The 56,901-nt window shown below is 59.2% G+C and carries 50 protein-coding genes, 12 tRNA genes and 1 pseudogene (2 of these 63 running past the window's edge); 24 read left to right on the plus strand and 39 right to left on the minus strand.

The window, feature by feature from the left end:
- Positions 1–777: the 5' portion of a siroheme synthase CysG gene (gene cysG, locus ACTG1P_RS09960; RefSeq protein WP_440001172.1), read on the minus strand. 672 nt of this gene lie to the left of the window's left edge; 777 of the gene's 1,449 nt are visible here — the first part of the coding sequence; it begins with the start codon at positions 775–777; its stop codon lies off the left edge, out of view.
- A gap of 197 nt (positions 778–974) precedes the next feature.
- On the opposite strand from cysG, the gene ACTG1P_RS09965 reads away from it, so the two are divergent.
- Entirely contained in the window at positions 975–1,898 is a 924-nt protein-coding gene (locus ACTG1P_RS09965; RefSeq protein WP_108541051.1) for an SPFH domain-containing protein, read from the plus strand.
- Positions 1,895–2,350, plus strand: a complete 456-nt coding sequence (locus ACTG1P_RS09970; protein WP_440001173.1) for an NfeD family protein — start codon at positions 1,895–1,897, stop codon at positions 2,348–2,350. The genes ACTG1P_RS09965 and ACTG1P_RS09970 overlap by 4 nt, the downstream gene beginning before the upstream one ends.
- A 69-nt stretch (positions 2,351–2,419) precedes the next feature.
- Here ACTG1P_RS09970 and ACTG1P_RS09975 read toward each other — a convergent pair.
- Positions 2,420–4,524 (minus strand): annotated as a pseudogene (locus ACTG1P_RS09975) (methyl-accepting chemotaxis protein).
- 139 nt (positions 4,525–4,663) lie between these two features.
- Between ACTG1P_RS09975 and nadA the strand changes: the two are divergent.
- Positions 4,664–5,737: a quinolinate synthase NadA gene (nadA, locus tag ACTG1P_RS09980; protein ID WP_005335706.1), complete on the plus strand. Its 1,074-nt coding sequence runs from the start codon at positions 4,664–4,666 to the stop codon at positions 5,735–5,737.
- A gap of 70 nt (positions 5,738–5,807) precedes the next feature.
- Here nadA and ACTG1P_RS09985 read toward each other — a convergent pair whose 3' ends face one another.
- Positions 5,808–6,674, minus strand: a complete 867-nt coding sequence (locus ACTG1P_RS09985) for a D-hexose-6-phosphate mutarotase (protein ID WP_440001174.1) — start codon at positions 6,672–6,674, stop codon at positions 5,808–5,810.
- A gap of 86 nt (positions 6,675–6,760) precedes the next feature.
- Positions 6,761–7,756, minus strand: coding sequence for a type I glyceraldehyde-3-phosphate dehydrogenase (gap, locus tag ACTG1P_RS09990; protein ID WP_005335708.1), 996 nt, complete (start codon positions 7,754–7,756; stop codon positions 6,761–6,763).
- Between the two features lie 347 nt (positions 7,757–8,103).
- Between gap and malQ the strand changes: the two genes are divergently transcribed.
- The 4 genes from malQ to msrB all read left to right on the plus strand — a co-directional run bounded on the left by malQ (position 8,104) and on the right by msrB (position 15,164).
- A complete protein-coding gene (malQ, locus tag ACTG1P_RS09995; RefSeq protein ID WP_440001175.1) occupies positions 8,104–10,293 on the plus strand; it encodes a 4-alpha-glucanotransferase in 2,190 nt (729 codons plus the stop codon).
- 82 nt (positions 10,294–10,375) lie between these two features.
- The gene (gene glgB / locus ACTG1P_RS10000) at positions 10,376–12,553 is read left to right on the plus strand and encodes a 1,4-alpha-glucan branching protein GlgB (protein WP_440001176.1); all 2,178 of its coding nucleotides are present in this window, start codon (positions 10,376–10,378) and stop codon (positions 12,551–12,553) included.
- Positions 12,553–14,709, plus strand: coding sequence for a glycogen debranching protein GlgX (gene glgX / locus ACTG1P_RS10005; protein ID WP_263085497.1), 2,157 nt, complete (start codon positions 12,553–12,555; stop codon positions 14,707–14,709). The genes glgB and glgX overlap by 1 nt, the downstream gene beginning before the upstream one ends.
- 68 nt (positions 14,710–14,777) lie before the next feature.
- Positions 14,778–15,164: a peptide-methionine (R)-S-oxide reductase MsrB gene (msrB, locus tag ACTG1P_RS10010; RefSeq protein ID WP_040068248.1), complete on the plus strand. Its 387-nt coding sequence runs from the start codon at positions 14,778–14,780 to the stop codon at positions 15,162–15,164.
- 73 nt (positions 15,165–15,237) lie between these two features.
- Here the strand turns inward: msrB and chrA are convergent, their stop codons facing one another.
- Together chrA and ACTG1P_RS10020 are read right to left on the minus strand one after the other, a co-directional pair.
- Positions 15,238–16,404 (minus strand): chromate efflux transporter, encoded by a 1,167-nt coding sequence (chrA, locus tag ACTG1P_RS10015; RefSeq protein ID WP_440001177.1) that lies wholly within the window; start codon positions 16,402–16,404, stop codon positions 15,238–15,240.
- 67 nt (positions 16,405–16,471) lie between these two features.
- A complete protein-coding gene (locus tag ACTG1P_RS10020) occupies positions 16,472–16,918 on the minus strand; it encodes a nucleotide triphosphate diphosphatase NUDT15 (protein WP_346212876.1) in 447 nt (148 codons plus the stop codon).
- Positions 16,919–17,124: 206 nt separating this feature from the next.
- On the opposite strand from ACTG1P_RS10020, the gene ACTG1P_RS10025 reads away from it, so the two are divergent.
- Positions 17,125–17,352: a hypothetical protein gene (locus ACTG1P_RS10025; protein ID WP_040068243.1), complete on the plus strand. Its 228-nt coding sequence runs from the start codon at positions 17,125–17,127 to the stop codon at positions 17,350–17,352.
- Between the two features lie 146 nt (positions 17,353–17,498).
- Positions 17,499–17,816 (plus strand): hypothetical protein, encoded by a 318-nt coding sequence (locus ACTG1P_RS10030; protein ID WP_005343224.1) that lies wholly within the window; start codon positions 17,499–17,501, stop codon positions 17,814–17,816.
- 131 nt (positions 17,817–17,947) lie between these two features.
- On the opposite strand, the gene ACTG1P_RS10035 is transcribed toward ACTG1P_RS10030, so the two are convergent.
- Positions 17,948–18,424 (minus strand): Lrp/AsnC family transcriptional regulator, encoded by a 477-nt coding sequence (locus tag ACTG1P_RS10035; RefSeq protein WP_005304871.1) that lies wholly within the window; start codon positions 18,422–18,424, stop codon positions 17,948–17,950.
- 312 nt (positions 18,425–18,736) lie between these two features.
- Positions 18,737–19,360: a helix-turn-helix transcriptional regulator gene (locus ACTG1P_RS10040; RefSeq protein ID WP_236382624.1), complete on the minus strand. Its 624-nt coding sequence runs from the start codon at positions 19,358–19,360 to the stop codon at positions 18,737–18,739.
- Between the two features lie 106 nt (positions 19,361–19,466).
- On the opposite strand from ACTG1P_RS10040, the gene ACTG1P_RS10045 reads away from it, so the two are divergent.
- Both ACTG1P_RS10045 and ACTG1P_RS10050 read left to right on the plus strand, forming a co-directional pair.
- Positions 19,467–20,696, plus strand: coding sequence for an MFS transporter (locus ACTG1P_RS10045; protein WP_440001178.1), 1,230 nt, complete (start codon positions 19,467–19,469; stop codon positions 20,694–20,696).
- A 110-nt stretch (positions 20,697–20,806) separates the two neighbouring features.
- Positions 20,807–21,625 carry a Cof-type HAD-IIB family hydrolase gene (locus ACTG1P_RS10050; RefSeq protein ID WP_440001179.1) on the plus strand — a complete coding sequence of 273 codons (819 nt, stop codon included), beginning with the start codon at positions 20,807–20,809 and terminating at the stop codon, positions 21,623–21,625.
- 51 nt (positions 21,626–21,676) lie between these two features.
- Here ACTG1P_RS10050 and ACTG1P_RS10055 read toward each other — a convergent pair whose 3' ends face one another.
- On the minus strand, positions 21,677–22,240 hold the full coding sequence (locus tag ACTG1P_RS10055) for a DUF2799 domain-containing protein (protein ID WP_005362971.1): 564 nt from the start codon (positions 22,238–22,240) through the stop codon (positions 21,677–21,679).
- 206 nt (positions 22,241–22,446) lie between these two features.
- On the opposite strand from ACTG1P_RS10055, the gene ACTG1P_RS10060 reads away from it, so the two are divergent.
- Both ACTG1P_RS10060 and ACTG1P_RS10065 read left to right on the plus strand, forming a co-directional pair.
- Complete coding sequence (locus tag ACTG1P_RS10060; RefSeq protein ID WP_440001180.1) at positions 22,447–23,286, plus strand: isopenicillin N synthase family dioxygenase; 840 nt, start codon at positions 22,447–22,449, stop codon at positions 23,284–23,286.
- 211 nt (positions 23,287–23,497) lie between these two features.
- Entirely contained in the window at positions 23,498–24,811 is a 1,314-nt protein-coding gene (locus tag ACTG1P_RS10065; RefSeq protein WP_440001181.1) for a sodium-dependent transporter, read from the plus strand.
- Between the two features lie 3 nt (positions 24,812–24,814).
- Here ACTG1P_RS10065 and ACTG1P_RS10070 read toward each other — a convergent pair whose 3' ends face one another.
- A complete protein-coding gene (locus tag ACTG1P_RS10070; protein WP_058059681.1) occupies positions 24,815–25,534 on the minus strand; it encodes a substrate-binding periplasmic protein in 720 nt (239 codons plus the stop codon).
- 432 nt (positions 25,535–25,966) lie between these two features.
- On the opposite strand from ACTG1P_RS10070, the gene ACTG1P_RS10075 reads away from it, so the two are divergent.
- Positions 25,967–27,280: a sodium-dependent transporter gene (locus tag ACTG1P_RS10075; protein ID WP_440001182.1), complete on the plus strand. Its 1,314-nt coding sequence runs from the start codon at positions 25,967–25,969 to the stop codon at positions 27,278–27,280.
- 306 nt (positions 27,281–27,586) lie between these two features.
- Here the strand turns inward: ACTG1P_RS10075 and ACTG1P_RS10080 are convergent.
- From ACTG1P_RS10080 to ruvA, 25 genes are all read right to left on the minus strand, one after another.
- Positions 27,587–27,662 (minus strand) — tRNA-Val (locus ACTG1P_RS10080).
- A gap of 16 nt (positions 27,663–27,678) precedes the next feature.
- Positions 27,679–27,754 (minus strand) — tRNA-Lys (locus ACTG1P_RS10085).
- A 23-nt stretch (positions 27,755–27,777) separates the two neighbouring features.
- Positions 27,778–27,853 (minus strand) — tRNA-Val (locus tag ACTG1P_RS10090).
- 17 nt (positions 27,854–27,870) lie between these two features.
- Positions 27,871–27,946 (minus strand) — tRNA-Lys (locus tag ACTG1P_RS10095).
- Between the two features lie 23 nt (positions 27,947–27,969).
- Positions 27,970–28,045: transfer RNA gene (locus tag ACTG1P_RS10100), tRNA-Val, on the minus strand.
- A gap of 17 nt (positions 28,046–28,062) precedes the next feature.
- Positions 28,063–28,138, minus strand: a tRNA-Lys gene (locus ACTG1P_RS10105).
- Between the two features lie 24 nt (positions 28,139–28,162).
- Positions 28,163–28,238: transfer RNA gene (locus ACTG1P_RS10110), tRNA-Val, on the minus strand.
- Between the two features lie 17 nt (positions 28,239–28,255).
- A tRNA-Lys gene (locus ACTG1P_RS10115) sits at positions 28,256–28,331 on the minus strand.
- 36 nt (positions 28,332–28,367) lie between these two features.
- Positions 28,368–28,443 (minus strand) — tRNA-Val (locus ACTG1P_RS10120).
- A 17-nt stretch (positions 28,444–28,460) separates the two neighbouring features.
- A tRNA-Lys gene (locus ACTG1P_RS10125) sits at positions 28,461–28,536 on the minus strand.
- Between the two features lie 24 nt (positions 28,537–28,560).
- Positions 28,561–28,636, minus strand: a tRNA-Val gene (locus tag ACTG1P_RS10130).
- Positions 28,637–28,667: 31 nt separating this feature from the next.
- Positions 28,668–28,743: transfer RNA gene (locus ACTG1P_RS10135), tRNA-Lys, on the minus strand.
- A 174-nt stretch (positions 28,744–28,917) separates the two neighbouring features.
- Positions 28,918–29,718 carry a tol-pal system protein YbgF gene (gene ybgF / locus ACTG1P_RS10140; RefSeq protein ID WP_064341673.1) on the minus strand — a complete coding sequence of 267 codons (801 nt, stop codon included), beginning with the start codon at positions 29,716–29,718 and terminating at the stop codon, positions 28,918–28,920.
- A 158-nt stretch (positions 29,719–29,876) separates the two neighbouring features.
- The gene (pal, locus tag ACTG1P_RS10145) at positions 29,877–30,401 is read right to left on the minus strand and encodes a peptidoglycan-associated lipoprotein Pal (RefSeq protein WP_005304908.1); all 525 of its coding nucleotides are present in this window, start codon (positions 30,399–30,401) and stop codon (positions 29,877–29,879) included.
- A 49-nt stretch (positions 30,402–30,450) separates the two neighbouring features.
- On the minus strand, positions 30,451–31,776 hold the full coding sequence (gene tolB, locus ACTG1P_RS10150; RefSeq protein ID WP_440001183.1) for a Tol-Pal system beta propeller repeat protein TolB: 1,326 nt from the start codon (positions 31,774–31,776) through the stop codon (positions 30,451–30,453).
- Positions 31,777–31,871: 95 nt separating this feature from the next.
- Positions 31,872–33,005 carry a cell envelope integrity protein TolA gene (gene tolA / locus ACTG1P_RS10155; RefSeq protein WP_013723471.1) on the minus strand — a complete coding sequence of 378 codons (1,134 nt, stop codon included), beginning with the start codon at positions 33,003–33,005 and terminating at the stop codon, positions 31,872–31,874.
- A 5-nt stretch (positions 33,006–33,010) separates the two neighbouring features.
- Positions 33,011–33,457 (minus strand): protein TolR, encoded by a 447-nt coding sequence (tolR, locus tag ACTG1P_RS10160; protein ID WP_005335733.1) that lies wholly within the window; start codon positions 33,455–33,457, stop codon positions 33,011–33,013.
- Positions 33,457–34,146 carry a protein TolQ gene (gene tolQ / locus ACTG1P_RS10165; RefSeq protein ID WP_005335735.1) on the minus strand — a complete coding sequence of 230 codons (690 nt, stop codon included), beginning with the start codon at positions 34,144–34,146 and terminating at the stop codon, positions 33,457–33,459. Before tolQ ends, tolR begins: the two co-directional genes overlap by 1 nt.
- On the minus strand, positions 34,136–34,543 hold the full coding sequence (gene ybgC / locus ACTG1P_RS10170; RefSeq protein WP_005335737.1) for a tol-pal system-associated acyl-CoA thioesterase: 408 nt from the start codon (positions 34,541–34,543) through the stop codon (positions 34,136–34,138). The genes tolQ and ybgC overlap by 11 nt, the downstream gene beginning before the upstream one ends.
- A 105-nt stretch (positions 34,544–34,648) precedes the next feature.
- Positions 34,649–34,960 (minus strand): cyd operon YbgE family protein, encoded by a 312-nt coding sequence (locus ACTG1P_RS10175; protein WP_041202810.1) that lies wholly within the window; start codon positions 34,958–34,960, stop codon positions 34,649–34,651.
- Positions 34,947–35,063: a cytochrome bd-I oxidase subunit CydX gene (cydX, locus tag ACTG1P_RS10180; protein ID WP_005304933.1), complete on the minus strand. Its 117-nt coding sequence runs from the start codon at positions 35,061–35,063 to the stop codon at positions 34,947–34,949. Before cydX ends, ACTG1P_RS10175 begins: the two co-directional genes overlap by 14 nt.
- 14 nt (positions 35,064–35,077) lie before the next feature.
- Entirely contained in the window at positions 35,078–36,214 is a 1,137-nt protein-coding gene (gene cydB / locus ACTG1P_RS10185; RefSeq protein WP_005335741.1) for a cytochrome d ubiquinol oxidase subunit II, read from the minus strand.
- An 11-nt stretch (positions 36,215–36,225) separates the two neighbouring features.
- Positions 36,226–37,782: a cytochrome ubiquinol oxidase subunit I gene (locus tag ACTG1P_RS10190; RefSeq protein ID WP_005335743.1), complete on the minus strand. Its 1,557-nt coding sequence runs from the start codon at positions 37,780–37,782 to the stop codon at positions 36,226–36,228.
- A gap of 935 nt (positions 37,783–38,717) precedes the next feature.
- Positions 38,718–39,728, minus strand: a complete 1,011-nt coding sequence (gene ruvB / locus ACTG1P_RS10195; protein WP_005335744.1) for a Holliday junction branch migration DNA helicase RuvB — start codon at positions 39,726–39,728, stop codon at positions 38,718–38,720.
- An 8-nt stretch (positions 39,729–39,736) separates the two neighbouring features.
- Complete coding sequence (gene ruvA / locus ACTG1P_RS10200; RefSeq protein ID WP_440001184.1) at positions 39,737–40,351, minus strand: Holliday junction branch migration protein RuvA; 615 nt, start codon at positions 40,349–40,351, stop codon at positions 39,737–39,739.
- A 261-nt stretch (positions 40,352–40,612) separates the two neighbouring features.
- Between ruvA and ACTG1P_RS10205 the strand changes: the two genes are divergently transcribed.
- Entirely contained in the window at positions 40,613–42,622 is a 2,010-nt protein-coding gene (locus ACTG1P_RS10205; protein WP_440001185.1) for a methyl-accepting chemotaxis protein, read from the plus strand.
- Positions 42,623–42,703: 81 nt separating this feature from the next.
- Here ACTG1P_RS10205 and lysE read toward each other — a convergent pair whose 3' ends face one another.
- Complete coding sequence (gene lysE, locus ACTG1P_RS10210) at positions 42,704–43,312, minus strand: L-lysine exporter (protein ID WP_440002294.1); 609 nt, start codon at positions 43,310–43,312, stop codon at positions 42,704–42,706.
- Positions 43,313–43,519: 207 nt separating this feature from the next.
- Complete coding sequence (locus ACTG1P_RS10215; RefSeq protein WP_005335753.1) at positions 43,520–44,302, minus strand: LuxR family transcriptional regulator; 783 nt, start codon at positions 44,300–44,302, stop codon at positions 43,520–43,522.
- Positions 44,303–44,364: 62 nt separating this feature from the next.
- Between ACTG1P_RS10215 and ACTG1P_RS10220 the strand changes: the two genes are divergently transcribed.
- The 6 genes from ACTG1P_RS10220 to ACTG1P_RS10245 all read left to right on the plus strand — a co-directional run bounded on the left by ACTG1P_RS10220 (position 44,365) and on the right by ACTG1P_RS10245 (position 51,918).
- Positions 44,365–45,015 carry an acyl-homoserine-lactone synthase gene (locus tag ACTG1P_RS10220; RefSeq protein WP_042081537.1) on the plus strand — a complete coding sequence of 217 codons (651 nt, stop codon included), beginning with the start codon at positions 44,365–44,367 and terminating at the stop codon, positions 45,013–45,015.
- Between the two features lie 208 nt (positions 45,016–45,223).
- Entirely contained in the window at positions 45,224–46,123 is a 900-nt protein-coding gene (locus ACTG1P_RS10225; RefSeq protein WP_346197823.1) for a LysR family transcriptional regulator ArgP, read from the plus strand.
- Between the two features lie 99 nt (positions 46,124–46,222).
- The gene (locus ACTG1P_RS10230; protein ID WP_440001186.1) at positions 46,223–48,259 is read left to right on the plus strand and encodes an exoribonuclease II; all 2,037 of its coding nucleotides are present in this window, start codon (positions 46,223–46,225) and stop codon (positions 48,257–48,259) included.
- A gap of 254 nt (positions 48,260–48,513) precedes the next feature.
- Positions 48,514–50,154, plus strand: coding sequence for a sensor domain-containing diguanylate cyclase (locus ACTG1P_RS10235; RefSeq protein WP_440001187.1), 1,641 nt, complete (start codon positions 48,514–48,516; stop codon positions 50,152–50,154).
- A gap of 4 nt (positions 50,155–50,158) precedes the next feature.
- Positions 50,159–51,262 (plus strand): EAL and HDOD domain-containing protein, encoded by a 1,104-nt coding sequence (locus tag ACTG1P_RS10240; RefSeq protein WP_440001188.1) that lies wholly within the window; start codon positions 50,159–50,161, stop codon positions 51,260–51,262.
- A gap of 65 nt (positions 51,263–51,327) precedes the next feature.
- Positions 51,328–51,918, plus strand: a complete 591-nt coding sequence (locus ACTG1P_RS10245; RefSeq protein ID WP_440001189.1) for an HAD family hydrolase — start codon at positions 51,328–51,330, stop codon at positions 51,916–51,918.
- Positions 51,919–52,050: 132 nt separating this feature from the next.
- Here the strand turns inward: ACTG1P_RS10245 and hfq are convergent, their stop codons facing one another.
- Positions 52,051–52,410: an RNA chaperone Hfq gene (gene hfq / locus ACTG1P_RS10250; RefSeq protein WP_005335772.1), complete on the minus strand. Its 360-nt coding sequence runs from the start codon at positions 52,408–52,410 to the stop codon at positions 52,051–52,053.
- Positions 52,411–52,586: 176 nt separating this feature from the next.
- On the opposite strand from hfq, the gene ACTG1P_RS10255 reads away from it, so the two are divergent.
- The 3 genes from ACTG1P_RS10255 to ACTG1P_RS10265 are packed head-to-tail and all read left to right on the plus strand — an operon-like array spanning position 52,587 to position 56,066.
- Positions 52,587–53,858: a PqiA/YebS family transporter subunit gene (locus ACTG1P_RS10255; RefSeq protein ID WP_278171730.1), complete on the plus strand. Its 1,272-nt coding sequence runs from the start codon at positions 52,587–52,589 to the stop codon at positions 53,856–53,858.
- Positions 53,851–55,500, plus strand: a complete 1,650-nt coding sequence (pqiB, locus tag ACTG1P_RS10260; RefSeq protein WP_278171728.1) for an intermembrane transport protein PqiB — start codon at positions 53,851–53,853, stop codon at positions 55,498–55,500. Before ACTG1P_RS10255 ends, pqiB begins: the two co-directional genes overlap by 8 nt.
- The gene (locus tag ACTG1P_RS10265) at positions 55,497–56,066 is read left to right on the plus strand and encodes a PqiC family protein (protein ID WP_440001190.1); all 570 of its coding nucleotides are present in this window, start codon (positions 55,497–55,499) and stop codon (positions 56,064–56,066) included. The genes pqiB and ACTG1P_RS10265 overlap by 4 nt, the downstream gene beginning before the upstream one ends.
- 78 nt (positions 56,067–56,144) lie before the next feature.
- Here the strand turns inward: ACTG1P_RS10265 and rlmD are convergent, their stop codons facing one another.
- Positions 56,145–56,901: the 3' portion of a 23S rRNA (uracil(1939)-C(5))-methyltransferase RlmD gene (rlmD, locus tag ACTG1P_RS10270; protein WP_421292334.1), read on the minus strand. Its footprint extends 596 nt past the window's final position; the window shows 757 of its 1,353 coding nt (coding positions 597–1,353); its start codon lies beyond the right edge, outside the window; it ends in the stop codon at positions 56,145–56,147.

Here is a 56,901-nt window from a genome sequence, read left to right on the forward strand (position 1 = left end):
ACGACGCACCAGATCGAGGATCTCAGGCGAGACCAGCTGGTCGTAGAGCACCACTTCAGCCTGTTGAATCTGTTGCAGCGCCTTGAGGGTCAACAGGCCCGGATCGCCGGGGCCCGCGCCGACCAGCACCACTTCTCCTACTTCGCTTTTCGCCTGGTCGAGGCCATCGCTCAGCCACTGCTCGGCACCTTGCCAATCCTCTTTTTCAATCAGGCTGGCGAGGGTGTTGGAGGCAAAGGCGCGCTCCCAGAAGCGGCGGCGATCGGAAATCGAGGAGAGCACCCGCTTGGCCTTGTCTCGGACCCGGCCGGAGAGCTCGGTCAGCCCGCCAAGATGGCGCGGCAGCAGGCTCTCCAGCCGTTCGCGCAGCAGGCGTACCAGCACCGGCGCCTTGCCGCCGCTGGAGACCGCCACCATCAGCGGCGAGCGATCGATGATCGAGGGGAAGATAAAGCTGGAGCGTTTGGGGTCATCCACCACGTTGACGAACAGGCCCAGCTGGTTGGCACTTTGATAAACCAGTGCGTTGACTTCGAGATTGTCTGTAGCGGCAACGACCAGGATCTGACCAGACAGATGGGCCGGGGTGAAGCGCTCGGCCAGATGGGTGAAACGACCGGTGAATTCCGCAAATTCCGGTTCAAGCTCCGGGGAGACCAGGGTCAGCCGGGCACCAGCCGCCAGCAGCAGGCGCGCCTTGCGCAGGGCAACCTCGCCCCCGCCCACCAGCAGTACCGGGCGGCCTTCCAACTTGGCAAACATAGGTAAATAATCCATTTCGGCCCATCCCTCGGAACACGACTAATATGGGGCGACTATAGGCAGGGCAGCTTATCCCTCAAAATAATAAAAAATGCTTTTTAATGCGTTTTGGTAATTAGCAAACCCAATTCATGACAAAGGCGTACAAAGTCACTTGTGGTACCTGACGCCAGACCATAGGCTAGGGACTGTGTTTCATAAGGAGCTAAATGATGAATGAATCATTGATTGTGCTAGGGATTTTCGTGTTCCTGGTGCTCGCTACCCTGAGCGCGGGCATCAAGATAGTGCCCCAGGGCTACAACTGGACGGTGGAGCGCTTCGGCCGCTACACCCGCACCCTGACCCCGGGTCTCAACCTGTTGATCCCCTACGTGGATCGGGTCGGCCACAAGATCATCATGATGGAGCAGGTGCTGGACATCCCGGCACAAGAGGTGATCTCTCGCGACAACGCCAACGTCACCATCGACGCCATCAGCTTTATGCAAGTGGTGGATGCCCGCAAAGCGGGTTACGAGGTCAACGATCTCACCAGCGCCATCCGCAATCTCACCATGACCAATATGCGCACCGTGCTCGGCGCCATGGAGCTGGACGAGATGCTCTCCCAGCGGGATACCATCAACGAGAAGTTGCTGCGCACCATGGATGCCGCCACAGCCCCCTGGGGTATCAAGGTGACCCGCATCGAGATTAAAGATGTGCGCCCGCCGCTGGCACTGGTCGAGGCGATGAACGCCCAGATGAAGGCCGAGCGCCAGAAACGGGCCGAGGTGCTGGAAGCCGAAGGGGTGCGCCAGTCCAAGATCCTGAAAGCGGAAGGCGAGAAGCAGTCCCAGATCCTCAAAGCCGAAGGTGAGCGTCAGGCCGCCTTCCTCGCCGCCGAAGCGCGGGAACGGGCAGCCGAAGCGGAAGCCAAGGCGACCCACATGGTCTCTAAAGCCATCGCCGAGGGGGATCTGCAGGCCATCAACTACTTCGTGGCCCAGAAGTACACCGAGGCACTGGCCCGCATCGGTGAAGGCCCCAACAGCAAGATCATCATGATGCCGCTGGAAGCGGGCAGCCTGATTGGCTCGGTGGCTGGCATGGCCGAGCTGTTCAACAAAGATGGCAAGGGCAGCAAGTCATGACAGCCCTGTTAGAGGGGCTGACCCACTGGCACTGGCTGGGGCTCGGCTTCATTCTGCTGGCCATCGAGGTACTCGGCTCGGTGGGCTTTTTGCTCTGGACCGGCATCGCCGCGCTGGAAGTGGGCCTGCTGCTGCTGATCTGGCCCTTTGGCTGGCAGGCGCAGTTGCTGCTGTTTGCGGTGCAATCCCTGCTCACCACCTGGGCCTGGTGGCGCTGGCAGCACCAGCACGACAACTCGGGTCAGGATGCCGCCAGCACCATCAACGAGCGGATGCAGAGCTATATGGGCCGCGAGCTGACCCTGCTGGATGATGTCACCCAAGGCACCAGTCGGGTGCATCTGGACGACACGGTCTGGACGGTGCGCTGTGACGAGTCGCTGCCTGCGGGCAGCAAGGTCAGGGTGGTCGGGGCCGACTCCCACATCCTGCTGGTTGAGCCCCGCCACTGACGCAACTCTGCCGTCGAGTCATAAAAAAGCCCGCGATCGCTCGCGGGCTTTTGTCTCTCTGGCTGCCACTCAGGTACGTAACCGATCGAGCTGACTGGCGAGCGCCGTGGCCGCTTGCTCCAGCGCCTCGCTCAGTTGATGGCTGGAGCTGGCCTCCTGCCCGATCACGTTGGCGGTATCACCGATCCGCATCAAATTCTTGTTGATATCGTCACTGACGGCGCTCTGCTGCTCGGCCGCGGTAGCCACCTGACTGATGTGGTCGTGGATCTGCTGGATCTGTGCCACCACCCGATTGAGCGCCTCGAACGCCTGCTCGGTGCCCTGCACCGTGGTGGTGGAGCGCTCGATGCCGGTATTCATCAGACGTTGACTGCTGCTCACCTCTGTTTGCAGGCTACCAATCAGCTGGCCAATCTCGTCGGTCGATTCACGGGTCTTGGTCGCCAGCGCCCGCACCTCGTCCGCCACCACCGCAAAGCCGCGGCCCATGTCCCCTGCCCGCGCGGCCTCGATGGCGGCATTGAGGGCCAGCAGATTGGTCTGCTCGGCAATGGCGCGGATCACATCGAGGATCCGGCTGATATTGGTGCTGCGCTGGGCCACCAGCGCCACCGCCTTGTCCGCCTCATGCATATCGCCGACCAGAGTATGGATCTCGTTGCGGGCATTGCTGAGGGTCTGCTGGGCGGTATTGATATGGTGGGTCGCTGCTTCCGACTCCTGCGCCGCCTGCTCGGCATAACCCGCCACGCTGACTGCCGTGGTGCTCATCTGATGCATGGCGCTCACCACGCTCTCCAGCTCCAGATTCTGCTCATCCAGACTGTTGCGCATGGTGTCAGCGGTATGTTTCATCTCCCGCGCCTGCTGGTAGACCTGCTGGCCAATCCCCTTGCTCATTTGCACCATGCCCCGCAGCTTGCCGAGGAAGGCATTGAGCTGGGAGCCAAGATCGATCAGCTCCTGATGGGTATCGATCTCCATCTGCTGGGCAGGTCCCCCTCGTTGCTGGAGAGATGGCCCACATGGCGGCTGATAAGGGAAAGCGGCGCTGTGATGGTCTGGATAAACCAGACCAGCAGCCCCAGCACCAACAGGGTGATACCGCCCATGGCGATGATCTGCTGCCGCTGGCCATCCACCAGCAGGGTGCCCAGTTCATTGCTTATGGCGTGCGCCTTGCTCAGAGCCAGAGCCTTGGGCACCTTGATCATCAACCACCACTGGGTATTGGCTGCCTCAACCCGAATGGGCTGATGAAGAATAAAGTCACTGTCGCTGCTGACCGGCTGACCGTCAGGCAGGGTCAGGCCCACCTCCTTGAGTGGACGGCCCAGCTTGTCGGCATAGCGGTTGCTGCCTACTATCAGCCCCATCTTGCTGACCAGGGTCACATCCGCCTTGTTGTCATAGAGGCTCTTGCCAAGGTTTTCAGCCAGTTGCTGGAAGATGGGCAGGTTCATATCCACCCCGGCCAGCCCGACAAACTTGCCGTCACGCAGCACGGGTACCGTCAGACTGGTCATCAGCATCTTGTTGCCCGGGCTGATTTCGTAGAGGTAGGGCTCCATCAGGCAGGGCTGGCGGGTATCGCGACCACAGAGATACCACTCGCTGTTGCGAATGCCGAACTCGTTGAGGGAGGTATCAAACTTGGCCTCGCTGGCGGCGGCATCCACCGGCTGCTGGGCCACGGTGCCCCCCTGATCCTTGGTAAAGTAGATCTCCATGCTCCCCTTGCCCGCCACCGAGTGACTGGCTCCGCCCAGCCAGTTGCCATCCTCGCCGTCATAACCATCCGGTTCAAACTGGGCGTAGATGGAGCTGATCCCGCTCGCCTGCTGCAAGCTGCTGTCGAGCAGAAACTCGACTTGGGGCCGCGACAACCGCAGCGCTGGCTTGCCCATCCCTGCTTCAATCTGGGCAGTCACGGTCAGGGGGATCTGATAGGAGTTCTGCATCAGCGAAGCAATCTGGATGGCATAGCGCTCCGCCTGATACTGCAGGCTGTGGGAGACCTCTTGTTCCAGCGCATCGCTGGTCTGGGTCATCACCATGCCACGGAGGGTACTGAAAGAGGCTGACTGCAACAGGGTCATGGCCAGCCCGGTCAGCAGAAACAGTCCCATGGTCAGGCACAACAATTTGAACTTGAGGGAACGTTGCTTCATGCGACAACTCCTTATGGCAGCGTGACAACGAATTAATTGAGTATATTCGTCCACTTGCAGCTCACCGGATTTGTGATGGGTTTGTCGTCGGCTTCTGGTTATAATTTTGGCCTTCCCGAGCGTTGATGGAACAGTCGCAATGAGCAATGCACTGAGCAGTGTCCCGCCGGTAGTCGCGATGGACTACCCCTTTCCGGCCAAACCTCTTCCCCTGAGTGCCGAGCAGAGAACGACCTTGACCACAGAAATCAAGGCGCTGCTCAAGGAGCGCAAGGCGGTACTGGTTGCCCACTACTACACGGATCCCGAGATCCAGGCGCTGGCCGAAGCCACCGGTGGTTTCGTTGGCGACTCGCTGGAGATGGCCCGCTTTGGCCGCGATCACGAGGCGCAGACCCTGATCGTTGCCGGGGTGCGCTTCATGGGCGAAACCTCCAAGATCCTGAGCCCCCACAAACGGGTGCTGATGCCGACGCTGGAGGCCGAATGTTCCCTCGATCTGGGCTGCCCCATCGAGCAGTTCTCTGCCTTCTGCGATGCCAACCCGGATCATACCGTGGTGGTCTATGCCAATACCTCGGCGGCGGTCAAGGCGCGGGCTGACTGGGTGGTGACCTCCAGCATCGCGCTGGAGATCGTCGAGCACCTCGACAGTCTGGGGCACAAGATCATCTGGGGCCCGGATCGCCATCTGGGTGCCTATATCGAGAAGAAGACCGGGGCGCAAATGCTGCGCTGGCAGGGCCACTGCATCGTCCACGACGAGTTCAAGGCCCGCGCCCTGCGCGAGCTGAAAGAGCAGAATCCGGACGCCGCCGTGCTGGTTCATCCGGAATCCCCCGCCTCGGTGATCGAGCTGGCCGATGCGGTGGGCTCCACCAGCCAGCTGATCAAGGCGGCCAAGGAGCTACCCCAGCAGAAGCTGATCGTGGCGACCGATCGGGGCATCTTCTACAAGATGCAGCAGGCCTGTCCGGAGAAAGAGATGGTGGAAGCCCCGACCGGTGGCGATGGCGCTACCTGCCGCAGCTGCGCCCACTGCCCCTGGATGGCGATGAACGGTCTGGTAGCGATCAAGGAGGCCCTCACCGATGGTGCCGAGCGCCACGAGATCCATGTCGACGAAGATCTGCGGGTCAAAGCCTTGATCCCCCTCGACCGGATGCTCAATTTCGCCGCCGAACTTAAGCTCAAGACCCAGGGCAACGCCTGATTGCCGCCGTCACGAGATGCAAAGAGGGCTCCCGCGGGAGCCCTCTTTATTTATCTGAACCTAATCCAACTCAGATGATTACGGTGGAGAGGCTGTACTCTTCATCCGGTGCGACGGTCACCCCAGCGTCGCCGGCGATGGCCGCTTCGACGCAGAGCATGGTGCGATAGCCATCGTCGCTCATGTCGGCCATGGCGGTGGCCCCTTCCAGCCAGGGAGTCCAGACCACTACGCTGTCGTGGTTGCCGCTCACTACCCGAGTCTCGCGCTCACCATCCTGCACGCTCACCAGTGCCTCTGGCTGCCAGTAGACCCGATCCAGCGGCCCGTTCAGGGTCAATGCACCCTGCTGTTTGGCATCCTGTCCGGTCAGCTTGTCGGCATAGGGCTCACCCAGACCGCTCACGCTCACCGCTTCCGGCGCACTGATGGTCAGATAGGTGTGCAGCGCACCGCTGTAAGTCAGCGGCTGGGCACCTGTGTTGCGAGTGGTCAGCACCAGCGAGAGCTCTTTGCCCACCAGCACATCCAGCTCCAGCTCGAAGGCGTGATCCCACAGGGCACGGGTCGCATCGCTGTCGCTCAGGGAGAGATGAACGAGCGTGCCATCGGCGTGATCTGAGACTCCGTCCAGCATCCAGAGGGTGGTACGGGCAAAACCGTGGGAGGGCTTGCCGCTACCGACGCGGGCAGGCGCCGGGCCAAACCAGGGCCAGCAGATCGGGATACCACCGCGAACAGGCTTGCTGCCATCCAGCACCGCCTTGTCACTCAGCCAGATGGAGGCCGGCTCGCCATGACGCTGATAGCTCAGCACATGGGCGCCAAACAGGCTGATCTCGGCCTTGGCATAGTCGTTGTTGATGGTGAGAACCGGCAGACCGGCCGCATTGTTGGCAAGCTTGCAATTGGCTGTCAGGGGACGAATGGATTGCATGTGGACTCCTGTCATCAGGGGAAACCGAAAAACAAAAAGGCGGCCAATGGCCGCCTTTTTCAAGCTACGCGATTGCGCATCCCAAATTACTTGGAGATGTGAGCGATCAGGTCCAGAACTTTGCTGGAGTAGCCCATTTCGTTGTCGTACCAGGATACAACTTTAACGAATTTGTCGTTCAGCTGGATACCAGCCTTGGCATCGAATACGGAGGTCTGACGCTCACCCAGGAAGTCGGTAGATACAACTTCGTCTTCGGTGTAGCCCAGAACGCCTTTCATAGCGCCTTCGGAAGCAGCTTTCATCGCTTCGCAGATTTCTGCGTAGGTGGCAGCTTTCTTCAGGTTAACGGTCAGGTCAACAACAGACACGTCCGGAGTCGGAACACGGAAAGCCATACCAGTCAGCAGGCCTTTCAGTTCCGGGATAACTACGCCAACAGCTTTGGCAGCACCGGTAGAGGACGGGATGATGTTCTGAGCCGCACCGCGGCCACCGCGCCAGTCTTTGGCAGACGGACCATCAACGGTCTTCTGGGTAGCAGTGGTAGCGTGAACGGTGGTCATCAGGCCAGACTCGATACCGAAGGTATCGTTCAGAACCTTGGCGATCGGTGCCAGGCAGTTGGTGGTGCAGGAAGCGTTGGAAACGATGTCCTGGCCAGCGTAGGTAGAGTCGTTAACACCCATTACGAACATCGGGGTAGCGTCTTTGGACGGGCCAGTCAGAACAACTTTCTTGGCACCAGCAGCGATGTGCTTACGAGCAGTCTCGTCGGTCAGGAACAGACCGGTAGCTTCAGCAACAACGTCAACACCGATTTCGCCCCACTTCAGGTTGGCCGGGTCACGCTCAGCGGTAACACGTACGGTTTTGCCGTTTACAACCAGGTTGCCGTCTTTAACTTCAACGGTACCGTTGAAACGACCGTGAGTTGAATCGTACTTCAGCATGTAAGCCATGTAGTCAACATCGATCAGGTCGTTGATACCAACAACTTCGATGTCTGCACGCTCGCAAGCCAGACGGAATACGAAACGACCGATACGGCCAAAACCGTTAATACCTACTTTGATAGTCATATTTAGTTACCTAACTGTTCAGTAGTCAAAGAAAATTCCGCTTGTAAATTTACTAGAACTCTCCGGTGAGTCAACCAACATTCTGTCTGAAATTGCGCTATATCATGAAAAACTGTGAAATTAATTTTCTGTTTATGTAACTGATTACCACGTTTTGACGAAAAAAGTGCCAGATCGTGGCATCGCGCAGATATCAACAATAGTGCCTACTCGGTCACACAACCATTCACAGAGATATGTAAAAATGTGCGCGGTTTAGCATGGCCAAAGAGCCACTGTTCAAGTACCACCCCATAAAAATCAAACAAAATAGTATAGATAGAATCCACAGCGGGAATTCTCAAACTATGACCACCCTGATTGAACAGCTGGCTGCCGCAAAAGGTATCGCCAGCGAGTATGTCGATGCCTGGGGCCACCCGGCCCAGGTATCAGAAGAGAGCAAGGCCGCCATGCTGGGCGCCATGGGCTACCGCGTCGATGACGAGGCCGCACTGGTGCAGCAGCTGGAAGAGGAGCATCGCCAGCACTGGCTGCGGGCGCTGGATCCTGTGATGGTGGTTCGCACCGGCGACGCCGTTACCCTTGAGGTTCGCCTCCCCATCGAATTCGTCAACGACGCCCTCACCTGGCAGCTCCAGCAGGAGCAGGGTGCTGTGCTGTCCGGTCAATTCACCCCCATCGAGGGTGAGCTGGTCGGCGTGGCCGAGTTCGAGGAGATGGAGTGCCAGGCCTATCGCGTCACGCTGGATATGGCCCCTGAGCTGGGTTATCACCAGCTGGTGCTGCTGGAAGAGGGCAATGACGAGCCGCTGGCCACCATGCGCCTCATCGTCGCCCCCAAGGCCTGCTACAAACAGGCGCCGATTGCCAATGGCCGCAAGGTATGGGGCCCGAGCGTGCAGCTCTACTGCCTGCGCAGCCGCCACAACTGGGGTATCGGTGATTTCAGCGATCTGGGCCAGCTGGTCGAGAAAGCCGCAGCCTGGGGTGCCCACTTCGTCGGCCTTAACCCTATCCATGCCCTCTATCCGGCCAATCCGGAGAGCGCCAGTCCCTACAGCCCCTCTTCCCGTCGCTGGCTCAACGTGGCCTATATCAATGTGGAAGCGGTGCCCGAATTCCAGCAGAGCGCTCGCCTGAAAGCAGAAGTGGCAAGCCCTGCCTTCCAGCAACATCTGGCCGACCTGCGCGCCAAAGAGAACGTCGATTACACCGGCGTGATCCAGACCAAACTCGGCATGCTGCGTCAGGTGTTCGACGAAGCGAGCCTTGGCGCCGAGCGTCAGGCCGCCTTTGATGCCTTCGTGGCCGCCGGTGGCGACAGCCTGCAACAGCAGGCAGCATTTGATGCCCTGCAGGCCTACTTCTATGCCAAAGGAGAAAATGCCTGGGGCTGGCCGGTATGGCCGCAGGAGCTGCGCGATTACCACAACCCTGCCGTTGCCGCCTGGATGGCCGAGCACCCGCAAGATGTCAACTTCTATCTCTATCTGCAGTTCCTGGCTGATGAGCAATTGGCGCAAGCCGATGCCCGTGCCAAGGCTGCCGGCATGGTGATGGGTATCTACCGGGATCTGGCAGTGGGCGTCTCGGAAGGTTCCACCGAGATCTGGGCCAACCAGGATCTCTACTGCCCGAAAGCCTCGGTCGGTGCGCCGCCCGATATCCTCGGCCCGCTCGGTCAGAACTGGGGCCTGCCCCCGATGAACCCGAACAAGCTGTTTGAAGCGGCCTACCAGCCGATGGTGGACTTGTTCCGTGCCAACATGCGCTCCTGTGGCGCTCTGCGCATCGACCACGTAATGGCCTTGCTGCGCCTGTGGTGGGTACCGCCCGGAGAGTCCGCCGCCAAGGGCGCCTACATCTACTATCCGGTCAACGATCTGCTGGGTATTCTGGCCCTCGAATCCCACCGCAATCAGTGCCTGCTGATCGGCGAGGATCTGGGTACCGTGCCGGAGGGGATCGACGTGACCCTGAAAGAGAATGGCGTTCACTCCTACAAGGTGTTCTTCTTCGAACGCTCCAAGGAAGATGGCGGCTTTATCTCCCCGGCGCACTACACCGAGCAGGCGATGTCGGCCCTGACCACCCACGACATGCCGACCCTCAAGGGCTTCTGGCACTGCGATGATCTGGCGCTCGGCCGTCAACTGGGTCTGTATCCGGATGAAGATGTATTGAAGACTCTGTATGCTGATCGTCACCAGGCCAAACAGCGGATCCTCGACAGCTTGCATGCCCACAAGGTCATCTCTGACAACATCAGTCATGACGTGAACTGGGTCGGCATGAACACCGAACTCAACCACGGTCTGCAGATCCATATGTCCCGCGGCAGCTGCGCCCTGTTCAGTACCCAGCTGGAAGACTGGCTGGAGATGGACAAGCCGGTCAACGTACCGGGCACCAGTTACGAATACCCCAACTGGCGCCGCAAGCTCTCCGCTGATCTGGAAGATATTTTTGCCAATGAGGCACTCAAGGCACTGGCTGGCAAGATGAGCCAAGCCCGTGATGAGGCCAGTCGTTGAGACGCTGTCTCCCACAGCGCTCTCACCTAAATCCACTCCGGCTTCGGCCGGAGTGGATGCTCTGTCATGAAAGGAAATCTCGATGCTCGTTGAACGTTTGGTTGCTGCCCGCTGTTCCGATCCCTTCTCTCACTTAGGCCTGCAGGCCAATCCGGATGGGCCCGGCCTCAAACTGACCGCCTGGTTGCCTGATGCCCTCGAAGTCCGCGTCAAGGATCTCAAGTCGGGCAAAGTCGTTGCCACCCTGGCGCCCACCGATGAATCGGGTCTTTTTGAAACTGTTTTCACCCGCCGCAAAAACTCCTTCCCCTATCAGCTGCTCGCCAGCTACCAAGATGCCACCACCGAGGTCATCGACCCCTATCAGTTTCAGGATGCCGCCTGGGCAGGCTTGGCCGAACTGACCGCCCAGCCGGAAAACCTCTACCACACCCTTGGCGCCCAGCTGCGCACCGTGGAGCATCTTGGCCAGCAGGTGGAAGGGGTACGTTTTGCGGTCTATGCGCCGAGCGCCACCGCCGTGAGCCTCATCGGCGATTTCAACTTCTGGGATGGCCGCCGCCATCCGATGCAGCGAAGCCTCTGCGGTCACTGGGTGCTGTTTGTGCCGGGCCTCAAGGCCGGGGATCGCTACAAGTTCGAGCTCAAGGATCCCATGGGCAACCGGTTGCCCCACAAGAGCGATCCGGTCGGCTTTTACTGCGAGCAGTATCCGTCGTTCGCCTCCGTGGTCTATGACCACACCCAGTACCAGTGGCAGGATGCCGAGTGGATTGCCAGCCAGCACAACGACAAGCGTGAGCAGCCGCTCTCCATCTATGAGCTGCATGTCGGCTCCTGGAAGCGCCACCCCAACGGCGACAGCCTGAGCTGGCGCGAGCTGGCAATGGAGCTGGTCGCCTACGTCAAGGAGATGGAGTACACCCACATCGAGCTGCTGCCGGTCTCCGAGCACCCTTTCAGCGGCTCCTGGGGCTACCAGCCGGTGGGTATGTTCTCCCCCACCAGCCGCTACGGCACCGCTGATGATTTCAAATACTTCGTCGACCAGTGCCACCAGGCCGGGATCGGCATCATTCTGGACTGGGTGCCCGCCCACTTCCCGTCCGATGCCCACGGCCTGGCCCGTTTCGATGGCACCCCGCTCTACGAGTACGAGGATCCGCGCCGTGGCTGGCACCCGGACTGGAACTCCTACATCTACGACTTTGGCCGCGACACAGTACGCCAGTTCCTGGTGGCGAGCGCCCTGTTCTGGCTCGACAAGTTCCACATCGACGGACTGCGGGTGGATGCGGTCGCCTCCATGCTCTATCTGGATTACTCCCGCAACGCCGGTGAATGGGTACCGAACGTCGATGGCGGCAACCACAACTACGAGGCGATCAGCCTCTTGAAGTGGACCAACGAGGAGGTCTACGGCAAGTTTCCCCACGCCATGACCATAGCCGAAGAGTCCACCGCCTTTGCCGGCGTCTCCCGCCCCACCTTCCTCGGCGGCCTCGGCTTTGGCTTCAAGTGGAATATGGGCTGGATGCACGACACCCTCACCTATATGCAGAAAGAGCCGATCCACCGCCGCTACCACCACAACGACATGACCTTCTCCATGGTTTACCACTATGACGAGAACTTCATCCTGTCGCTCTCCCACGACGAGGTGGTACACGGCAAGCACTCCATGCTCTACAAGATGCCGGGCGACGAGTGGCAGCAGGCAGCCAACCTGCGGGCCTATATGGGCTTCATGTACGCCCACCCGGGCAAGAAGCTCAACTTCATGGGCACCGAGATCGCCCAAAGCAACGAGTGGAACCACGACGCCCAGCTGCCGTGGCACCTGCTGCAATATCCCAAGCATGCCGGTCAGCAGCGGCTGATCCACGATCTCAACCACCTCTACCGTCATGAGCCTGCCTTGTATCAGGCCGATTATGAGCAGACCGGCTTCCGCTGGCTGGATCACAACGATGCCGACAACAGCATCTTTGCCTGGCTGCGGGCGGACAAAGAGGGCAAGCAGGCTATTGTGGTGGCTTGCAACTTCACCCCGGTGCCCCGTATCGAATATCGGATCGGCGTCCCTGCGGCGGGCCACTATCGGGTGGTGCTCAACACCGACAGCGAGTATTACTGGGGCAGTAACTATGATGTAGGTCTGGTGTTCGCTGCCGAGCCGACCCCCTGGCAGGGGATGGCACACAGCATAGTGCTGGATCTGCCGCCGCTGGCGACCTTGTTTATCAAACAGGAGTCTTGATGCTTGTAATGGAAAAAGGGGTGGGCCACCCGCTGGGGGCCCGCCTTGACGAGAACGGTTGCCACTTCTGCGTCTGGGCCCCCCAGTCGGACAAGGTGGAGATCTGCCTGTACGACGAGCAGGAGCAGGAGCTGATGCGGCTGGAGTTGCCCGGCCGCCGTGGCCAGTATCGCTTTGGCTACGTGCGCGGTGTAAAGGCCGGTCAGCGCTACGGCTATCGGGTCTATGGCACCCCGCAGGAGGGGATGCTGTTCGATCCGCAAAAACTTCTGATTGACCCCTACGCCAGGGCGCTCAGTCGTCCCACCTACTGGGATGAAGCCCTCTATCAGGGGGACAGCGCCGGGATGATTGCCAAGTCGGTGGTAGTGGATGACAGCTTTGACTGGCAAGGGGTTGGCAAACCCGGGATCAGCCCAGCCCGCACCATTATCTATGAAACCCATGTCAAGGGCTTTACCAAGCAGCACCCGGGGATCCCCAAAGCGCTGCAGGGCACCTACCTTGGCATCAGTCACCCGCTGGTCATCGAACATATGAAGAGCCTCGGCATCACCTCGGTGCAGCTGATGCCGGTGGCCGCCTTCATGTCGGAACCGCGACTGGAGCAGTTGGGACTGACCAACTACTGGGGCTACAACCCCATCGCCTTCTTCGCCCCGGAGCCACGCTACAGCACCAGGGCCGACGAGGCGGTGACCGAGTTCAAGACCATGGTGCGCGAGCTGCACCGGGCCGGGCTCGAGGTGATCCTGGATGTGGTCTACAACCACACTGCCGCCTCTGGCTTCGACGGCCCCACCCTCTCGTTCAAGGGCTTTGACAACGCCGGTTACTACGCCTTCGAAGCGGGCCCCCACGGCCCGGACTACACCCGTCACGCCAACGTGACCGGTTGTGGCAACAGCGTCAATCTGGATCACCCCAACACCCTGCGGCTGGTGCTCGATGCTCTGCGTTACTGGGTCACCGAGATGCAGGTGGATGGCTTCCGTTTCGATCTGGCGGTGACGCTGGCGCGGGAAGCGGGGGAGTTCGAGCCCATGGGCGCCTTCTTCAAGGCCGTGATGGCCGACCCTGTGCTGTCACAGGTCAAACTCATCGCCGAACCCTGGGACATCGGTCCCTTCGGCTACCGGCTGGGTCAATTCCCGAGCCAGTGGCAGGAGATCAACGACCGCTACCGCGACACGGTGCGCGCCTTCTGGCGCGGTGATGCGGGCAAGATGGGGGACTTTGCCACCCGCTTGGTAGGTTCGCGGGATATCTTCCCGAAGAACTGGCGCTCCCCCCACACCAGCGTCAACTACCTCTGCTATCACGACGGTTTCACCCTGGAAGATCTGGTCTCCTACAACCAGCGCCACAATCAGGCCAACGGTGAAGACAATCGGGACGGTCACGGCAACAACCTCTCCTATAACCACGGGGTAGAGGGGCCGACCCTGGATCCGCGGGTCAACAGCCTGCGCCAGCAGCAGAAGCGCAATCTGATTGCCACCCTGCTGCTCTCCCAAGGCACTCCCCACTTCCTCGCCGGCGACGAGATGGGACGCAGCCAGCTTGGCAATAACAACGCCTACTGTCAGGACAACCAGATCAGCTGGGTCAACTGGCAGTGGCGGCCGGAGGATGAGCGGCTGTTCGCCTTCACCCAGCAGATGATGGCACTGCGGGCAGAGTCCTGCGTCTTCTCCAACCTGCAGCTGAGCGACGACAGCTGGAATGGCGCACCGTCCAGCTGCCATCAGGTCAACTGGTATCACCCGGACGGCCACCAGCTCACCGATCAGGATTGGCACGCCCCTATGGGGCAGGCGTTCGCCATGGATATCGGCATGATCAACTGTGTCGGCGAGCGCTGGTACGTGCTGTTCAACGCCAGCGATTATGACATCCAGTTCCGCCTGCCACCGCCGGGGGAAGGGCTGGAGTGGATCCAGACCATCGACACCGCCACCAACGATGGGCTGCCCTTCCTGCCCGATGACATCAAACGGCAGGTGGCGGTCGGCCGGGCCCACTCCCTCAAACTGCTGGAGCGGGTGGCGCTGGCCAGCACGGCGGAGGATGCCCAGCCACCGCAGCAGGAAATTCTCCCTGCATCCGGTGAGGAGATGGTTGCCACCTCGATCACAGATACAGGCAAAGCATAAGAGGCATGCTGGAGTCAGCTTTACGGAGCCGCTATGCTGGGCTCCGGTATGGATGGCAAGGAGTCGGTATGAGCAGTAACAATCCGGAACAGTGGCGCAGCAAACTGACCGCCGAGCAGTTTCACGTCTGCTGGGAGAAGGGCACCGAGCGCCCCTACAGCGGCGCCCTGCTCCACAATCGCAAGAGCGGCGACTACCTCTGTGTCTGCTGCAAGAGCGTGCTGTTTCACTCAGGAGCCAAGTTTGATTCCGGCTGCGGCTGGCCCTCGTTCGACAAGGCCATCGAGGGGACGGTGGAGTACACCGAGGACAACAGCCACGGCATGAAGCGAGTGGAGATCACCTGCCGCCAGTGCGGCTCTCACCTCGGTCACGTCTTCCCCGATGGGCCGACCGAGACAGGCCAGCGCTACTGCGTCAACAGCCTGAGTCTGGATTTCGATCCCGACGCTTAAGCGGCTGACCCATTGCAATAAAAACGGCGCCTCCATCACGGAGGCGCCGTTTTTTATCGGGATTTCACCGCATTCACGCCAGCAGGATAGCAGCCATCACCAACAGGGCCGCGATGGCCGGTATCGGCAGCTTCACCACCCGCAGCAGATAAAAGCCGATGGCCGCCAGCGCCAGATCGGTCGGCGCCAGCACGGCGCTCTGCCATACCGGCTGATAGAGGGCCGCCAGCAACAAGCCCACTACGGCGGCGTTGATACCAGTGACGGCCCCCGCCAGACGGGGCTGAGCCAGCCACTGTTGCCAGCAGGGGCCCACCGCCCAGAGCAGCAGAAAGCCGGGAACAAAGAGCGCCAGGGTCGCCAACAGGGCCGCGATCATCGGCATTTCTGGCTGCAACTGGGCGCCAAGATAGGTGGCAAGGGTAAACATGGGGCCCGGCACCAACTGGGCCAGGCTGTAACCGGTCAGAAACTGCTGCTCGTTGAGAGTGTGGCCCACGCTCTCTTGCAGCAGCGGCAGCACCACATGGCCACCACCAAACACCAGACTACCGGCGCGATAGAAGTCGGCAACCAGTTGACCAAGCGGACTACCGAGCAGCGGCAGACCGATAAAAAGGACGCCAAACAGCAACAGGGTCGGCCAATGAGGCTGACTGCTGGCGGCAGCAGGCAGCTCAGCGGTGGCTGGCACACTGCCCGCCCCGCGCTGGCTGCGGGCGCAGATCAGCGCCGCTCCCACCAGCATCAACAGTTGAGTCAGCAGACCGGGCTGCCACCAGAGTGCGGCTGCGGTCACCACCATGATCCCTTGGGTCATTCCCGTGGCACAGAACTGACGACTCATGGTGAGCACCGCATCGGCCACCACGATGAGCGCCAGCAGCTTGAGGCCATGCAGCGCCGCATCGAGCCACAAATTGCTGCCCAGCTGGCCGATGCCGATCGCGGCCGCCAGTAGCAGAAGAAATGAGGGCAGCGTGAAGCCAAGAAAAGCTGAGAGCGCCCCGCCCAGACCGGCGCGATGACGACCGATGGCGAAACCAAGCTGGCTGGAGGCGGGCCCCGGCAGCAGTTGGCACAGCGCCAGCAAGCGGGCAAATTCGGCCTGTGTCAGCCAGCCGAGCCGCTGGACGAAGGTACGCTGGAAATAGCCGATATGAGCGGCCGGACCACCAAAGCTGATGCATCCCAGCCATAAAAACTGAATAAATACCTGCCCCACGATCTTCCCCCTCATCCCTCTTCTCCCGATGGAGAGGAGATATTATGACAGCGCGATGATCGTTTTATGACAATCAGACTGATTAGGCCGACACCATGGGCACATCACCCGGCAGATAGCAGCGTCCCGCCAGCCAGCAGGCGATGGACTGACGGCTGGCATCGAAGTGGGGCTCGGGCAACTCGCGCGGATCGCACCAGACCCAGCCTTCGCACTTCTCCGGCTCCAGCAGCTGCGGCTCACCATCGGCCCGGGCGTGCAACGTCACCGAGATATAGTGCAGCCCGCTCTCGCGCCAGGTCTCCAGATTGTTGGTCACCGCCACCACCTCGGGCCCGTGGATCTCCAGTCCCGTCTCCTCGGCCACTTCGCGGATCGCCGCCGACTCGAAGCTCTCCCCCAACTCCAGATGACCACCCGGGATCGACCAGTAGGGGGCATGGCTCCCTTTGCGTTTGCCAAGCAGCACCAGGCCTTGGGCGTTGGTCAGGATGACGCCGACCCCGACGCGGGGATAGAGAGTGGACATGAAAACGCTCCTTCAATCAGGCAATAAAACGGCCCCACCTTAGGCCCAAGGAGGGCACAGGGCAAGCCCCGGCTGCACGGCACCTGCACCTGTCGGTGGCTCCTCCCCTTGCCCCTTAACCTGTTATCACTGATGCTGGGGAGTGAAGCCCAGATGGAGAGGCCATTCCAATCCTCTCAGTCCCCCATCACCCCGAGGAGTCCGCCATGAAAAAATTGCTCCCCCTGTGCGCTCTGCTGCTCACGGCTTGCCAAACCACGCCGTCCCCCAACTCGCTAGCCATCGATGATGCCGACGCCTGGCAGGCCATTTGCAAAGATGGCACCCGGGTTCGCGCCGTGGTGGCAGAGGGGATCTGTGGGGATCATCGCGGGGTAGCCATGTGGACGAATAAGCCAAGAGCTGAACGGATGGCAGAAGAAGCCGCCAAATAGTGTGATCCAGGCACCATAAAATGACACTGCCGGCCAATTGGCCGGATTTTTTTCGCGATCTCGCCAGCACTTTGCCACCTTGTTCATGGTGCGCTCAGTTTTCTGTTCCCATACTGGCCCTACAGTTCCAAAAGAGGAGAGACAAGATGCAAACATCCATCGTCGGGCTCTCCATTCTGTGGGGGCTAGCCAGTTTTGGTGTTCAGGGGGATTTCATCGAGAGCCGTGATTCCGTTGCGCCATCCTGGCAAGCCGAGTCCAGAGTGGAGATGGAAGGTTATCTGATTGAGTCGCTTGGCGAAGATCGCTGGCTGTTCGATAACGGCAGCGAGAGCCTGCTGGTCTCCCTGCCCGAGGGGCAATGGGTGCCGACCGGCGAGCGGCTGCGAGTCAGCGGCGAACCGCAGCAGGAGCAGAGCGGCTGGCTGCTGCAGGTGGAAGACATCAGCCAGGTCAGCGTCTGACAGCGGCAGTCGCCCCGTCACCGCGACAGCGAATCCAGACCCGATAACCACTACCGAACAACCAAGAGCGAATAGCAAAAGAGGAGGCCAGTGGCCTCCTCTTTCTGTTTATATGAGCGGTTTGTGCGGGCTCACCCCAGATGGTTGAGCGGCAGCGCCGTCTTGTGCTTGATGCGGCGCAGCACGAAGCTGGAGCGCACTCCGGTCACCCCCGGAATATGGGTCAGCTTGTCCAGCAGGAAGTGCTGATAGTGCTCCATGTCGCGCACCACCACCTTGAGCTGGTAGTCGGCATCATTACCGGTGATGAGATCACACTCCAGCACTTCGGGCAGTTCGCTGATGGCGCGATCGAAGTTTTCGAACCGCTCGGGCGTGTGTCTGTCCATGGAAATGTGAATGTAGGCGGTGAGGGTGAGGCCAAGCTGGCGGGCATTGAGCAGAGTAACGTGGGTGTCGATGAGACCGGCATCCTCCAGCGCCTTGACCCGGCGGGAGCAGGGGGACGGCGAGAGCCCTACCAGCTCGGCCAGTTCCAGATTGCTGATGCGGCCATTCTCCTGCATCAGCTCGAGAATATGTCTGTCTATGCGATCAAGTTTCAGCATCTACCCTTCCTCGTTGCAATGACTAATCCACTTTTCCTAGATTAAGGGTGAACTATTGCAAAAACAACCGAAAAAAAGTGGTTACTTTGCAACCACTCACCGGCACGGGAGGGATACTATGGTTACATCTTCCGGTGGCAAAGCAGATACCTGACCGGGTCTCTGCGGTGAAGGACCTTACCGGGTCAAGAGCCCCATCAGCCGTCTTACCTTATCGGGAAACGACGGGCTGGAACGAGAGAACCCCCTCCCCGAAGGCAACAAAGCAGGCATCCCGGCGCCTGCTTTGTTGTTTTTGGGCGTTTGACGAAATCAGAGCGCGGGCGGCGTGATGCGATAGAGGCAGCGATGCGCCCCCTCCAGCAGATATTGCTCCCGCTCCACCGTTGCTGGCGCCAGCAGCTGGCGAAACAGCGCCAGTTCGCTGCGACAGAAACCGCGGCAGGTACGCGCTGCCGCACAGATGGGGCAGTGGCTCTCCCACAGCAGCCAGCTGCCATCCTCTTCGCGGCGGATCTCCGCCATGTAGCCCTCGCGAGTACGCAGCTCCTTGAGCGCCGCCAGCCGGCCAGAGAGGCCATGGGACCCCAGCGCCTCCTGATAGCGAGCAAGCATCTGCTGCTCTCGCTGCTGGATCAGCCGTTCCATCCCCTCCTCGCCAAACAGCTCGCGCACGTTGTCGATCAACTGCACGGTCAGGTCGCTATGGCTATCGGGGAAGCGCTGCCAGGCCTGCTCGGTGAGCTGCCACAGCCGCACGGGACGACCGCGCCCGCGCGCCTCGTCGTTGAATGTGACCCACCCCTCCTGCTCGAGCGTGAGCAGGTGCTGGCGGGCGCCCATGGAGGTCATCTGCAACTGCTCCCCCAGCGCGGCGGCGCTCTGCGGGCCATGGCTCTTGAGCAGAAACAGGATCTTGTCGGTGCTTGCGTTCATGATCTCATTATGGGGAGCGCCCTTTATTAAATCAACAATTCACTTTACTTAATCCCGTCTATGAACCAGCATAAATAAACCAATAACTTTACTTAATGGGTGCAGCATGGAGAAACACGGGCACAAAAATCCCCTCTGGGTGCTGGTCATGACGGTCACGCTGGCAGTTGCAGGCTTCAGTCTCCCCTCCCCGGTATTGGCACCTTTGCTGCTGGATCCGGCGCAGGGGATGCTGACGCCGGAAGCCTCCGACTGGAGCCGCAAGGTGTGGCTGGGGGTCATCATGGGGCTCTATCCCCTGTTCCAGCTGGTGGGCAGCCCCTGGCTAGGTCGCCTCTCCGACCGCTATGGCCGCAAGCCACTGCTGTTGCTCTCGCTGGCGGGGGTACTGGCAGGCTATGCCCTGATGGCACTCGGTATCGCCTGGCGCTCCCTCCCCCTGCTGCTGCTCAGCCGGGTGGTGGAGGGGCTGTGCAACGGCAACATCGCCATCGTGCAGGCGATGGCGGCGGATCTCGCCGGCAAGGAGCACAAGGCGCGCAGCTTCGCCTGGATCAATATCGGCATGAATCTGGGCTGGGTAGTAGGGCCGGTGATTGGGGGCTACGCCGCGGTGATCTCGGGGGATTACAGTCTGGCGGCCTGGCTGGCCGTCGCGATGACCCTGCTCAACCTGCTGCTGGTGCTCTGGCTGGTGCCTCATCGCCCGCCGGTGGCGGCCGCCCGGCAGGCCCCGACTCTCTCCAGCCGCCAGCTGTTGCTGCAACCGGCCCTGCTCCCCTACTTCGCCCTCACTCTGGTCAGCTATGGCGCGGTGCAGCTCTACTTCACCTACTTCAATATCTGGCTGGTGGAGCGGCTGGCCTGGGATCCGGCCCAGCTGGCGCAGGCGGCGGTGCTGGTGAGCCTGCCGATGATGGCGGGCTCCTGGCTCGGCTCCCGCATCGCCCGCCACTGGCGCGGCAGCTCTCTCGGCATCGTCGGCCATCTGGTGATGGCGACCGGCATGCTGCTCTTTATCCTGCCGAGCCACTGGTGGGGACTGGCGCTCACCTTCATTCCGGCCGGCATCGGCATGAGTCTGGGGGAGCTGGCCACCTCGGTGGCGGTTTCCAACCGCAGCCATGCCGAGCAGCAGGGACAGGCGATGGGGCTCTACCGCGCCCTCGCCGTGGGCAGCGAGATCCTGGCGGTGCTGCTCGGCAGTCTGGTGCTGCTGGCCGGTACCGAGTGGCCCTTCTATCTCGCCACCCTCTGCTCCCTTGCCAGTGCCGCCGGTTTCTATCTGCTGCGCCGCCGTGCCGACCGTCGTCAACAGCTGGCCAACTGCACCTGAGCCACGAAGGGATCACAGTTCGGCGCTTCGGCCGCGGGCAAGACTTGCATCGGGGCGCCGGGTCTGGGACGGTAAGACTCTTTGCGGATTTGTTCGATGCTGGAGGAGCTATGAGTGAGTACAAGGCCATCGCGCTCGATATGGATGGCACCCTGCTGACCCGGGATCACAAGATCTCGTCGGCCACCCGGGCAGCCCTGGCGCAGGCCCGCGCCCACGGCATCAAGGTGCTGCTGGTCACGGGGCGTCACTACATGACGGCACGCCCCTTCCACCACGAGCTGGCCCTCGATACCCCCCTCATCTGTAGCAACGGCGCCTATCTCTATGATCCGGTGCAAAACCGGATCATCAGCGGCGACCCGCTGGCGGCTGCCCCGCTTACCGAGCTGCTGGCCGCGGTCGAGGCACAGCAGATGGGCGCCCTGTTCCACCTGAGCGAGGGCATTGGCTACATCGGCTGTGAAGAGCATGTCACCCGCATCCGCCACTGGTCGGCCAATCAGCCGGACCACCTCAAGATCGCCCTCCACCCGGTCGAGGAGCTGGCAGGCTGGCTCGATAAACCGGTCTGGAAGCTGGAGCTGTTCAATCAGGATCCGGCACGCCTGCACACCTTTATGGGCGAGGTGGTCGAGCAGATGCCCTTTACCCGCGACTGGGCGGCCCCCTATGCAGTGGAACTGGTTCAGCCCGGTTGCAGCAAGGGCAACCGGCTTGCCCAGTGGGCCGCCAGCGAAGGGATTGCGATGGAGCAGGTGGTGGCGTTTGGGGACAACAACAACGACATCAGCATGTTCGAGCAGGTAGGGCTGGCGGTGGCCATGGGCAATGCGGCCCCGCAGATCCAGAGCCATGCCCACCGGATCACGGCTGACCACAACGAAGATGGTATCGCACTGGCACTGCAGCGCTGGGTGCTGCCCTGACCTGACAAGGTGCAACATGGCCAGCACGCGGGCTGGCCATGAAGAGAGGGATTAACCGCCGAAGGAGAACTGGATCACCCGATCCGGATAACGCAGACGGTTGTACTCCCGGCGCAGGGATTCGTAGTGGCGAATGGCCCGATCGCGCTTGGCGCGGTAGTAGTCGCGCTGTTCCGTGTTGGTTTCGTTGCGGATGCTGCGCTCCAGCGTATCGATATCACGCTCGGTACGCTCCAGCTCGTCGCTGATCTCCCGCAGGCGGGCAGCCAGTTTGTACTCTTCGTAGCCACGCTGATACTGCTTGAGGAAGCTGGCATCATTGGGGCATACCCCCAGATAGGCCTGCCCCTCCTTGCCCTTGCTGTAAGCCAGCTCGGGAATGCAGTAGAGCTCCAGCCCCTTGTCGTAGCCCCGTTTCCACTCGGCTTCATCCACTTTGAGGCCATATTCGCTGCAAGACGAAACGTAATCGCGGGTCGCCTGACGGGTTTTGCCTTCCGATCCATCCTGATAACCCAGGTTGTACCAGCTCATGGTGCGGCACTCATCTTCTGACAGGGCACTGCATCCCGCCAGCAATACCGGCAGGGTCAGCAACAGGATTTTGGGGGACATGAACAGACTCCGGAAAAGATAGTGACCGGCATTCTAGAGAGGATAAAAGGCCATAACAAGGGATGCGCTCCCGTGCGGTCTGGCGCGGTTTATTTGATGTTTTTGTCACTATTCAACGCCGTGCCAGACGGGCGGCCAACCCGCTTTCCTTGTTATCAGACGCAAGGTAAACTGCGCCATCCTTTAACTGGTGCGCAACAAAAACAATGAAAGTCCTGACCGTCGATTACCGCTCACCCGATGCGGCCCAACGCTTCACCGAATCCCTGCGAACCACCGGCTTTGGCGTGCTGACCAACCACCCCATTCCGAAAGAGCTGGTGCAGTCCATCTACGACAACTGGTATCGCTTCTTCATGAGCGAGCAGAAGCAGGATTTCCTGTTCAACCGCGAGACTCAGGATGGCTACTTCCCACCGTCGGTCTCCGAAGTGGCCAAGGGCCATAGCCAGAAAGACCTCAAGGAGTACTTCCACCTCTACCCCTGGGGCCAGATGCCGGAAGAGCTGAAAGAGCAGGCGATGGAGTACTACCGCCTCGCCAACGGTCTGGCCGCCGAGCTGCTGGGCTGGGTCGAGCAGTACACCCCAGCCGATATCGCAGCTCACTACAGCTGCCCCCTCTCCTCGATGATCGACGATAGCCAGAAAACCCTGCTGCGAGTGCTGCACTACCCGCCGTTCGATGGCACCGAGCAGCCGGGTGCCATTCGCGCCGCCGCCCACGAAGATATCAACCTGCTCACCATTCTGCCCGCTGCCAACGAGCCGGGGCTGCAGGTGAAGGGTTCCGATGGCGAGTGGATGGATGTGCCGTGCGACTTTGGTACCCTCATCATCAACATCGGCGACATGCTGCAGGAGGCCTCTCGCGGCTACTACCCCTCTACCACCCACCGCGTCATCAACCCGACCGGGGGCAGTGCCAGCAAATCGCGCATTTCCCTACCGCTGTTCCTCCATCCGCGCCCGGATGTGGTGCTCTCCGAGCGCCATACCGCCCACAGCTACCTGATGGAGCGGCTGCGGGAGCTGGGAGTGATCTAGTCAGCAGACGGGCAGTTGTCAGAGGCCAAACCGGAGCAATCTCGCTCCGGTTTTTATTTGGTGGCAGGATTGGGCAAAAAACAGAATTAAATTAGCCAATCATGCCAACAAATCGCATATATGCCTGATAACCGTCGTAGTGATTGCGCAGCGACCTCCGTAACATGAGCGCCATTCTGCCCCCGACAAGGGGCGCTCGATTGGAGTTCTTATGAAGCAGTCCCAATGGTCATCCCGACTCGGCTACATCCTCGCCGCTGCGGGTTCCGCAGTCGGTATCGGCGCAATCTGGAAATTCCCCTATGTCACCGCCGTCAACGGCGGCGGCGCCTTCCTGCTGGTCTTTCTGCTGTTCAGCTTCACCCTGGGGGTGGCGGTACTGATGGGGGAGACCCTGCTCGGCAGCATGAGCCGCCGCGGGGTAGTGGGTGCCTTCTCCGAACTGCTCGGCAAACAGTGGCGCTGGGTTGGGGTAATGGGGGTGATCTCTACCCTGCTCATCTACTGCTTCTACAGCGTGGTGGGCGGCTGGACGCTCGGTTATACCGGCATGGCCATCTCCGGCGATCTCAACCATGGTGATGCGGCGGCCCTCACCGCCCGCTTCAATGACTATGTCAGCGGGGATGTCTGGCCCATCCTCACCCACCTGCTGTTTGCCGCCCTCACCTGGATGGTGGTGCAAGGGGGCATTCAGAAAGGGGTGGAGCGCACCTTGCGCTGGATGATGCCCGCCCTGTTCCTGATGATCCTGATGCTGGTCGCCTTTGGCCTTACCCTACCCAATGCGATGGAGGGGGTGCGTCACTTCCTGATGCCCGATTTCAGCAAGCTGGGGATGTCCGGCGTGCTCGACGCCATGGGGCTGGCCTTCTTCTCCCTCTCCATCGGTCTTGGCATTCACACCACCTACGGTGCCTATCTGCCGACCAGCGAAGGGGTCGGTCGCTCCAGTCTCTGGGTGGTGCTGCTGGCCAGCATGGTGGCGGTACTGGCGGGCCTGATGATCTTCCCGGTACTGGCCTCGACCGGTATCGACCCGGCTGCCGGACCCGGCCTCACCTTTATGACCATGCCGGCAGTATTTCAGCTGCTGCCCTTCGGTCAGGTGCTTGAGGTGATCTTCTTCGCCCTGCTGGTCTTTGCGGCGCTCTCCTCGGCCATCTCCCTGCTGGAGCATTTGCAGTGCTTCCTGTGCGAAACCTGGGGCTGGTCACGCCGCACGGCCTGCAGCGCCATCACTGGATTCGTCATGGTTAGCGGTGTTCCGGTCAGCCTGTCGTTTGGCCCGTTGCAACACGCCACCCTGTTTGGCAAAACCATTTTCGAGCTGCTGGACTTTGTTACCTCCAACCTGATGATGCCGCTGTTCGGCCTGATGCTGACGCTGCTGCTGGGCTGGAAGCTGGGGCGCAAGGCGCTGCCGCAGGGGATTGCCAGCCACTGGCATCACTTGCTGATGAACTGCTGGCGCTGGATTGCCCCCTTGCTGATCGGCGGGATCTTGATTCGCGGTCTGGTGTGACGGTTACTCTTCGCGGGTGGGCTCATCGGCCCGCCCCTGGGCGGCTCTGACGGCCTCCAGGGCATGCTGCCAGCGGGTGATCTCGGCATCATCCGTTCCCTTAGAGAAGACGATATAGAGACCGGCCTGATGGAGCAGTACCCCGCTGCTGACGATGCTGCGCCGGGATAACCCCATCTTGTCGAGGGTGGCCTCCATGACCAGCTCCGCCATCGGCAAGGCATCGATCTTGCCCAGCATCAGCCGCTCTATCGCCTCCCCGACTGTCTTGTAGCGCACAAGATTGGTGTAGCCCTCATGGGTCAGCCGCACATCATCGGCGTTACCCAGCACTACCCCCACTCTGGGCAGATCCCGCAGCTGCGCCAGCGAGGTCAGCGGGTGGCGACTATCCGGCGCCTGATAGATAAAGACCCGATTGATAAAGAGCGGGCCAACCCATTTGAAATGGGACTCCCGCTCCGGGAGCCGCTGTACCACGAACAGTCCATAGCCGGGCTCGACCCGTGCCAGCGCCAGCGCACGCTTGAGCGGGTAAATCCGTACCGGATAGCGAGTGCCAAGCTCCTCCTGCACCTCATCAATCAGGCGAATGGCAAATCCGTCGAGCTTGCCGTCGCGGTATTCGGTAAAGGGGGGTAAGTCGTGACTCAGCAGGGTTAATCCGGGCTGCGCCGACACACTCAGGCTGATCAGTAACCAGGGCAGCACCATCCATCTCATACGACATCCTGTCTCATCGTTATTCTCGTCAGTGCCATGTAGCGGTCACTAGTTCCAGAAGAAGCTACGTCGATTATCGCCCAGTAAATAGCCACAAGGTAGAAAAGATGCGGCCCGGTAACGCGCTCGCCGATTGAGTTGTACGTACAGTCAGAGTGATGACAGCGGCACACATAAAAAATTTTTGATTTTATGTGTCAATTATTCTTTCCATGGTTTAGGCTGTTTCCTCATTCATAAGTCAGGTTGTCACCTCATGTCTGCCATCCTCGTGCTGTTTGGTCGATTTTTTAGCTCGCAAGAGAGGTGACCTTGCACGCACAGTTTTTCTGAATGTTCATTGCAAAGGTCGCCTCAGGCGGCCTTTTTTATGGTCTGTCGTTTATTGCTACTCAGGAGTATTGCTTCGATGTCGTGTTACCCGGAGGTTGTATGAGCCAGGTTCAGTGGTCTTCCCGTCTCGGTCATGTGCTGGCCGCAGCAGGCACAGCGATTGGCCTTGGTGCCATCTGGAAATTTCCCTATGTGACAGCCACCAATGGTGGTGGCGCCTTCCTGCTGGTGTTTCTGCTGTTCAGCTTCACCCTGGGGGTAGCGGTACAGGTCGGCGAAACCCTGCTCGGCAGCCATAGCCAGCGCGGGGTGCTCGGCGCGTTTCGCAAACTGGTGGGGCCGAACTGGCGCTGGATGGGGTATATGGGGATCGCCTGCGGCTTCTTTATCTACAGCTTCTACAGCGTGGTGGGCGGCTGGACCGTGGGTTACGCCGCGCTGGCGATGGCTGGCAAGCTCAACCTGAGCGAGGGGAGCGCCCTCACCGCCCTGTTCAACGGCTATGTCAGCAACCCCTGGTGGCCTGTGCTAACCCATCTGATCTTCGCGGGCCTGACCTGGTGGTTCGTGCAGGGGGGTATTCAGAAAGGGGTGGAGCGGGCACTGCGCTGGATGATGCCCGCGCTCTTCATCATGATGTTGTTGCTGGTGGGGGTCGGTCTCTCCATGCCCGGCTCCATGGCGGGTGTGCGCCAGCTGCTGCTGCCGGACTTCTCCATGCTGACCGGCCAGAGCGTGCTGGATGCGCTGGGGCTGGCCTTCTTCTCCCTCTCCATCGGGCTCGGGGTACACACCACCTATGGCGCCTACCTGCCCAATAGCGAAGGGGTGCTGCGCTCCGGGGTCTGGGTGGTCACCCTAGCAAGCATTATCTCGGTGCTGGCGGGCTTGATGATCTTTCCGGCGCTGGCCTCCACCGGCATCGACCCGACTGCCGGGCCCGGACTCACCTTTATGACCATGCCGGCCGTGTTCAGTCATCTGCCGTTCGGTCAGGGGCTGGGGGTGGTCTTCTTCCTGCTGTTGCTGGTCGCCGCGCTCTCCTCCTCCATCTCCATGCTGGAGCATCTGGTGCGCTTCACCACCGAGGAGTGGGGCTGGTCGCGTCGTGGCGCCTGCCGGGTACTGACTCTGCTCATCATGGCCTCCGGCATTCCGGTGAGCCTGTCGTTCGGCCCATGGAGTGACCTGACCCTGTTTGGCAAGACCATCTTCGAGCTGCTCGACTATCTGACCTCCAATCTGATGATGCCGCTTTTTGGTCTGGTACTGACCCTGCTGCTGGGCTGGCGATTGGGTGATGCCATATTGCCTGCGGGCCTGTCACCCGCCCTGCGTCTGGCGCTGCTCTGGTGCTGGCGCGTGGTGGCGCCGCTGCTGATCAGCGGGATCCTGATCCGCGGGATCATGTAACACCTTGCGCATCCGTGCGGGCAGGCCTTGGCCTGCCCTTTTTATTGCTGGCGTTTGCTTTAACAGGCGTTCATATGAGCAGCATCACGATGGACAGGAGTGAAGTCAGTGGACGTCGAACAATCTCGGAAGAGCAGGATCGAAGAAGGATCGGAGTGGCAGAGTGGCACAATAAGAGGTGGTGCTTGGCTCGCCACAACGGCAACAGAAGAAGCTGGAGTACTGAATTTCAGGCAAAAAAAATCCCCATCTGAATGGGGACTTTCTCTGCAACTGAAGCTGATATCTCAGCCTCACTTGCGAATATGGTGGTCGTTACTGGGATCGAACCAGTGACCCCCTCCTTGTAAGGGAGGTGCTCTCCCAGCTGAGCTAAACGACCTGGGATTCTGAAATGATGGTGGGTCGTGCTGGATTCGAACCAGCGACCAATTGATTAAAAGTCAACTGCTCTACCGACTGAGCTAACGACCCATCTAAATCATTTTTCTACAAACTGGTGGTCGTTACTGGGATCGAACCAGTGACCCCCTCCTTGTAAGGGAGGTGCTCTCCCAGCTGAGCTAAACGACCTGGGATTCTTGAAATGATGGTGGGTCGTGCTGGATTCGAACCAGCGACCAATTGATTAAAAGTCAACTGCTCTACCGACTGAGCTAACGACCCATCTAAATCATTTTTCTACAAAATGGTGGTCGTTACTGGGATCGAACCAGTGACCCCCTCCTTGTAAGGGAGGTGCTCTCCCAGCTGAGCTAAACGACCTGGGATTCTTGAAATGATGGTGGGTCGTGCTGGATTCGAACCAGCGACCAATTGATTAAAAGTCAACTGCTCTACCGACTGAGCTAACGACCCATCTAAATCATTTTTTTTACAAACTGGTGGTCGTTACTGGGATCGAACCAGTGACCCCCTCCTTGTAAGGGAGGTGCTCTCCCAGCTGAGCTAAACGACCTGGGATTCTTGAAATGATGGTGGGTCGTGCTGGATTCGAACCAGCGACCAATTGATTAAAAGTCAACTGCTCTACCGACTGAGCTAACGACCCATCTAAATCATTTTTTTAAACTTTTTACTGCAAATATGGTGGTCGTTACTGGGATCGAACCAGTGACCCCCTCCTTGTAAGGGAGGTGCTCTCCCAGCTGAGCTAAACGACCTGGGATTCTTGAAATGATGGTGGGTCGTGCTGGATTCGAACCAGCGACCAATTGATTAAAAGTCAACTGCTCTACCGACTGAGCTAACGACCCATCTAAATCATTTTTTCTACAAACTGGTGGTCGTTACTGGGATCGAACCAGTGACCCCCTCCTTGTAAGGGAGGTGCTCTCCCAGCTGAGCTAAACGACCTGGGAATTCTGTCTCCACCGAGTGGAGAAAATGGTGGGTCGTGCTGGATTCGAACCAGCGACCAATTGATTAAAAGTCAACTGCTCTACCGACTGAGCTAACGACCCTCACCACGACCAGTTCCGACTGCATTACTGCTTCGGCTCTGACGGCGGCCTATATTACGGATTTAAATTTCCGGTGCAACAGAAAATTCGTAATTTAAATCCGTTTGCTCACTGTGCGTACAAATGCAGGCTGTTTTTACAGTAGCGTTACGAAAACAGTGACATACAGCAATGTTACAGCTTGGCCAGACTCTGTTTGGCCAACTGGGCCGGCGAGGTGTTGGGATAGCCCTTGATCACCTGCTCATAGAAGGATTTGGCTTCCGCCTTCTTGCCATCCAGCTGCGCCAGCATACCCAGCTTCAGCAGCGCATCGGCTCGCTTGGGGGATTTGCTGTATTTGTTGGCCACGGTCGAAAACTGGGCCGAGGCACCGGCTCTGTCACCCTTGTTGAACAGCAACTGGCCGAGCCAGTAGTGTGCATTAGGTACATAGCCCGAATTGGGGTACTGCTTGATGAAGCCCTGGAAAGCCGGAATGGCTTTGTCGTAGTTCTTCTCTTTGAGCACCATATTGACCGCTGCGTCGTAGGCCTGATTCTCATCCTGATTGGTTGAGTAATTGGCGGCAGCAGCCGGTGTGGCAGCAGCAGGGGCCGGGGCGGCTGGAGCAGCTTGCTGGCTGCTGGCAACCTTGTCGAGCTCCTGGTAGAGCTGACGCTGGCGCTCTTGCGACTGTTCCATCTGGTAAGTCTGCTGCTCCAGCTGACCACGCAGCTCGGAGACCTCCCCTTGCAGGGAGTCGACCTGTTGCTGCAATTCAGCTTGCAGTCGCAGACGGGCATTGAGGGTGCGCTCCAGCAGGGCAACCCGATCTTCCAGGCTACCGGTGGGCACGATGGCACCGTTGTTGCCACTAAGGACAACGCCACCACCCGAGTCACCGCCCAGATCGCTGACCGGGGCCGCAGCTTGCGCATTCAGAGCAACCATTACGGCCAGCGCAACGACAGCTTGCTTGTACACAGATTTCATTCGGATCAAACCTTAGCGTTTAGTACAGATAAAACGGCCAGCGCCATCGTCGCTCGCTTATACAGATTTCATTCGGATCAAACCTTGACGTTTAGTGCAAATAAAACGGCCATCGAAATGGCCGCTTGCATATAAACGAACTTCGTTCGGTTCAAACCTTAGTAAACCAGAACCGCGCGGCGGTTTTTGGCAAAGGCATCCTCGGTGTGGGACATGTCCAGCGGCTTCTCTTCGCCATAGCTGACGATGGAGAGCTGCTCGGCCTGCACACCCAGGGTTTGCAGATACTTGGCAACAGCCTTGGCACGACGCTCGCCCAGGGCGATGTTGTACTCCGGAGTACCGCGCTCATCGGCGTGACCTTCGATCAGGACTTTCACGCTCGGGCGCTCGCGCAGGTAGCTGGCGTGGGCATCCAGCAGATCAGCGTACTGACCCTGGATATCGTAACCGTCGAACGGGAAGTAGATCACGTTGTCACGCTGCAGTGCTTCGAACTTCTGACGCATCTGCTCTTCCGGGGACAACATGCCGTTGGCGCCGCCGGTTTGTACACCGCCCATGCCGTCGGTCATACCTGATTCAGCGCCAGCGGCGTCGGAATCAGAAGAAGAACTACAAGCGGCCAGGGTGAACAGTGGCAGTGCGATGGCCAAACCCTTGAGCAGTTTATTGAGTTGCATGCTATTTCCTTAAACCTTTATAACAAAACAAAAAACAATTGGATTTTTATCAATTCAAGAAGGGCGACCAAGCTGGTGCACGAATTTCACCGCTACTGGTCGGAAGCACAGCCTTGAAGCGACCATCAGTCGACACCAACGCGAGACTCTTACGACCCTGATAGATGGTGGCATAAATGATCATGCTGCCATTGGGAGCCACACTTGGCGACTCATCCAGAGCGCTCTGGGTAAGAACCAACAGGGCATTGTTTTCCATGTCCTGACGGGCAATACGATACTGTCCCTGAACACGGGTCACCATCACCATGATTTTGCCATCAGGAGTGATGGATGCACCCTGGTTGGATTCACCTTCCCAAGTCATCCGGCGAGTCATACCAGTCGCCAAATTTACGCTATAAATCTGGGGTTTGCCACCACGTTCAGAGGTGAACAACAAATTTTGCCCATCCGGCATCCAGGAGGGTTCAGTGTCGATCACACGGCTGGTTGTGACGCGGGTCAGCTGCTTGCTAGCGACATCAACCACATAGAGGTTCGGTGAACCATCTTTGGAGAGAACGATAGCCAGACGACGACCATCCGGAGACCACTCCGGCGCCCCGTTGATACCGCGGAAACTGGTGATCAGGCTGCGCTGCTGGGTGTAGATATCCTGCACGTAGATTTCGGACTTCTGGTTCTCGAAGCTCACGTAAGCCAGCTTGCTGCCATCCGGCGACCAGGCTGGAGACATCAACGGCTCGCGGGAGCGCAGCAGGGTCTTCTCGTTGTAACCGTCGTAATCAGAAATACGCAGCTGGTACGGGAACTGGGTGCCCTGCTGGACGGATACATAAGCCAGACGGGTCAGGAAAGCGCCGCGCTCGCCAGTCAGGCGCTCATAGACGATGTCAGAGATGCGGTGGGCAAACTGGCGCATCTGGGCACCCGGGATGGTCGCCATACGGCTATCCAGGATGTAACCGTTCGCCTCGCCGCCTTGTGCCTTGGCCAGCTGACCCTTCAGCACATCGACCAGCTCGAAGTTCACCTTGTAGGTGCCGTCACCGACTGCCGAAATGGAACCGACCACCACGGCTTCAACCCCTTGGGAGGCCCAGGGGGCGAAGTTGATCTCGCTGCTGCTGCTCGGGGTCTGCGGCATCTGGCCACGGGCCAGCGGCTTGAACTTTCCGCTGCGCATCAGGTCGTTGGAGACCACTTCCGCGATGTCCTGCGGCAACTGCCCGTTACCTTCCCACTTGAAGGGGGCGACAGCGATGGGGCGTGCGCTATCAATACCGCCGGTGATGACGATGTCCAGGGCCGCCTGGGCACTCTGGCCCAGCAACAAACAGCCAACCAAAGCAAAAAATACTTTTCTGATCATGGCTTAAATACTCGGTTCCAATATAGATGAGAGGTTAAATTCCTTTCTCGGCGAGAGGTTGCCAACCGGAGGCAAGCAACCTCGTTTTATCACGCTTAGATACTCGGTTCTAACTTCAGGTTAAATTCCTTCAACATCTCGAATGCCGCAGGATCCTTGGGCACTGGCAGTTGATTGGCTTTCAGAACAGCCGCCTTACCGGAACGACAGACCGCCGGGTCACCCTGGCCGTTATCTACCGATATGACAAAGCCACTGCTCGCAAGACGTACGCCGATAGTACATGTTTTGCCCCGCATGGTGGGATCCAAAATCATATACCGCTCAACAGTGGCCTTGATGAGCGCCGCATATTTGTCGACTTCACCCTGGGCTGCTGCCGATGCCGCCTGACTGCGAGCATTGGCCTCAGCCGACAGCTGCTGCTGCATCATCTCTTCCATCTCTTTTTGCAGCTTGGCCTGCTCGGCCGCTTTACGCTTGCGCTCAGCCGCGATCTTGGCCTGCTTTTCGGCCTCTGCCTTGGCTTTCTTCTCTGCGTCAGCTTTTGCCTTTTTCTCAGCCTCTTCCTTGGCCTTCTTCTCGGCCTCGGCTTTGGCTTTTTTCTCTGCTTCTGCCTTGGCTTTCTTCTCGGCTTCGGCTTTGGCCTTCTTGTCAGCTTCCGCTTTCTTGGCCTTGGCTTCTGCCGCCTTTGCCTTCTCTTCGGCCTCTTTCTTCTCTTGTTCCTTTTTCTTCTTCAGCGCCAACGCCTTGCTTTCGGCTTCCGCCGCTTTACGCTCGGCTTCGGCCTTCTTGGCCTTCTGCTCTTCCAGCTTGCGGGCTTCCTCGGCTTTTTGGGCCTTCTCTTCCGCCTGCTTCTGCTCGGCAACCTTCTTCTGCTTTTCGGCCTCGGCCTTGCGAGTCGCCTCTTCGGCCTGCTTGCGCTTGGTCTCGGCGATGCGAAGCTGCTCCTGTTTCTGAGCCAGCTCGCGCTTGGCGAGATCCGTGTCTTCCTTATCCTTCTCTTTCTCTACCTTTTGAGGCTTGGGCTGAGATTTCTGCTGCTGGATCTGCTTGGCCTGTTCGTTGAGGAAGTTCTCATCGAGCATGACGGCATTGACGATCTGACCCTTCGATTCGGGTCGCTTCGGCTTGCTGAAATCGAGCCCGACAAACAGGATGATGCCGATGATCAGGTGCAGCAGAAACGACGCGATGAGATAACCGGAAATACCACGCTTCACATCCATCTCCGTTAGTTCACCGGATCTGTCATCAGGCCAACCTGAGGCACACCCGCATTCTTGAGGGCCACCATCAGCAGGATCACCTCTTCGTAGCGCACGGCCTTGTCACCCGCGACCACCACGGGGGCATTCTGGTTGATCGCCAGATAGCCCATGGCTTTTTCGGTGATGTATTGCTGCATCGCCTCTGGCGTGCCGCTTGGCACCGGCTCGTCATCGGCTTCGCCAGCCTTGATGACATACTCGCCTTCGGTATTGACGCTGACGATGAAGGGCGGCTTGGCATCTTCCGGCAACTGCTCGGACTCAGCCTGTGGCAGATCCACCTTGACCCCTTGCGTGATCACCGGCGTGACCGCCATAAAGATGATAAGCAGCACCAGCATGACGTCGATATAGGGAACCACGTTGATCTCGGCCACCTTCTTGCGCCGGATCCGCTGATAGGTTTGCATTACTGATCACCCTGCTGCTGTGCAATTTGACGGTTCAGAATGGTGGTGAACTCGTCCATGAAGTTGGCGTAGGCGTTCTCCAGCCGCTCGACCTTGTTGGAGAAGCGGTTGTAGAAGATAACCGCCGGGATAGCGGCAAACAGACCCATGGCGGTAGCGATCAGCGCTTCCGCGATACCCGGTGCCACCATCTGCAGGGTGGCCTGTTGCACCTGACCCAGGGCGATAAAGGCGTTCATGATCCCCCATACGGTACCAAACAGACCGATATAGGGGCTGATGGAACCGATGGTCGCCAGCACCGGCAGGTTGGATTCCAGATCGTCCACCGCGCGGGAGAGGGAGACGCGCATGGCGCGGTAGGTACCATCCATCACCGCATCCTGACCACGGGCACCGGCCTTGAGCAAGCGGGCATACTCCTTGAAGCCGGAGTAGAAGATATCTTCCATGCCTTCGATATCATCGCGGCGGGAAGAGGACTCCTGATAGAGGCGATTGAGATCGACCCCTGACCAGAAGCGATCTTCAAACTGTTCCGATGCGAGATTGGCCGCCTTGATCGCCTTTGAACGCTGGATAATCAGCGCCCACGAGACAATAGACATGCTCATCAGGGTCATCATGACCAGTTTTACCAACAGGCTGGCTTGCCAAAACAGGCCAATAAACGAAATTTCAGCGTGCACTTAACAGCACTCCCTTGATTTTTTCAGGTATAGCTACAGGTTTCATTTGCGGATGACTGACACAGGCTATCTGTACCATGGCCTGGGTGATCAGTCGTCCATCAGCCGCCAGGATCTGCTGCGAAAAGCGCAGGGATGCGCGTTTCACTTCAATCACTTGCGTTAATACATTCAATAGTTCATTAAAACGGGCCGCCGAGCGGAAATCGATCTCAGTTCGGCTCACCACGAAGGCATATCCCTCCTGCAGCCAGACGTCCTGTTCGACCCCTTTGGCACGAAGAAACTCGGTGCGAGCACGTTCCATAAACTTGAGATAATTGGCGTTGTAGACGATGCCCCCGGCGTCGGTGTCTTCGTAGTAGACACGCACCGGAAACTCAAAGACTTCCCCCATAACAATCTGTGATCCATTCGACAGTCAGATGGGGGGCTATCATAGCGCAGGGCTGAATAGGAAAGAAGCAGGGGGAGACAGGGAAATCCTGCCTCCCCCCGTTTTTTATGAAAGGAAATATGAATGTGTCAGCCAGAGGCCATACAACAAACTGGGCCAGGCGAGCCAGGGGTTGAACAGCACACGTCCGGGCAGGCTTTTCAGATGAAAGCCAAGCCCGTTAAGTACGCCACAACAGACGGCCCACATCAGCCAGGGAGCAAGCCAGAGACCATGCTCGCTGGTGTTGGCCGCGATCAGATTGGGGGCCTGTAAAATAGCGACGGCCAACAAGGCCGCCGCGAGTAACATCAACCCCTGCCACGGCTGCCGCTCCAGTGGAGCGGCGAGCCTGGCGAGTCGATCACTTGTTTTCATCGATCTGACGATCCATGTTCTCGGTGTGTTCCAGCCACAGCGCATTGATGATGCCAAATGCACAAGCCAGCAACAGCCCTAGGATCCAGGTGAAATACCACATTGTCAGCGCACCTCTTAATAGAGAGATTGTTGGTTATCTTCGATGTGCTTGTTGGTTACCCGGCCAAACATCTTGATGTAAGTCCAGATGGTGTAACCCAGCACAATCGGTACGAAGATCGCTGCAGCCACAGTCATCACCTGCAAGGTGTTGAAAGAGGCGGTAGCATCCCACATGGTCAGGCTCAGTGACGGCTCAAGGCTTGAGGGCATCACGAACGGGAACATGGAGAAACCGGCAGTGAGGATGACCCCGGCAATCGCCAGCGAGGAGCTGGTAAACGCCAGCCAGCCGATGTTCATGCGGGCAAACAGCGCAGTCAGCAGGCTCATGGCCAGACCCAGTACAGGGGCGGCCACCATCCACGGATAGAGGGTGTAGTTGTTCATCCAGGCACCAGCCTGCAGGACAACTTCCTTGTTCATCGGGTTGGATACCGCGTCAGTCGCAGCAGCCTTGACGATGACATACCCTTCCATACCGCTTACCCACCAACCCGCGGCAGCAAACAGCACCAGAGTCAGCAGTGAGCAGATCATGGCGGCAGTGCGGGAACGCGCCAGCACTTCACCGTCGGTCTTCATCATCAACCAGGTTGCGCCCTGGGTGAGCAGCATGAACAGACTCACCAGACCAGCCAGAATGCCGAACGGGTTAAGCAGGCCAAAGAAGTTGCCGTGATAGGTCAGCATCATGAACTGGTTAAACTCGAACGGAACGCCTTGCAGCAGGTTGCCAAAGGCCACACCAAAGACGATGGGCGGTACGGCGCTACCGGCGAACAAGGCCCAGTCCCAGTTGCTGCGCCATTTTGCATCAGCACGCAGGGAGCGGTACTTGAAACCGACCGGACGCAGGAACAGCGCCATCAAGGTCAGGATCATGGCGATGTAGAAGCCGGAGAAGGTCGCGGCATACACCATCGGCCAGGCGGCGAACAAGGCACCACCGGCAGTGACCAGCCAAACCTGGTTACCTTCCCAGTGCGGCCCCATGGTGTTGAGCATCACGCGGCGCTCGACATCTTTCTTGCCGACGAACGGGAGCAGTGCGCCTACCCCCATGTCGAAGCCGTCAGTGATGGCAAAACCGATCAGCAGTACGCCGACCAGAGCCCACCAGATGACACGCAGAGTTTCGTAATCAAACATGGTCGCTCTCCTTATGCCTTGATCTGTTCAAAGTGATACTTGCCAGTCTTCAGGCTGCTGGGGCCAAGACGGGCATACTTGAACATCAGGTACATCTCGATAACCAGAAGTACGGTATAGAACAGGCAGATACCGATCAGAGAGAACCAGATCTCGGCTGCAGGCAGGTTGGATGCAGAGAGGGAAGTCGGCAACACCTCTGCAATGGTCCACGGTTGGCGACCATATTCAGCAACAAACCAGCCAGCTTCAATGGCGATCCACGGCAGCGGGATACCCCACAGCAGCCCCTTGAGCAGCCACTTGCGCTTGCCGATCTGGTGACGGGCACTGTCATAGAAGGCCATACCAATCAGTACCAGCATCAGCATGCCAACGGCAACCATGATGCGGAAGGCGAAGAACAGCGGCAGAACCTGCGGGATGGAGTCATCCACGGCGGCCTTAATCTGCTCGTCGGTAGCATCGGTCACGTTGCTGGTGTAGCGCTTGAGCAGCAGACCGTAGCCCAGATCCTGTTTCACTTCGTCGAAGCGAGCGCGGGTCTCGTCAGACTTGTCACCGGATTGCAGCTTGGTCAGCAGATCGTAAGCGGTCATACCGTTGCGGACGCGCAGTTCGTGCTCGCTCTTCAGATCCTTCAGACCGGTTACCTGACCGTCCAGAGAACGGGTCGCAATAATGCCCAGCGCATAGGGGATCTTGATGGCGTAGTCGGTGCGCATCTCTTCCTGATTCGGAATACCGAACAGGGTAAAGGCGGCCGGAGCAGGTTCAGTTTCCCACTCGGCTTCGATAGCGGCCAGTTTCACCTTCTGCACTTCACCGGTCTCGTAACCGGATTCGTCACCGAGGATCAGCACGGACACGATGGAAGCCATACCGAACGCAGCGGCAATGGCGAAGGAGCGACGGGCGAACGCCACATCACGATTCTTCAGCAGGTAGTAGGAGGAGATACCCAGCACAAACATGGCGCCACAGGTATAACCAGCCGCCACAGTGTGGACGAACTTGACCTGAGCAACCGGGTTGAGCACCACGTCAGCGAAGCTCATCATCTCCATCCGCATGGATTCGAAGTTGAACTCGGCACCGACCGGGTTCTGCATCCAGCCGTTGGCGACCAGGATCCAGAGGGCGGAGAGGTTGGTACCCAGCGCCATCAACCAGGTGGCAGCCAGATGCTGATGCTTGCTCAGACGATCCCAACCAAAGAAGAACATACCGACGAAGGTGGACTCCAGGAAGAAGGCCATCAGCCCTTCGATAGCCAGCGGGGCCCCGAAGATATCGCCGACATAATGGGAGTAGTAAGCCCAGTTCGTCCCGAACTGGAACTCCATGGCCAGACCTGTGGTGACCCCCAAGGCAAAGTTGATACCAAACAACTTACCCCAGAATTTGGTCATGTCCCGGTAGATGGTGTTGTTGGTCATCACATAGACGGATTCCATGATCGCCAGGAGAAAGGCCATTCCCAGCGTCAGGGGTACAAACAAAAAGTGATAAAGGGCCGTCGCAGCGAACTGGAACCGCGATAGGTCTACCACATGCTCAGCAATCATGATGTTTCCTCACCGATTATTGGCACGGCTATTTTAAGTTTTAAGCACAAAGCTTCCGTTGGAGGTTATCGAATGAGCCTTATTGGGACGTGTCACAACAAAACGCGTTCAGTAACCACTGGCATTAACAACAAGGCAATACGAGAACACAAATAAAGCTAATGTTTAACAATTCCAAAACAATCAGCCTAAATTTATTCTCTCCCATGATGACCGGGTTTTTATATCACCTTTATTTGATTGAAATCAATGTAAAAGGACCCGCCATACATGGCTTTGAAAGGCATTTTTAATCTATTTCACGATTATTGACGCGAGCCAGATCACAAAACACGATAAAGCGTAAAACATTGATTTAAATCAATTTAAGAATTTAACATCCCGCCACTCGGTTTAATTTGAAAAGCGTGAATGACGCGCCTTTTTCCATGTTATCCGAGTCAGGCAATCTGATTCGAAAACTCAATTTAAAATTGCAAAGAATGCATACTCATGCGAACCAATTTCATCAATAAAGACATTAGATAAACTAATTTGAAGAGTGCAATTTTTCTTGTTTGCCGGGGTCGATTCGAACTCCTACAATGCGCCTCGCAGTGAGGGCATACCCTTGGATACAGGCCGGTCAATCCGGGTTCACGGTACGTATTCGACGATCAATTTGAACCTGTCTATTGGAATCGAAGATGAAAAAGTTTGTTGCTAAAACCATCCGTTACTACAAGCTTTCCTTTGTTCAGCTCTATCAACTGAACCGACTCTGAGAGCTCGCGACGGCTCACCTGTTTATTTTCCGGTCTGTGTCCAGACGCACTCACTGTCTGTGAACATCCATCCTGAATTGTCTTTGCCCACCGCATCCGCCGTGGGCTTTTTTTTTGCTCGGATAATAAAAAACCGCCTTTGACGGCGGTTTCATGTTCAAACGACTGTTTTTACTTCTCATCTGGTCGCTGAAGACCGAAATGAGCGTAGGCTCGTGTGGTCGCAATCCGTCCTCTGGGTGTACGTTGCAGATACCCTTGCTGGATCAGATAAGGCTCCAACACATCTTCGATAGTATCTTTCTCTTCCCCGATCGCGGCGGCCAGATTATCGAGACCCACCGGGCCCCCCATAAACTTGTCTATCACAGCCAACAATAACTTGCGGTCCATGAAGTCAAAACCTTCGTTATCGACATCCAGCATGTCCATGGCACGGGCAGCAATGGGGCCGTCGATCCGGCCATCGGATTTCACCTGGGCAAAGTCGCGCACCCGCCTTAACAAACGGTTAGCAATCCGCGGCGTGCCGCGAGAGCGACGGGCGACCTCAATGGCACCATCTTCCGTCATGTCGAGCCCCAGACAACGGGCACTGCGGGAGACGATATCGGTCAGGTCCTTGACGTTGTAGAACTCCAGCCGCTGGACGATACCGAAGCGATCCCGCAGCGGGCTGGTGAGTGAACCAGCCCGGGTGGTGGCGCCAATCAGGGTAAAGGGAGGCAGATCCAGTTTGATGGAGCGAGCCGCTGGCCCCTCCCCGATCATAATGTCGAGCTGGTAATCCTCCATCGCCGGATAGAGCACCTCCTCCACCACAGGGCTGAGGCGGTGGATCTCATCGATGAAAAGCACATCGTTCGGTTCGAGGTTGGTGAGCAGCGCGGCCAGATCCCCTGCTTTCTCCAGTACCGGGCCGGAGGTGGTCTTGATATTGACCCCCATCTCGTTGGCGACGATGTTGGCGAGGGTAGTCTTGCCCAGACCCGGCGGGCCGAAGATCAGCAGGTGATCGAGCGCTTCACCCCGCTGACGGGCCGCTTCGATAAAGATCTCCATCTGTTCGCAGACGGTATCCTGACCGGTGTAGTCAGCCAGCTTCTTGGGGCGGATAGCCCGGTCAATAATGTCATCCTCACGGGCGGCACTGGCCGAAATGAGGCGGTCTGCTTCAATCATCAACTACCTCATACCAGGCTACGCAGGGATTCACGGATGATATCTTCCACCGACATCCCCTCTTTGGCGATCTTGCTGACAATCTGACTCGCCTGCTGTGACTTGTAACCGAGGGCCACCAGCGCACTGGCCGCTTCCTCGGTCACATCAGGTGCCCGCAATTCTGGCTCACTGGCTGGCAAGGTGACCATGGCCGGGGAGAAGAGGTCGTGACTGACCCACCCCTTGAGGCGATCCTTCATCTCCACCACCAGACGCTCGGCGGTCTTCTTGCCGACTCCTGGCAGTTTGACCAAAGAGCTTATCTCTTCACGTTCGACACTCAGCACAAACTGGGTAGCTGTCATGCCGGAGAGAATAGCCAGCGCTAGCTTGGGGCCGACCCCGTTGGTCTTGATCAGCTCGCGGAACAGCGCCCGCTCCTGTTTGTGGTTGAAACCATAGAGCAGCTGGGCATCTTCCCGCACCACGAAGTGAGTATGGATGGTCGCTTCCTTGCCGATCTCCGGCAAATCATAGAAGCAGCTCATCGGCATCTGTACCTCATAGCCAACCCCGCCCACTTCCAGCAGGACCTCGGGGGGCTGCTTTTCAATGACAATGCCTCTCAAGCGACCAATCACGGCTCTCTCCTCACCAATACAACTATTCGTAAATTGGCTCATAGCATAAAGAATAACTGGATAAGTATCCAGCATAGGGCAGCAACACCCTTGTGGTCAGAGAGGCTTTTTATCCCATTTTCCACCATGCTTGATCGGGTGCAGCCAGTGCATGGGATGTTTCAGCGCCGCACCGGCCCCCGAGCGAGGGGATAAACCACTACACTAAACCCGTTCGGAACCGAAACTGGTGCCAATGTCGATACCAAGGAAGGCCATCACATGAAAATTGTTACCACCTCCAATCTGGGTCTTGCCATATTGCTCGGCTGTACGCTGGGCATGGGGGTCGTTGGCTGGTATGGCAGCCAGCGGCTAGCCAATCTGCTCTCCTACGTACTAGGCGCCGCCTGGCAGACCGCCGATGGCGCCATGGAGGGCTCCATAGAGCTGGGCAACCAACAGCTACAGATTCAGAAGATGCAAAACGGTACCCCGCTCAATCGCGCCGAACTCGATGCAGCCAAGGCGGCGACCGATGACGCGCTGGCCCGGGTCAACCAGGGGCAGCTCATTGATGGTGCAGCCCTTGCCACCATGGAACAGCACAAGCAGGACTATCAACAACAACAAGAGAAGCTGCTGGCGCTCTATCACGCCTATACCGAGGTGGATCAAGCCCTGCATCACAACGCCGATCTGATGGCTCGCCTCTCGACCCAGCTGGAGGTGATCGGCGACGGCGCGGTCGAGGCGCTGACCCAATCCCCCGACCAGACCATCAGCTGGAACAGCGGCCTCTCCACTCGCTGGGAAGCGGCCGATGGGGGGATGGAGTCCAACATCGGCTTTTTGCGCCAGCTCTATGCGCTGGAGAAGATGCGCAGACAAGGAGTCACAGAGGCGATCAAGGCCGAGTTGAAAGAGGCGACCGATTTCTACCACGAAGCGATCGACAGCATGCTCGGCACCGGGCTGTTCGATATCGAGGGAACCGGCGAATTTGCCGGCAAGACACTGTCTGCAGAGTATCGCGCCCTCTTGGCCCGGCATCAGCAACTGATGGGACAGTGGGTCGATGCACTCGGCAGCTATCAGGCCCAACAGGCCATCTATGAAGCCAGTGCCGATGAGCTGCGACAACAGCTGGTTGCCATCGAGGAGAGCGGCGATGCCACCGTCGAGGATCAGGTGGCGCAGCTCAACGGCATCATTAGCCAGACCCGCACCCTGCTGTTGGGTGGCCTGCTGCTGAGCTTGGTCATGGTCACCCTCTGCGGCTTCTGGCTGACCCGCAAACTGGTAACCCCACTGCTGCAAGTAGACAAACGAATGCAGGATATCGCCGCCGGCGAGGGAGATCTCAACGCCCGCATCAACCTGCAACGGGATGACGAGATAGGCTCGCTGGCCAACAGCGTGGATCGTTTCATCGAGAAATTGCAGAAGATGATCAGCTCCACCATGGACAACAACCAGCACATCAGCGAACACGTTCACACCTCGGTCAACCGGGTGGAGGCAATCAGCCAGAGCAGCCGCCAGACCGCCGAACATGCGCTGGCCCTGCACCACGACAGTGAACAGATGGTGCAAGTCGCCACCGGTATCTCGGACAACTGCAGCATGGCGGCTCACAATGCCAACGAGGTGCGCCAGCTGACCACCGAGAGTAGTCAGTATGTCGCCTCCGCCAGCGCGGGCATGCAACGGGTGGTACAAGAGGTGAGCGAGTGTGCCATCGCCATTAACTCCCTCAAGGAGCAGGCGGGTCAGATTGGCCAGATCATCTCCACCATCAGCGGTATCTCGGAGCAGACCAACCTGCTGGCCCTCAATGCGGCCATCGAAGCGGCCCGCGCTGGGGAGATGGGGCGTGGCTTTGCTGTGGTTGCGGACGAGGTGCGCACCCTGGCTAATCGCACCGCAACATCAAGCGCCGAGATCAGCCAGGTGATCAGCAGCATCCAGCAGCAGACCGAAACCGCCTATCTGATGATGCAACGCAACCTCAAGACGGTAGAGTCCGGCATGCAGGACTCCGAGAACACCAAGCAAATCCTGTTCAAGGTGGAAGGCGCCATCGACCAGCTGGCCGACATGGTGCAGCAGGTGGCCGTAGCCACAGGGCAACTGTCACACACCCTGAGCCACTCCTCTGACAAGGTCTCCGGCATCAGTCTGCAAGCCAGAACCGGCGAACAGGAGGCACAGGAGTGCCTGCAGCTCGCCTCCTCGCTCCATCAAGCCAGCCTGCTGCAACAGCGCCTGCTCTCCCAGTTCAGAGTCTGAGCCCCTCCAATAGTAAAGATGCCACTCATATGAGTGGCATCTTTTTGTTACCGGTCGCTCATTCCTGCCGCCTTAACTTCCTCAACGTCCTATGGCCAGCTGAACAGCCAGGCTCAACATGATGATGCCGACCAGCAGATCGATCCCCTGCTGCACCCGGCCGCGGGCCAACCAGGGCGCCAGCGCTGCCGCCCCCAGCGCCAGCGAGTAGAACCACACCAGCGAGGCCAGCATGGCCCCCGCAGCAAAGGCCGGACGCAGGGACTCGCTCACCTGACTGCCAAGGGAGCCGAGCAGCATCAATGTATCGAGATAGACGTGAGGATTGAGCAGCGTAACTCCCAGCGTCATCGCCAGCACGCTTTTGGCCCCCATCTGCTGAGCAGAATCGGCAAGCCCCTCCCCTTTACCGCGCCAGGCACTGAACAGGGAACGGCCACCAAACCAGCCGAGAAACAGCACGCCCCCCCAGGTGAGCAGTGCCATGCCGAGGGGGCTGGCGGCCAGCACATTGGCTCCGCCAAATACACCGATGGCAATCAGGGTGAGATCGCAGAAACTGCAGAGCGTGGCCGTCAGCAGATGGTGATTGCGATGGATGCCCCGACTCAGCACAAAGGCATTCTGGGCGCCGATGGGAATGATCATGGCCAGACCGATGGTGAAGCCTTGCAGTGTCGTTGCGAGCATCATGGAGAGTACCGTTCGAAATGATGAATGAGCGGCACTATAGCGATGGTAGCTCCTTCTTAGAAATTCATTGATTTACTGATTGATTCATTTTGCTAATAAAAACCGGTATACCCAGCCGCTGTTCCAGCCCTTGTCAATTACCGGATCTGACAATTGTGACCCTCAGAGTGCGGCAGGAGAATCTGTTGCGCCTACGGGCTCAGCCTACTGCAGCAATCTGGGGAAGTTGGTAACCACAACTTGCTCCAGATTGGGTAGCAACAGCCCCGTACTAACCCCTTTGGCAATGGCCTGATAGCGGTTCATGGAGCCGGTTTTACGGGTGACCTGATTGAGATGGTAATTGACCGTGCGCTCCGTGATCCCGAGGATGCAGGCGATCTCGCTAGAGGTCTTCCCTTCGCTGGCCCAGAACAGGCACTCGGTCTCGCGCTCGGTCAAGGGGTCTTTCCCCGCACTGTCCATCATGCTGAAACGCACCACCCGAATAGCCGCCTCGAAGATGTAATTGGACATCCAGGAGAGGATCGGCGAGGACTCCAGCAACAGGTCGCTCGAGGCACGCTCGGAGGTGATGAAGGAGAGAATACCGTTCTCCCCGGCTGCACCGTGCAGAGGGAAGGAGATGCCGTTACGCAACCCGAATTCGGCTGCCAACCCCATCACGTCCATGGTTCCCTCCTGCAGAAAACTGGCCCGCTCATCGAGGCGGTTCCAGTAAATGGGCAGCGTCTGCTTGCGTGCCAGCCGGATCACCGGATCGCACGCCAGCATGTTGTTTTCGGTATAGGCCTGCACCCAGGAATCGGGGCACTGGTTGAACAGCACCACCTTGGGCCTTTGCATAGACATCGGCAGGATCAGGGCGAAGCGATAGTAGTCATAGCCCATCCCGAGCGTAAAGCGACCGATCAGTTCGGCCAGACGATTGCCGTCCGTCACCGAAGTGAAATGTTCGAGGTACTCAAGCAGTTGGTCTCTGTTCATATGAAAGCCCCCTTGGCCAGACATGTGATTATAACGGCGAATAGCAAGATAGAGGGTCCATAATGTTGGTTTTTAAAGGAAAATTGAGAGAACATCCACGAAACGAGGTGGAGAATGAACTCTATCGCTTTCGAAATCGCGTCTTTTCCGACCGGTTAGGCTGGGATGTCGAGTCTCATCGGGGCCTGGAACGTGACAGCTTCGACACGCCAGACACCCATTGGGTGCTGATCGAGGACGAACAAGGGCTGTGTGGCTGTATTCGTCTGCTCAACTGTGCCGATGCCTATATGCTGCCCACCATCTTCCCCACCGCCCTTGCCGGTGAAAGCGCGCCACGCACCCCCGATGTCTGGGAACTCACCCGTCTGGCTATCGATGCCCAACGCGCACCGCGCATGAGCAATGGCGTCAGCGAACTCACTTGCGTCATCTTCCGCGAGGTCTATGCCTTCGCTCATGCCCACGGGATCCGGGAGCTGGTCGCCGTCGTCAGCCTGCCGGTGGAGCGCATCTTCCGCCGACTTGGCCTGCCCATCGAGCGGCTCGGTCATCGTCAGGCGGTCGATCTGGGGGCGGTAAGGGGCGTTGGCATCCGCTTCCATCTGGATGAGCGCTTCGCGCAGGCGGTCTCCCAACCTCTGCTGGGCCATTATCAAACCAGCCATTATCCACTGCAGCAACCATCACCGGTGCTGGCAGTTCACTCATAAAAAATCCCGGGAAAACAGACCCGGGATAAACGTATCGCTGTATCGCTATGACCCCGCAGGGCTACCCCATGCGGCACCAGAGAGTATCCTCCCTCAATGGCCTGACCACTACTGTCAAAAATCACAGCGCAACGCCCCTTCCGCCGCCCATTGTTGTCCCCTGCCGAGTGACGTAGAGTCAGCCCTTGGGCAACGGAAGAGAGAGAAGATGAAAGAGCTGGACTACAAACTGCTGCGGGCGCTGGATGCGGTACTGCAGGAGCAGAACTTCGATAGAGCGGCCAAGTCGCTCCATATCACCCAGTCGGCCATCTCCCAGCGGATCAAGCAGCTGGAGCAGCAGTTTGCCGAGCCGCTACTCATTCGCAGCCAGCCGCTACAGGCCACGCCACTCGGCCAGAAGCTGCTTGCCCACTATCGGCAGGTACATCAGCTCGAACTCGAACTGGCGGGGGAGCTGACCCCCGACCAACCGCAGGGGCCAATCCGGATCAGTATCGCAGTGAACGCCGACAGCCTGGCCACCTGGTTTTTGCCCGCCATTGCCCCCTTGTTGAAGCAGCACCCCATCGAACTAAACTTGCTGGTCGATGACGAGAGCCGCACCCTCGACAAGGTCCGCGAGGGTCAGGCCTTTGGTGCGGTCAGCCTGCATCCCCAGCCGCTGGCGGGTTGCTGCGTTGATGAGCTCGGTGAGATGAACTATCTGCTTACCGCCAGCCCCGCCTTCGTAGCCTGCCACTTCCCTCACGGTCTGACCCGGGAGGCGCTGGCCAAGGCACCAGCGGTGGCGTTCGATCAGCGCGATGACATGCATGTGAGCTTTATGAGAGAACACTTCGGGCTGGAGCCCGGCGGTTATCCCTGCCATACGGTCCACTCGTCAGAGGCCTTCGTCGCCATGGCCGAACAGGGGTTGGCCTACTGCCTCATTCCCGAATTGCAGATAAGAGGCCAGCTGGCTGACGGGTCACTACTCAACCTCAGTCCCGACCACGTCCTGACGGAACGCCTCTACTGGCACCGCTGGGTACTGGAAAAAGGGGTTCACAAGCAGCTCTCCCAACGCCTTATCGACCATGCCAGATCGCAGTTGAAACCACGCTGAGCAGGCCATTCACCTTGGCTTTGCAGGGCTAAAAACGTATAGTGCTGGGCGATCCTTCATCAGGTCTCCACCCAGGTTTTCACTTCAGGTTCCTCACTTATGTTCCAAGACAATCCGCTGCTGGCCCAGCTCAAGCAACAAATCCGCGAAAACATCCCGAAGAAAGAGGGTGTGATCCGCGCCTCGGACCGGGGCTTCGGCTTTCTGGAAGTCGATGAGAAGACCAGCTATTTCGTGCCGCCTCCCTACATGAAGAAGGTGATGCACGGTGACCGGGTGACCGCCCTGATCCGTACCGAAAAAGAGAAGGAAGTGGCAGAGCCGGATACCCTGCTGGAGCAGTCCGTCACCCGCTTCGTGGCCCGGGTCAAGATGTTCCGTGACCGCCTCAACGTGGTTGCCGACCATCCGCTGATCAAGGATGCCATCAAGGCCCGCGTCAAGAAGGGTCTGGATGAGAAAGAGTTCAAGGAAGGTGACTGGGTGGTGGCGACCCTCAAGCGCCATGCGCTGGTCGACGGCAACTTCTCTGCCGAGATCATCCAGAAGATCGCCGCCCAGGAAGATCACAACGTGCCCTGGTGGGTAGTGCTGGCGCGCCACAATCTGGCCCAGGTCGAGCCGGCTGACTTGCCGGAGTGGAAGGTGATCGAAGAGGAAGAGCTGCCCCGTCGCGATCTGACCGCAGTCCCCTTCTTCACCATCGACGGTGCCAAGACCAAGGACATGGACGATGCGCTGGCCATCACCAAGCTGGACAACGGCTGGGAGCTGCTGGTCGCCATCGCTGACCCGACCGCCTATGTGGCCGAAGGGAGCGAGCTGGACAAAGAGGCGGCCCAGCGCGCCTTCACCGTCTACATGCCGGGCCGCAACGTGCCGATGATCCCGCGCACCCTCTCCGACGAACTCTGCTCCCTGAAAGAGGGTGAGGAGCGCAACACTCTGTGCGCCCGTCTGCTCATCGCCGAAGATGGTCTGCTGCTGGAGGAGACCGAGTTCTTCGCCGCCCGCATCTGTTCCCACGCCCGTCTCAACTATGACGACGTCTCCGACTGGGCCGAACACGGCAAAGAGCTGTCTATCGACGCAGGCGTGCTGGCCCAGCTGCCGCTGATGAAGGCGATGACCGAAGCGCGCATCAAGTGGCGCACCGAACATGCGCTGGTATTCCCGGATCGTCCCGACTACGACTTCGAGCTGGGCGAGAATGGCGAAGTGCTGGCTATCCACGTCGAGCCGCGCCGCATCGCCAACCGCATGGTGGAAGAGTCGATGATCGCCGCCAACATCTGCGCCGGTCGCGTGCTGGGCAAGAGCGTCGGTTACGGCATCTTCAACGTTCACACCGGCTTTGACGAAGAGTCCCTCGACGGCGCCATCGACCTGCTGAAGAGTGCCGAAGCCCCGTTCGAGCGCGACGAGATCGCCAGCCTCTCCGGCTTCTGCGCCCTGCGTCGCTGGATCGACAACCTCGACACCCGCTGGCTGGACGGCAAGATCCGCCGCTTCCAGAGCTATGCGCTGATGTCCTCCGAACCCGGCGCCCACTACGGCCTGGGTCTGGATGCCTACGCCACCTGGACCTCCCCGATCCGTAAATACGGCGACATGGTCAACCATCGTCTGCTCAAAGCCGTCATCGCCGGCAAGACCCCGGGCGAGCGCCCGAGCACCGAGCTCACCGAGCATCTGACCGCCTGCCGCCGTCTGCACCGCATGGTGGAGCGCGACATCGGCGACTGGCTCTATGTTCGCTACCTCAAGGCCGATGCTGGCACCGACAAGGTGTTCAACGCCGAGATCATCGACGTGATGCGTGCCGGTCTCAAGCTGCGTCTGCAGGAGAACGGCGCCGTGGTCTTCCTGCCTGCCCGCCATATTCTCGACAACAAGGATCGACTGGAGTGCAACTGGGACAACGGCCGCGTCTATCTGGACAAGACCGAGGTGGTCTACGAGCTCGGCCAGATCATCGAGGTGAAGCTGACCGAAGCGGTGGAAGAGACCCGCTCCCTTATCGCCAAGCCGGCGGTGGAGTTGGTGCCGGGCCCGGCACCGGAAGCCCCGGCGGCCGAGAGTGCGCCAGCCGATAGCAGTGAAACGCCCGCTGAGGCTGCCCCCAAGGCAGAATAAGCCACGCAGAATCATCTGATCTGTCAGAGAGCCCGCCATCGTGCGGGCTCTTTTTTGCCCGGCATCCCGCCCTACAAGCTGCCATATCTACCGTTATGGCACACAGTTCTATCCACAATTGGCAGAGAACGCAGTGAATGTCTCCACCAGCAGGGCTGAAAGCAACCGTTATGTGCGCTGCTTCTCCTTTCTGACATATTAATCAAGGAGAAATATGTCTATACTCGCTTGGGTACAATCCAAGGGATATTGGTATGCAGGAATGGGACCCGGAACACTTCACCAACTTCGCTCAGTTATGCGAAGTGAGCCTCGCCACCATCCGTGAAAAAACCGATGCCGAACGCCTCTACCTCTGGCTGAAAGCCCCCGAACCGCAGCTCTACAGCTTTCAGCTCGATCAGGGGCTGACCACGCTTGATCTCGCCCATCTCGGTCAACTGACCCTGCCCCACCACCTGATCGACAAGGCGATGGAGAAGGGACAACTGGTGATCGAACAACTCCAGCCACCGCCGGATCCCGGCGAAAATGTGGAGCCCGCTCAGCCGCAGTTACGCGCCTGTTTCCCTCTCAAGCGTCACTTGAAGCTGGAAGGGGTCATCTATCTGGAGACCCGCCGCCGCATCGACCGCCTCTCCTCCCACCAGCGTCAGGGCATCCAGCTCCTTATCCACTATCTGACTGCCGAGCTCAGCAATCACCTACTCTCCAGCCAGGTCAATCAGGAGCGTGACCAGCGGCTCCATACCCAGACCGATCTGGTACAGAGTCAGGCACTGCAGGGCTCCTTCCTCACCATGTTGCAGGCGCTGCACATGGTCAGCGTCACCCTCTCCCGCAGTCGGAGCGAGAACGATCTGCTGCGGGATGCCGTGCTGCTGGCCCGCAAGGAGCTGCAGTTCGATCGGGTCGCCATCTTCCTGATCGAACCCGATGGCAAGACCATGCGCGGCACCTGGGGCACCAGCGAAGAGGGCGAGCTGATGGATGAACACAACTTCATCAGCCCCATTCCGGATCACCCCACGGTGCAAGAGGCGCTCAGGCGCAAGGACTACGTACTGGTGATGGAAGATACCCCCCTCTACTACGAGAAGCAGCAGGTGGGCCGTGGCTGGAACGCCATGGTATCGCTATGGGATGGCACCACTCCCATCGGCTGGATCGCCGCCGACAACCTGCTCTGGCACCGGCCGCTCAAGGCCTATCAGAGCGAGATCTTCAAACAGTACGCCGCCATCCTGTCACAACTGCTGATCCGCCAGCGCACTCAGGAGCAGCTGGAAACCCTCAACCGCCAGCTGGAGGCCCGGGTCGCCGAGCGCACCATGCAGTTGGCCGAGACCAACCGGGCGCTGGAGGAGGCCAATCACCGCCTCTCCCTGCTGTCGCTGGAAGATCCCCTCACCGGCATCGCCAACCGGCGCCAGTGGGACATCACCATGCAGCGGGAGTGGGAGTGGGCACGACGCACCCAGAACCTGCTGGCGGTATTGATGATCGACGTCGACGAGTTCAAGGCCTACAACGACCACTTCGGCCATGCCAAGGGGGATCTCTGCCTGCAACAGGTGGCCCATGTGCTGCGGGATGCAGAGCGGCGCTGCACCAATCTGGTCGCCCGTTATGGCGGGGAGGAGTTCGTCATTCTGCTCTGCGCCCCCCAACCCGGTGAGGCCGAACAGCTGGCCGGACGGATCCACGATGGTCTTGCCCGCTTGAAAATGCCCCATCCCGCCTCGCGGGTTGCTGATTTCATTACGGTTAGCATAGGCTTTAGCTATCTGGTTCCCTCCCTGGACGGAGCATGGCAGACCCTGACCGAACAGGCTGACCAGGCGCTCTACCACGCCAAGTCACAAGGGAGGGCCCGCACTCTGGCCTATCGGTGATCCCATGCTGTTGCGTCGCTACCCCATCTTCAATCGTCGCCTGGCTCTGGTGGCCTACGGCATCGACTATCAGCTCAGCTCACCGGCCGAATGGCCTTCACTGGCGCAACATTGCCGCCTGCTGGCGCAGGGGCGTCAATATCTGGTGCCCTTCACCCACGAACAGCTCGATGAACAGCGTCCCCTGCTGCTGGATCAGGACGCGATCCCGCTGGTTGAAGCCTCCAGTGAACGCCAGCCCAACTCGTTCCCGGTGCTGGAGCTGTGGCGCGACAGTCGGCGCAGACTGGCGGTACATGGCGCCAACCGGGATCCACGCTGGCTCGGCGCAAGCCGCTTGCTGGTGTACTGGATGGGAGAAGAGGGGATCTGCCAGCCCACCGAACACAAGCGGATGGCGCTGAACATCGAAACCTGGGCGGATTTTCTCCCGCTGCGGGAGGCGGGGGTCGACTTCTTTGCCGGCGGCTTTCTCGCCCGTCCGGAGCTGGTCAATCAGCGGGCCAACCAGCCCGACATGGCGCTGGTACAGCAGATCCTCCAGCTTATCTGCCACGAAGAGTTCTCCTTCGCCCAGGTGGCCCGCCTGCTGGAGCAGGATGCCTGGCTGCCCGGCCTGCTGCTCACCTACGTCAACGCCCCCGGCTTCGATCATGCCGCCCCCATCACCTCGGTACCCCGCGCCCTCTCCTATCTGGGGGAGCAGGAGATCCGCAAGTTCGTGCTGATCAACGGTCTGGCCCGGGTGAGTCAGCACATGCCGGAGGCCTGTACCCGCATGGCCATCGCCCGCGGCCGCTTCTGCGAGTTGATTGCCCTCACCGCCCTCGGTAAAGCAGAGGCAAGCTGGGCCTTTCTGGTGGGACTGGTGCTCGATGGCTCCCTGCTGTCGGAGCCGCTGATGGCTCACCTGCCCAAGAGCGTGCAGCGCGCCATCGAACTGCATGAAGGGCCACTCTTTCATCTGTTTCAGCTGGTCAGCACCTATGAACAGGGCAACTGGGCCCTGCTGGAGCAGCTTGCCCCCAAATATCAACTCGATCCGGCCCAGCTCACCCCCGTCTATTTTCAGTCACAAATGTGGGGGCAAGCGTTTCTCACCAGCTAGGTGATGGCGAGACGGGGAGCCACTGGCTAGAATGGGCTCCCTTTTTTCAGAGACTGACCCGCACCATGACGCTTTCCGGATTCCAAGGCCTGGTCTTTGACCTTGATGGCACCCTGGTCGACTCCATGCCGCTGCACCTCGCGGCCTGGGAACATACCGCCCGCGAGTTTGGCTTTCACTTCGATGCCGACTGGTTCTATGAACTGGGCGGCATGCCGAGCCGCAAGATTGCCCTGCTGGTGGCACAGGAACAGCAGATCCCCCTCGACCCCGTCGAAGTGACCCGCTGCAAGACCGCCCACTATGTGGCCAACCTGCACAAGGCGACCGTCTTTCCGGCCATGCTGGCGCTGGTCGAGCGCTATCATGGCGTCATCCCGATGGGGATTGGCACCGGCTCGCCTCGCGTCAATGCCGAAGCGGTGCTGCGCAACACCGGGCTGGATCGCTACTTCTCAGTGGTGGTCACCGCAGACGATGTGGAGCTGCACAAGCCCAATCCGGACACCTTCCTGCTGGTCGCCAGCAAGCTGGGGGTCGAGCCGTCAGGCTGTCTGGTGTTTGAAGATACCGGGATCGGGGTACAGGCCGGAGAAGCGGCGGGTATGCAGACCTGTCTGGTCAAAGAGGGCAAACCGGTCGGCATAACGGCGTAGTGCGGAAAAAAATATCGCCCTGCAAGGGGCGATAACCGGAACCGGCTCTCATACGGGACATGAATGAAAATGAGAGCAGGTTCCGTCAGCCGCTGACGCAGGGCGCGTCAACGGGGAGTGCGGGGCAGACGATTACTCGTTGTTGCCGCCGCCCTGATTGTCGTCATAACGACCCGGCGCACCGTGGGGGCGCGGCGCCATGGAGACACGCGGCTTGCGAGCACGCTGGATGTTCACCTGCGGACGGCCGGTGTGCATGGCGATGGTGGAGATCTTGGCCTTGTAGACCAGCTGCTGGTTACCATGAGCATCGGTCAGCAGCACACTGTACTGGTCGAACCCGCTGATGGTGCCTTCCAGCTTGATGCCGCTCACCAGAAAAATAGCGACCTGACTGCGGTTCTTGCGCAACCAGTTGAGGGCAGAATCTTGCCCGTTCCCGAGGGAGAAGGCTTGCTCAATCGTGGAGTAGCTGGGGGATTCAGTTGTCATAAATTATTGTCCCGCGGAAAAAAAGTGGCGTTTGATTGTGCTAAATGGGCACTGGCTTGTCAAAGTCATTCTCACTCCCGCCAGCAATAGCGGCCTCCGGGGGCTGGTCGCTGACCGGTACAACTGCGATAATCGCCAGCTCTGGCTCCACCACGGGCCTTATCTGGGGTTTTATCTTGCATCCGGTTTCACACCAACACCACAACACCTATGTCCATGATGACACTGCCTGCGAAGAGTGTGACCTGCTGATACCGGCCACACCGCTCGAGGTGGGGCAGGCCAGCTGCTGCCCCCGCTGTGGACACACCTTGAGTCGCCACCTGCCACAGCAGGAGTTGCGGCCCATCTCCTACGGGTTCGCAGCGCTCATTATGTTCGTGCTCGCCAATGCCTTTACCTTTATGTCCTTCTCGGCCAAAGGGGTGAGCCAGGAGATGACCTTTCTGCAGAGCATCACCACCCTGGTGGATGAGGGCTATCTGTTTCTCGGTGCAGTGCTGAGCCTGACCCTGATCGGCCTGCCACTGGTCTACATGAGCTCCATCATGCTGGTGCTGTGGCGAGTCGATAAAGACCTGCACAGCAATGCCCTGCGCTCCCTCGGCCGTCTGCTCTGCCGGATCAAACCCTGGCTGATGGTGGATGTCTTTCTGGTGGGGGTGCTCATCTCGCTGGTCAAGCTGATGGGGATGGCCGACATCCAGATGGGGCTGTCGTTTTGGGCCTTCGTCGGCTACACGGTGCTGCTCATCAAGATGATCTCCTCGCTGGATCAGATGTGGCTATGGCAGCGGCTGCTCGGCCCCACTGAACGGCGGGAGCTCGACCCGGAAGCGAGCGCACTGGAATCCGGTCTGGTGGGCTGCCACATCTGTGGCGCCCTGAGCGAAATGGGCAGCCACAACTGCTCCCGCTGCGGTGGTCACCTCCATGCACGCAAGCCGGGTGGACTGAACCGTACCTGGGCGCTGCTGTTTACCTCCGCCATTCTCTATGTGCCCGCCAACCTCTATCCCATCATGGACACGGTGTTTCTCGGCGATAACAGCCCCTCCACCATCCTCGGCGGCGTGGTGCTGCTTTGGGCCATGGGCTCCTACCCCATCGCCGCGGTGATCTTTTTCGCCAGTGTGGTGGTACCGCTGGTGAAAATCGTGGCGCTATTCTGGCTCTGCTACGCAGTGCAGAATGGCCAGGCGGCCTCGCCACTGCGCAAGCTCAAGCTCTATCGAATGACTGAATTTGTAGGACGCTGGTCGATGATCGACGTCTTCGTGGTGGCCATTCTGGCTGGCCTGATCCGGCTCGACAATCTGATGACCATCTACCCCGGCCCCGCGGCCGTCGCATTTGCAGGTGTGGTGTTGATCACCATGGTTGCCGCCATGAGTTTCGACTCCCGCCTGATCTGGGATTTACAACAAGGAGAACGCGAACGTGAGTGAGCGTAAAAAAAGGTGGAAACCGGGCTCTGATTTTCTGAGCTCTGCCGCCGCAATCTGGATGGTGCCCCTGCTGGCGCTGTGTATCGGTCTCTGGATGCTGTTCCAGCACTGGTACTCCCAGGGCCCGAGCTTCACCCTGACCGTTGCCACTGCAGAGGGCATAGTCGCTGGCAAGACAGTGATCCGTTCCCGAGAAGTGGACGTCGGCCGCATCGAAGCTGTCGAACTGAGCGAAGACTACAGCCATGCCGTGCTGAAGGGTCGGTTGAGCAATGCCGCCTCCGGCATGTTGCGCGGTGACAGCCAGTTCTGGGTGGTCAAGCCCAGAGTAGGCCGTGAAGGGGTATCGGGTCTCAGTACCCTGCTCTCCGGCGCCTATATCGAACTCGCCCCCGGCAAGAAAGGACGGGCGCGGGACGCATACGCCATGCTGGACAAACCACCGCTCTCCTCGCTGGATGCCAAGGGGCTGCGCCTCACCCTCAGCAGCCGCGACACCCGCGCGCTGGGGGAAGGCTCCCCCATCAACTATCAGGGCTTCACCATAGGTCAGGTGGAAGAGGCGAAGTTCCTGCCAGAAAAGAGCGAGATGCAGTATCAGATCTTCATCAACGCCCCCTATGACATTCTGGTGAGCAGCAACTCCCGCTTCTGGCTGACCCCGGGTTTCGAGCTATCCATGAGCAGCGAGGGGATGAAGGTGAAGATGGATTCACTGGAGAGCTTGATCGACGGCGGCATCACCATGGGGCTGCCACCCGGCTGGACACCCGGCGAGCCGGTCAAACAGATGGAGGAATTCACCCTGTTCCAGGATGAGGCGAGCGTGCTGGCCGGTAGCCTGGACCAGTTCATCGACTACATCTTCCTGTTTAAAGACAACGTGGGGGGCCTGCACCCGGGCGCTGCTGTGGAGTACCGAGGTATCCGGGTCGGTACCGTGATATCGACCCCCTTTCCACTCGATGACAAGGCGGTGCAGATGTTCCAGAAGCACCAGATCCCGGTACTGGCCCGCATCGAGGTACAACGGATTTCCCATCGTTATGCCAATGCGGAAAAGGAACAATGGCGTGCCCTGTTCGGCAGACAGTTCAAGGAGGGGTTGCGTGCCAGCCTCAAGACCTCGAGCCTGCTGACCGGCGGCAAGATCATCGATCTCAACTTCTATCCGGACGCACCGCGCGTCGAGCAGGCCAAGCTGGCCGGTTATCAGGTCTTCCCCACCGTGCAGGGCGGGCTGGATCAGATCGAGCGCAAGGTGAACCTCATTCTCGACAAGTTTGTCGACATGGATATGGCCACCACCCTGGCCAAGGTCAACGGATCACTCACCACCCTGGATGGCACCCTGAAAAACATCAGTGCGGTCAGCGCCAACCTGAACAAGCTCACCGCCAAAGATGCGACCCAGCAACTGCCGGCCTCGCTCAACGAGAGCCTCAAGCAGTTGCAGAAGACCCTGCAGGCCTATGATGCCCAGTCGCAGACCAATCAGGACCTGCGCCAATCGGTGCAGACCCTCAATCAGTTGATGCGCGAACTGCAGCCGCTGGTGCACTCCCTCAACGAGCAGCCCAGCTCGCTGATCTTCGATCGCGCGCATCCATCGGACCCTGAGCCCAAGCGAGGCAAACAATGAAAAAAGAGATCCTGACGCTGGCCCTGCTGGGCCTGCTGGCGGGTTGCAGCAGCCAGCCACGCCTGCACTACTACTCGCTCGATGCCGACAACCAGCAACCCGTAACGGCCCCGGCCCAACCGCAGCACCAGCTGGTGCTGCGCCCGGTGGCGCTGGCCAGCCAGCTCGACCGGATCAGTCTGGTCTATCAGCTGGAAGGGCAAGAGCTCCACTTCACCGAGTACCATCGCTGGGCCGGTGCGCTGGACGATCAACTCAACCAGCTCACCCTCAATGGCCTCTCCACCCGCCTGCCGGGCTGGGTGGTACGGCAGGATGGCGCTCGCAAGGGGCCGGTGCTGACCATTCTGGTGGAGCGCTTTCAGGGCCGTCATGACGGCAGCGCCGTGCTGAGCGGCCGCTGGCGCCTGCTGGCGGAAGATGGCACCGTGCTGCGCGATGCCCCCTTCCGTCAGGAGCGGGTGCTGCCGGCCGATGGCTATAACGCGCTGGTGAACGAGCTGGGTCAGGGCTGGCAACAGCTGCTCGACCAGATCGCCGCCGAGGTGCGCCAGAGCGCCAGCTAACTGGCCATCCCCCGATTGCAGAGATAAAAAACGACGCCAGCTGGCGTCGTTTTTTTATGGGCAAGAATCAGGGGCGACTTATGCCTTGGCGGGCAGGCTCAGGCGAGCTACCGCTTCCACATGCATGGAGTGCGGGAACATATCGACCGGTTGCACCTCGTCCAGCACGAAGCCCTGCTTGACCAGCCAGGCAAGGTCGCGGGCCAGGGTCTGCGGGTTGCAGGAGACATAGACCAGACGACGGGGCGCCATGGCGACCAGGGTCTGCAGCACCGCTTTGTCACAGCCTTTGCGGGGCGGATCCATCACCACCACGTCAGCGGTCACACCCTGGGCGTGCAGCTCAGGCATCAGCTGCTCGGCCTTGCCGACGTGGAATTCGGTGTGCTCGATGCCGTTGAGGGCAGCGTTGCGGCGGGCATCGCTGATGGCGCTCTCCACCGACTCGATCCCGACGACCTTGGCGGCCTTGCCAGCCAGGAACAGGGAGATGGTACCGATACCGCAATAGATGTCGAACACCGTCTCGTTGCCGGTCAGCTCGGCATACTCGAGGGCACTGGAGTAGAGCACATCGGTCTGGGTCGGGTTGTTCTGGAAAAAGGAGAGCGGCGAGATCTCGAACTCGAGCTCATGGATCTTGTCGCGGATCACCCCTTCGCCGAGCAGCACCCGGTTGGTCGCGCCCAGAATGCGGTTGGTGCGCTCATCGTTGATGTTCTGCACCAGAGTAGTAACCGGCAGATCGCTTAAGCTCGCCAGCAGCTCGGCTTCGAACGGCAGCTCCTCGCCCAGGGTCACCAGCACCACCATCAGCTCGCCGCTCTTGAAGCCC

The sequence above is a fragment of the Aeromonas sp. 11P genome (genome assembly GCF_051920165.1).
Taxonomy (GTDB): domain Bacteria; phylum Pseudomonadota; class Gammaproteobacteria; order Enterobacterales; family Aeromonadaceae; genus Aeromonas; species Aeromonas veronii.

Bases quoted from the DNA above. Each gene is read 5' to 3' on its own strand.
- ACTG1P_RS10050 (WP_440001179.1), top strand. From the start codon at position 20,807: ATGAGTGAGTACAAGGCCATCGCGCTCGATATGGATGGCACCCTGCTG.
- cydB (WP_005335741.1), bottom strand. From the start codon at position 36,214: ATGTTTGATTACGAAACTCTGCGTGTCATCTGGTGGGCTCTGGTCGGC.
- ACTG1P_RS10025 (WP_040068243.1), top strand. From the start codon at position 17,125: ATGAAAAAATTGCTCCCCCTGTGCGCTCTGCTGCTCACGGCTTGCCAA.
- ruvB (WP_005335744.1), bottom strand. From the start codon at position 39,728: ATGATTGAAGCAGACCGCCTCATTTCGGCCAGTGCCGCCCGTGAGGAT.
- ACTG1P_RS10220 (WP_042081537.1), top strand. From the start codon at position 44,365: ATGTTGGTTTTTAAAGGAAAATTGAGAGAACATCCACGAAACGAGGTG.
- cydX (WP_005304933.1), bottom strand. From the start codon at position 35,063: ATGTGGTATTTCACCTGGATCCTAGGGCTGTTGCTGGCTTGTGCATTT.
- ACTG1P_RS10190 (WP_005335743.1), bottom strand. From the start codon at position 37,782: ATGATTGCTGAGCATGTGGTAGACCTATCGCGGTTCCAGTTCGCTGCG.
- hfq (WP_005335772.1), bottom strand. From the start codon at position 52,410: ATGACAACTGAATCCCCCAGCTACTCCACGATTGAGCAAGCCTTCTCC.
- ACTG1P_RS10075 (WP_440001182.1), top strand. From the start codon at position 25,967: ATGAGCCAGGTTCAGTGGTCTTCCCGTCTCGGTCATGTGCTGGCCGCA.
- ACTG1P_RS10040 (WP_236382624.1), bottom strand. From the start codon at position 19,360: ATGAACGCAAGCACCGACAAGATCCTGTTTCTGCTCAAGAGCCATGGC.
- glgB (WP_440001176.1), top strand. From the start codon at position 10,376: ATGCTCGTTGAACGTTTGGTTGCTGCCCGCTGTTCCGATCCCTTCTCT.
- ACTG1P_RS09965 (WP_108541051.1), top strand. From the start codon at position 975: ATGAATGAATCATTGATTGTGCTAGGGATTTTCGTGTTCCTGGTGCTC.
- ACTG1P_RS10035 (WP_005304871.1), bottom strand. From the start codon at position 18,424: ATGCTGAAACTTGATCGCATAGACAGACATATTCTCGAGCTGATGCAG.
- malQ (WP_440001175.1), top strand. From the start codon at position 8,104: ATGACCACCCTGATTGAACAGCTGGCTGCCGCAAAAGGTATCGCCAGC.
- ACTG1P_RS10265 (WP_440001190.1), top strand. From the start codon at position 55,497: ATGAAAAAAGAGATCCTGACGCTGGCCCTGCTGGGCCTGCTGGCGGGT.
- msrB (WP_040068248.1), top strand. From the start codon at position 14,778: ATGAGCAGTAACAATCCGGAACAGTGGCGCAGCAAACTGACCGCCGAG.
- ACTG1P_RS10205 (WP_440001185.1), top strand. From the start codon at position 40,613: ATGAAAATTGTTACCACCTCCAATCTGGGTCTTGCCATATTGCTCGGC.
- ybgF (WP_064341673.1), bottom strand. From the start codon at position 29,718: ATGAAATCTGTGTACAAGCAAGCTGTCGTTGCGCTGGCCGTAATGGTT.
- gap (WP_005335708.1), bottom strand. From the start codon at position 7,756: ATGACTATCAAAGTAGGTATTAACGGTTTTGGCCGTATCGGTCGTTTC.
- ACTG1P_RS09970 (WP_440001173.1), top strand. From the start codon at position 1,895: ATGACAGCCCTGTTAGAGGGGCTGACCCACTGGCACTGGCTGGGGCTC.
- ACTG1P_RS10045 (WP_440001178.1), top strand. From the start codon at position 19,467: ATGGAGAAACACGGGCACAAAAATCCCCTCTGGGTGCTGGTCATGACG.
- ACTG1P_RS10060 (WP_440001180.1), top strand. From the start codon at position 22,447: ATGAAAGTCCTGACCGTCGATTACCGCTCACCCGATGCGGCCCAACGC.
- ACTG1P_RS10245 (WP_440001189.1), top strand. From the start codon at position 51,328: ATGACGCTTTCCGGATTCCAAGGCCTGGTCTTTGACCTTGATGGCACC.
- ACTG1P_RS10235 (WP_440001187.1), top strand. From the start codon at position 48,514: ATGCAGGAATGGGACCCGGAACACTTCACCAACTTCGCTCAGTTATGC.
- tolA (WP_013723471.1), bottom strand. From the start codon at position 33,005: ATGGATGTGAAGCGTGGTATTTCCGGTTATCTCATCGCGTCGTTTCTG.
- chrA (WP_440001177.1), bottom strand. From the start codon at position 16,404: ATGAGGGGGAAGATCGTGGGGCAGGTATTTATTCAGTTTTTATGGCTG.
- ACTG1P_RS10065 (WP_440001181.1), top strand. From the start codon at position 23,498: ATGAAGCAGTCCCAATGGTCATCCCGACTCGGCTACATCCTCGCCGCT.
- ACTG1P_RS10225 (WP_346197823.1), top strand. From the start codon at position 45,224: ATGAAAGAGCTGGACTACAAACTGCTGCGGGCGCTGGATGCGGTACTG.
- tolB (WP_440001183.1), bottom strand. From the start codon at position 31,776: ATGATCAGAAAAGTATTTTTTGCTTTGGTTGGCTGTTTGTTGCTGGGC.
- ACTG1P_RS10070 (WP_058059681.1), bottom strand. From the start codon at position 25,534: ATGAGATGGATGGTGCTGCCCTGGTTACTGATCAGCCTGAGTGTGTCG.
- pal (WP_005304908.1), bottom strand. From the start codon at position 30,401: ATGCAACTCAATAAACTGCTCAAGGGTTTGGCCATCGCACTGCCACTG.
- ACTG1P_RS10175 (WP_041202810.1), bottom strand. From the start codon at position 34,960: ATGAAAACAAGTGATCGACTCGCCAGGCTCGCCGCTCCACTGGAGCGG.
- lysE (WP_440002294.1), bottom strand. From the start codon at position 43,312: ATGCTCGCAACGACACTGCAAGGCTTCACCATCGGTCTGGCCATGATC.
- glgX (WP_263085497.1), top strand. From the start codon at position 12,553: ATGCTTGTAATGGAAAAAGGGGTGGGCCACCCGCTGGGGGCCCGCCTT.
- ACTG1P_RS10030 (WP_005343224.1), top strand. From the start codon at position 17,499: ATGCAAACATCCATCGTCGGGCTCTCCATTCTGTGGGGGCTAGCCAGT.
- ACTG1P_RS10215 (WP_005335753.1), bottom strand. From the start codon at position 44,302: ATGAACAGAGACCAACTGCTTGAGTACCTCGAACATTTCACTTCGGTG.
- tolR (WP_005335733.1), bottom strand. From the start codon at position 33,457: ATGCAAACCTATCAGCGGATCCGGCGCAAGAAGGTGGCCGAGATCAAC.
- ACTG1P_RS10055 (WP_005362971.1), bottom strand. From the start codon at position 22,240: ATGTCCCCCAAAATCCTGTTGCTGACCCTGCCGGTATTGCTGGCGGGA.
- ACTG1P_RS10240 (WP_440001188.1), top strand. From the start codon at position 50,159: ATGCTGTTGCGTCGCTACCCCATCTTCAATCGTCGCCTGGCTCTGGTG.
- ACTG1P_RS10230 (WP_440001186.1), top strand. From the start codon at position 46,223: ATGTTCCAAGACAATCCGCTGCTGGCCCAGCTCAAGCAACAAATCCGC.
- ACTG1P_RS10020 (WP_346212876.1), bottom strand. From the start codon at position 16,918: ATGTCCACTCTCTATCCCCGCGTCGGGGTCGGCGTCATCCTGACCAAC.
- ACTG1P_RS09985 (WP_440001174.1), bottom strand. From the start codon at position 6,674: ATGCAATCCATTCGTCCCCTGACAGCCAATTGCAAGCTTGCCAACAAT.
- ybgC (WP_005335737.1), bottom strand. From the start codon at position 34,543: ATGGGGGAAGTCTTTGAGTTTCCGGTGCGTGTCTACTACGAAGACACC.
- nadA (WP_005335706.1), top strand. From the start codon at position 4,664: ATGAGCAATGCACTGAGCAGTGTCCCGCCGGTAGTCGCGATGGACTAC.